The organism is Buttiauxella sp. (assembly GCF_035271705.1).
Lineage (GTDB): Bacteria > Pseudomonadota > Gammaproteobacteria > Enterobacterales > Enterobacteriaceae > Buttiauxella.
Genome location: NZ_DATERI010000094.1, coordinates 1 through 57671, shown reverse-complemented (window position 1 = coordinate 57671; position 57671 = coordinate 1). Strand labels below are relative to the sequence as shown.

At 50.5% G+C, this 57671-nt stretch carries 48 protein-coding genes and 1 pseudogene (1 of these 49 running past the window's edge); 24 read left to right on the top strand and 25 right to left on the bottom strand.

What is annotated here, in order from left to right:
• The 3 genes from mdoG to VJY99_RS08585 form a co-directional block, all read left to right on the top strand.
• Window positions 1-1519: the 3' portion of a glucans biosynthesis protein MdoG gene (mdoG, locus tag VJY99_RS08595; RefSeq protein ID WP_324117666.1), read on the top strand. 17 nt of this gene lie to the left of the window's left edge; only the last 1519 of its 1536 coding nucleotides appear in the window; its start codon lies off the left edge, out of view; its stop codon occupies window positions 1517-1519.
• Window positions 1512-4043, top strand: coding sequence for a glucans biosynthesis glucosyltransferase MdoH (gene mdoH, locus VJY99_RS08590; RefSeq protein ID WP_324117633.1), 2532 nt, complete (start codon window positions 1512-1514; stop codon window positions 4041-4043). The genes mdoG and mdoH overlap by 8 nt, the downstream gene beginning before the upstream one ends.
• Window positions 4044-4105: 62 nt before the next feature.
• Window positions 4106-4333 (top strand): YceK/YidQ family lipoprotein, encoded by a 228-nt coding sequence (locus VJY99_RS08585; RefSeq protein WP_324117665.1) that lies wholly within the window; start codon window positions 4106-4108, stop codon window positions 4331-4333.
• A gap of 3 nt (window positions 4334-4336) precedes the next feature.
• Here VJY99_RS08585 and VJY99_RS08580 read toward each other — a convergent pair whose 3' ends face one another.
• Both VJY99_RS08580 and mdtG read right to left on the bottom strand, forming a co-directional pair.
• On the bottom strand, window positions 4337-4711 hold the full coding sequence (locus tag VJY99_RS08580) for a MysB family protein (RefSeq protein WP_324117632.1): 375 nt from the start codon (window positions 4709-4711) through the stop codon (window positions 4337-4339).
• A gap of 262 nt (window positions 4712-4973) precedes the next feature.
• Window positions 4974-6200 (bottom strand): multidrug efflux MFS transporter MdtG, encoded by a 1227-nt coding sequence (mdtG, locus tag VJY99_RS08575; RefSeq protein WP_324117631.1) that lies wholly within the window; start codon window positions 6198-6200, stop codon window positions 4974-4976.
• Between the two features lie 201 nt (window positions 6201-6401).
• Between mdtG and VJY99_RS08570 the strand changes: the two genes are divergently transcribed.
• A complete protein-coding gene (locus tag VJY99_RS08570; protein ID WP_324117630.1) occupies window positions 6402-7451 on the top strand; it encodes a rhodanese-related sulfurtransferase in 1050 nt (349 codons plus the stop codon).
• Window positions 7452-7617: 166 nt separating this feature from the next.
• On the opposite strand, the gene solA is transcribed toward VJY99_RS08570, so the two are convergent.
• The 7 genes from solA to mdtH all read right to left on the bottom strand — a co-directional run bounded on the left by solA (window position 7618) and on the right by mdtH (window position 13812).
• Window positions 7618-8736 (bottom strand): N-methyl-L-tryptophan oxidase, encoded by a 1119-nt coding sequence (gene solA / locus VJY99_RS08565; protein ID WP_324117629.1) that lies wholly within the window; start codon window positions 8734-8736, stop codon window positions 7618-7620.
• A 130-nt stretch (window positions 8737-8866) separates the two neighbouring features.
• Window positions 8867-9121 carry a biofilm formation regulator BssS gene (bssS, locus tag VJY99_RS08560; RefSeq protein ID WP_324117628.1) on the bottom strand — a complete coding sequence of 85 codons (255 nt, stop codon included), beginning with the start codon at window positions 9119-9121 and terminating at the stop codon, window positions 8867-8869.
• Between the two features lie 344 nt (window positions 9122-9465).
• On the bottom strand, window positions 9466-9711 hold the full coding sequence (gene dinI / locus VJY99_RS08555; protein ID WP_324117627.1) for a DNA damage-inducible protein I: 246 nt from the start codon (window positions 9709-9711) through the stop codon (window positions 9466-9468).
• Window positions 9712-9979: 268 nt separating this feature from the next.
• The gene (gene pyrC / locus VJY99_RS08550; RefSeq protein ID WP_324117626.1) at window positions 9980-11026 is read right to left on the bottom strand and encodes a dihydroorotase; all 1047 of its coding nucleotides are present in this window, start codon (window positions 11024-11026) and stop codon (window positions 9980-9982) included.
• Window positions 11027-11147: 121 nt separating this feature from the next.
• Complete coding sequence (locus VJY99_RS08545; protein WP_324117625.1) at window positions 11148-11708, bottom strand: lipoprotein; 561 nt, start codon at window positions 11706-11708, stop codon at window positions 11148-11150.
• A gap of 172 nt (window positions 11709-11880) precedes the next feature.
• The gene (gene grxB / locus VJY99_RS08540) at window positions 11881-12528 is read right to left on the bottom strand and encodes a glutaredoxin 2 (RefSeq protein ID WP_324117624.1); all 648 of its coding nucleotides are present in this window, start codon (window positions 12526-12528) and stop codon (window positions 11881-11883) included.
• Between the two features lie 75 nt (window positions 12529-12603).
• Entirely contained in the window at window positions 12604-13812 is a 1209-nt protein-coding gene (mdtH, locus tag VJY99_RS08535; RefSeq protein WP_324117623.1) for a multidrug efflux MFS transporter MdtH, read from the bottom strand.
• Window positions 13813-14052: 240 nt separating this feature from the next.
• Here mdtH and rimJ point away from each other — a divergent pair, with 240 nt between their 5' ends.
• The 7 genes from rimJ (at window position 14053) to VJY99_RS08500 (ending at window position 21235) form a co-directional block, all read left to right on the top strand.
• Window positions 14053-14637 (top strand): ribosomal protein S5-alanine N-acetyltransferase, encoded by a 585-nt coding sequence (rimJ, locus tag VJY99_RS08530; RefSeq protein ID WP_324117622.1) that lies wholly within the window; start codon window positions 14053-14055, stop codon window positions 14635-14637.
• Between the two features lie 9 nt (window positions 14638-14646).
• Window positions 14647-15297, top strand: coding sequence for a YceH family protein (locus VJY99_RS08525; protein WP_324117621.1), 651 nt, complete (start codon window positions 14647-14649; stop codon window positions 15295-15297).
• 3 nt (window positions 15298-15300) lie between these two features.
• Window positions 15301-16224: a Gfo/Idh/MocA family oxidoreductase gene (locus VJY99_RS08520; RefSeq protein WP_324117620.1), complete on the top strand. Its 924-nt coding sequence runs from the start codon at window positions 15301-15303 to the stop codon at window positions 16222-16224.
• Between the two features lie 105 nt (window positions 16225-16329).
• On the top strand, window positions 16330-17865 hold the full coding sequence (gene murJ / locus VJY99_RS08515; protein ID WP_324117619.1) for a murein biosynthesis integral membrane protein MurJ: 1536 nt from the start codon (window positions 16330-16332) through the stop codon (window positions 17863-17865).
• A gap of 116 nt (window positions 17866-17981) precedes the next feature.
• A complete protein-coding gene (locus tag VJY99_RS08510; protein ID WP_324117664.1) occupies window positions 17982-18470 on the top strand; it encodes a cold shock domain-containing protein in 489 nt (162 codons plus the stop codon).
• Between the two features lie 306 nt (window positions 18471-18776).
• Window positions 18777-20738 carry an FAD-dependent oxidoreductase gene (locus tag VJY99_RS08505; RefSeq protein WP_324117618.1) on the top strand — a complete coding sequence of 654 codons (1962 nt, stop codon included), beginning with the start codon at window positions 18777-18779 and terminating at the stop codon, window positions 20736-20738.
• Window positions 20735-21235, top strand: coding sequence for a 4Fe-4S dicluster domain-containing protein (locus VJY99_RS08500; RefSeq protein WP_324117617.1), 501 nt, complete (start codon window positions 20735-20737; stop codon window positions 21233-21235). Before VJY99_RS08505 ends, VJY99_RS08500 begins: the two co-directional genes overlap by 4 nt.
• A gap of 58 nt (window positions 21236-21293) precedes the next feature.
• Here the strand turns inward: VJY99_RS08500 and VJY99_RS08495 are convergent, their stop codons facing one another.
• From VJY99_RS08495 to ygfK, 6 genes are all read right to left on the bottom strand, one after another.
• A complete protein-coding gene (locus VJY99_RS08495) occupies window positions 21294-22661 on the bottom strand; it encodes an NCS2 family permease (protein WP_324117616.1) in 1368 nt (455 codons plus the stop codon).
• A 65-nt stretch (window positions 22662-22726) separates the two neighbouring features.
• The gene (guaD, locus tag VJY99_RS08490) at window positions 22727-24043 is read right to left on the bottom strand and encodes a guanine deaminase (RefSeq protein ID WP_324117615.1); all 1317 of its coding nucleotides are present in this window, start codon (window positions 24041-24043) and stop codon (window positions 22727-22729) included.
• Between the two features lie 92 nt (window positions 24044-24135).
• Window positions 24136-27006, bottom strand: coding sequence for a molybdopterin-dependent oxidoreductase Mo/Fe-S-binding subunit (locus VJY99_RS08485; RefSeq protein WP_324117614.1), 2871 nt, complete (start codon window positions 27004-27006; stop codon window positions 24136-24138).
• Window positions 27003-27782: a molybdopterin-dependent oxidoreductase FAD-binding subunit gene (gene ygfM / locus VJY99_RS08480; protein WP_324117613.1), complete on the bottom strand. Its 780-nt coding sequence runs from the start codon at window positions 27780-27782 to the stop codon at window positions 27003-27005. The genes VJY99_RS08485 and ygfM overlap by 4 nt, the downstream gene beginning before the upstream one ends.
• Before the next feature lie 72 nt (window positions 27783-27854).
• Window positions 27855-29183 (bottom strand): putative aminohydrolase SsnA, encoded by a 1329-nt coding sequence (ssnA, locus tag VJY99_RS08475; protein ID WP_324117612.1) that lies wholly within the window; start codon window positions 29181-29183, stop codon window positions 27855-27857.
• 2 nt (window positions 29184-29185) lie between these two features.
• Entirely contained in the window at window positions 29186-32296 is a 3111-nt protein-coding gene (ygfK, locus tag VJY99_RS08470; protein WP_324117611.1) for a putative selenate reductase subunit YgfK, read from the bottom strand.
• Window positions 32297-32811: 515 nt separating this feature from the next.
• On the opposite strand from ygfK, the gene yqeC reads away from it, so the two are divergent.
• Both yqeC and yqeB read left to right on the top strand, forming a co-directional pair.
• Complete coding sequence (gene yqeC / locus VJY99_RS08465) at window positions 32812-33600, top strand: selenium cofactor biosynthesis protein YqeC (RefSeq protein ID WP_324117610.1); 789 nt, start codon at window positions 32812-32814, stop codon at window positions 33598-33600.
• A gap of 21 nt (window positions 33601-33621) precedes the next feature.
• Window positions 33622-35253 (top strand): selenium-dependent molybdenum cofactor biosynthesis protein YqeB, encoded by a 1632-nt coding sequence (gene yqeB, locus VJY99_RS08460; protein WP_324117609.1) that lies wholly within the window; start codon window positions 33622-33624, stop codon window positions 35251-35253.
• A gap of 235 nt (window positions 35254-35488) precedes the next feature.
• On the opposite strand, the pseudogene hydA reads toward yqeB, so the two are convergent.
• The 4 genes and pseudogenes from hydA to ygeW form a co-directional block, all read right to left on the bottom strand.
• Window positions 35489-36897 (bottom strand): annotated as a pseudogene (hydA, locus tag VJY99_RS08455) (dihydropyrimidinase).
• 120 nt (window positions 36898-37017) lie between these two features.
• Window positions 37018-38235 (bottom strand): YgeY family selenium metabolism-linked hydrolase, encoded by a 1218-nt coding sequence (locus tag VJY99_RS08450; protein WP_324117608.1) that lies wholly within the window; start codon window positions 38233-38235, stop codon window positions 37018-37020.
• Between the two features lie 44 nt (window positions 38236-38279).
• Window positions 38280-39479, bottom strand: a complete 1200-nt coding sequence (gene dpaL, locus VJY99_RS08445; RefSeq protein ID WP_324117607.1) for a diaminopropionate ammonia-lyase — start codon at window positions 39477-39479, stop codon at window positions 38280-38282.
• A gap of 80 nt (window positions 39480-39559) precedes the next feature.
• Entirely contained in the window at window positions 39560-40747 is a 1188-nt protein-coding gene (gene ygeW / locus VJY99_RS08440) for a knotted carbamoyltransferase YgeW (protein WP_324117606.1), read from the bottom strand.
• Between the two features lie 490 nt (window positions 40748-41237).
• On the opposite strand from ygeW, the gene VJY99_RS08435 reads away from it, so the two are divergent.
• Complete coding sequence (locus VJY99_RS08435) at window positions 41238-43025, top strand: sigma 54-interacting transcriptional regulator (protein WP_324117605.1); 1788 nt, start codon at window positions 41238-41240, stop codon at window positions 43023-43025.
• Window positions 43026-43082: 57 nt separating this feature from the next.
• Here the strand turns inward: VJY99_RS08435 and xdhC are convergent, their stop codons facing one another.
• The 6 genes from xdhC to flgA all read right to left on the bottom strand — a co-directional run bounded on the left by xdhC (window position 43083) and on the right by flgA (window position 48503).
• Window positions 43083-43571 carry a xanthine dehydrogenase iron sulfur-binding subunit XdhC gene (gene xdhC, locus VJY99_RS08430; RefSeq protein WP_414641579.1) on the bottom strand — a complete coding sequence of 163 codons (489 nt, stop codon included), beginning with the start codon at window positions 43569-43571 and terminating at the stop codon, window positions 43083-43085.
• Window positions 43564-44445: a xanthine dehydrogenase FAD-binding subunit XdhB gene (xdhB, locus tag VJY99_RS08425; protein ID WP_324117604.1), complete on the bottom strand. Its 882-nt coding sequence runs from the start codon at window positions 44443-44445 to the stop codon at window positions 43564-43566. Before xdhB ends, xdhC begins: the two co-directional genes overlap by 8 nt.
• Window positions 44446-44449: 4 nt before the next feature.
• Window positions 44450-46756: a xanthine dehydrogenase molybdenum-binding subunit XdhA gene (gene xdhA / locus VJY99_RS08420; protein ID WP_414641578.1), complete on the bottom strand. Its 2307-nt coding sequence runs from the start codon at window positions 46754-46756 to the stop codon at window positions 44450-44452.
• A 268-nt stretch (window positions 46757-47024) separates the two neighbouring features.
• Window positions 47025-47447 carry a flagella biosynthesis chaperone FlgN gene (flgN, locus tag VJY99_RS08415; RefSeq protein ID WP_324117603.1) on the bottom strand — a complete coding sequence of 141 codons (423 nt, stop codon included), beginning with the start codon at window positions 47445-47447 and terminating at the stop codon, window positions 47025-47027.
• Window positions 47448-47451: 4 nt separating this feature from the next.
• Complete coding sequence (gene flgM / locus VJY99_RS08410) at window positions 47452-47745, bottom strand: flagellar biosynthesis anti-sigma factor FlgM (protein ID WP_324117602.1); 294 nt, start codon at window positions 47743-47745, stop codon at window positions 47452-47454.
• Between the two features lie 98 nt (window positions 47746-47843).
• Window positions 47844-48503, bottom strand: a complete 660-nt coding sequence (flgA, locus tag VJY99_RS08405; protein WP_324117601.1) for a flagellar basal body P-ring formation chaperone FlgA — start codon at window positions 48501-48503, stop codon at window positions 47844-47846.
• 152 nt (window positions 48504-48655) lie between these two features.
• Here flgA and flgB point away from each other — a divergent pair, with 152 nt between their 5' ends.
• The 10 genes from flgB to flgK all read left to right on the top strand — a co-directional run bounded on the left by flgB (window position 48656) and on the right by flgK (window position 57664).
• Window positions 48656-49066 (top strand): flagellar basal body rod protein FlgB, encoded by a 411-nt coding sequence (gene flgB / locus VJY99_RS08400; RefSeq protein ID WP_324117600.1) that lies wholly within the window; start codon window positions 48656-48658, stop codon window positions 49064-49066.
• A gap of 12 nt (window positions 49067-49078) precedes the next feature.
• Window positions 49079-49483, top strand: coding sequence for a flagellar basal body rod protein FlgC (flgC, locus tag VJY99_RS08395; protein ID WP_121813866.1), 405 nt, complete (start codon window positions 49079-49081; stop codon window positions 49481-49483).
• 11 nt (window positions 49484-49494) lie between these two features.
• Window positions 49495-50172 (top strand): flagellar hook assembly protein FlgD, encoded by a 678-nt coding sequence (flgD, locus tag VJY99_RS08390; RefSeq protein ID WP_324117599.1) that lies wholly within the window; start codon window positions 49495-49497, stop codon window positions 50170-50172.
• A gap of 27 nt (window positions 50173-50199) precedes the next feature.
• Window positions 50200-51408, top strand: coding sequence for a flagellar hook protein FlgE (gene flgE / locus VJY99_RS08385; RefSeq protein WP_324117598.1), 1209 nt, complete (start codon window positions 50200-50202; stop codon window positions 51406-51408).
• A gap of 19 nt (window positions 51409-51427) precedes the next feature.
• Window positions 51428-52183, top strand: coding sequence for a flagellar basal body rod protein FlgF (locus tag VJY99_RS08380; protein ID WP_324117597.1), 756 nt, complete (start codon window positions 51428-51430; stop codon window positions 52181-52183).
• A gap of 31 nt (window positions 52184-52214) precedes the next feature.
• On the top strand, window positions 52215-52997 hold the full coding sequence (gene flgG / locus VJY99_RS08375; protein WP_324117596.1) for a flagellar basal-body rod protein FlgG: 783 nt from the start codon (window positions 52215-52217) through the stop codon (window positions 52995-52997).
• A 65-nt stretch (window positions 52998-53062) separates the two neighbouring features.
• Window positions 53063-53758 (top strand): flagellar basal body L-ring protein FlgH, encoded by a 696-nt coding sequence (gene flgH, locus VJY99_RS08370; protein WP_324117661.1) that lies wholly within the window; start codon window positions 53063-53065, stop codon window positions 53756-53758.
• An 11-nt stretch (window positions 53759-53769) separates the two neighbouring features.
• A complete protein-coding gene (locus tag VJY99_RS08365; RefSeq protein ID WP_324117595.1) occupies window positions 53770-54864 on the top strand; it encodes a flagellar basal body P-ring protein FlgI in 1095 nt (364 codons plus the stop codon).
• Entirely contained in the window at window positions 54864-55805 is a 942-nt protein-coding gene (flgJ, locus tag VJY99_RS08360) for a flagellar assembly peptidoglycan hydrolase FlgJ (protein WP_324117594.1), read from the top strand. Before VJY99_RS08365 ends, flgJ begins: the two co-directional genes overlap by 1 nt.
• 197 nt (window positions 55806-56002) lie before the next feature.
• Window positions 56003-57664, top strand: coding sequence for a flagellar hook-associated protein FlgK (gene flgK, locus VJY99_RS08355; RefSeq protein ID WP_324117593.1), 1662 nt, complete (start codon window positions 56003-56005; stop codon window positions 57662-57664).
• Window positions 57665-57671 lie beyond the last annotated feature (7 nt).

Here is a 57671-nt window from a genome sequence, read left to right as displayed (position 1 = left end):
GCTTGGTGCTGCTGTAACGCTGTCACTTTATACCACCTCGGTTTGGGCCTTCACCATCGATGATGTCGCAAAACAAGCGAAAACATTAGCGGGCAAAAGCTACGAAGCACCGAAAAGCAATCTGCCTTCGCTATTCCGCGACATGAAATATGCGGACTATCAGCAGATCCAGTTCAATCATGATAAAGCCTACTGGAGCAAGTTAAAGACCCCATTTAAGCTTGAATTTTATCATCAGGGTATGTACTTCGACACCCCGGTTGCTATCAATGAAGTGACAGCGACAGCGGTTCATAAAATTAAGTACGACCCGGATTACTTTAATTTTGGTGATGTAAAACACGATAAAGACACCGTCAAAGATCTTGGCTTCGCCGGGTTCAAAGTGCTCTATCCGATCAACAGCAAAGATAAAAACGACGAAATTGTCAGCATGCTCGGGGCGAGTTATTTCCGTGTGATTGGCTCAGGTCAGGTTTATGGTCTGTCTGCTCGTGGTTTGGCCATCGATACTGCTTTGCCATCTGGCGAAGAGTTCCCACGTTTCCGTGAGTATTGGATTGAGCGCCCGAAAACGGGTGAGAAAACGCTGACCCTCTATGCGTTGCTTGATTCCCCACGTGCAACAGGTGCGTATCGCTTTGTTATCACCCCAGGGCGCGACACTGTGGTCAACGTGCAGTCGAAAGTTTATCTGCGCGATAAAGTGGGCAAGCTGGGTGTTGCACCGCTGACCAGTATGTTCCTCTTTGGGCCGAATCAGCCTTCACCAAGCACCAACTTCCGTCCTGAATTACATGACTCCAACGGTCTGTCTATTCATGCGGGTAACGGTGAGTGGATATGGCGTCCACTGAACAACCCGAAACATCTGGCTGTGAGTTCCTTCGCAACAGAAAATCCGGTTGGCTTTGGCTTGCTGCAACGTGGCCGTCAGTTCTCTCGCTTTGAGGACCTTGACGATCGTTACGATCAGCGTCCAAGCGCCTGGATTGCTCCGCAAGGTGATTGGGGTAAAGGTCACGTCGAGCTGGTGGAAATTCCAACCAACGACGAAACCAATGACAACATTGTTGCTTACTGGACACCGGATCAACTCCCGGAACCAGGCAAAGAGATGAACTTCAAGTACACCATTACCTTTGGCCGTGACGAAGACAAAATGCATGCGCCAGATAACGCATATGTTGCCCAGACTCGCCGCTCAACCGGTGATGTAAAACAGTCAAATCAGACTCGCCAACCTGACGGCACTATTGCGTTTGTAGTGGATTTCGTCGGTGCGGACATGAAAAAACTGCCGCTAGATACGCCGGTTACTGCTCAAACCAGCATTGGTGACAATGGTGAAATCGTTGATACCCAGGTACATTACAACCCAGTTGCTAAAGGCTGGCGTTTGACGGTCCGTGTGAAGGTCAAAGATGAGAAGAAACCGACTGAAATGCGTGCAGCGCTGGTTAATGGCTCGCAAACGTTGAGTGAAACCTGGAGCTACCAGCTACCTGCCAATGAATAAGATGACTGATACTGCGTCTGAATATATTGATGCTCTCCCGCTTTCTGCACAGCAGAAGGCGGCTCTTCCAGCATCGGATCTGCAAGCGATGCATGAGGCGCTAGATGCGCAAGAGCACCATTATGACCGCGCCGATGATTCGCCTTTAGCCTCAGTAAAGGCCCGGCTCGAAGCGAGCTGGCCTGGGTCGTTGGGTGGTGAACAGCTGATAGAGGATGAAGAAGGGCGCACCCAGTTGCAGGCAATGCCAAAAGCAACGCGTTCTTCTATGTTCCCCGATCCGTGGCGTACCAACCCGATCGGTCGTTTCTGGGATCGTTTACGCGGGCGAGAAGTTAATCCTCGCTATATGTCAAAAGAAGAGGCTGACGCTGAGCAGAAATGGCGTACCGTCGGGACCATTCGACGTTACATTCTGCTGCTGCTGACCATTTCTCAGACCGTAGTTGCGACCTGGTATATGAAGACCATTCTGCCTTACCAGGGCTGGGCACTGATTAATCCATCCGACATGCTCGGCCAGGATTTGTGGGTTTCCTTCATGCAACTGCTGCCGTATGTGCTGCAGACTGGCATTTTGATCCTGTTCGCGATTCTGTTCTGTTGGGTTTCAGCCGGTTTCTGGACCGCGTTGATGGGCTTCCTTCAGCTACTGATGGGCAAAGATAAATACAGTATCTCTGCTTCAACAGTCGGTGATGAGCCCATCGATCCGGCGCATCGCACCGCGTTGATTATGCCTATTTGTAACGAAGACGTTGACCGCGTATTTGCGGGTCTGCGTGCGACGTGGGAATCAGTAAAAGCAACGGGTCAACAGCAACACTTCGACGTTTACATCCTGAGCGACAGCTACAACCCAGATATCTGTGTTGCGGAGCAGAAAGCGTGGATGGAGCTGATTAACGAAGTGCAGGGCGAAGGGCAGATTTTCTACCGTCGCCGTCGTCGCCGTGTAAAGCGTAAAAGTGGCAACATCGATGACTTCTGTCGTCGCTGGGGCAATCAATACAGCTACATGGTGGTGTTGGATGCTGACTCCGTAATGAGCGGTGACTGCCTGACCAACCTGGTGCGTTTGATGAATGCTAACCCGAATGCGGGCATCATTCAGTCTTCACCAAAAGCCTCCGGCATGGATACGCTGTATGCGCGTTGTCAACAATTTGCCACCCGAGTCTATGGGCCATTGTTTACCGCGGGTCTGCACTTCTGGCAGTTGGGTGAATCCCACTACTGGGGGCATAACGCCATTATCCGCGTTAAGCCGTTCATCGAGCATTGTGCGTTAGCGCCGTTGCCAGGTGAAGGTTCATTCGCCGGTTCTATCCTTTCTCACGACTTCGTGGAAGCGGCTCTGATGCGCCGTGCGGGTTGGGGCGTTTGGATTGCTTACGACTTGCCGGGTTCTTATGAAGAACTGCCGCCGAACTTACTGGATGAACTCAAGCGTGACCGCCGTTGGTGCCACGGTAACTTGATGAACTTCCGTCTGTTCCTGGTAAAAGGCATGCATCCTGTTCACCGTGCGGTGTTCTTGACGGGTGTCATGTCCTACTTGTCCGCGCCGTTGTGGTTTATGTTCCTCGCGTTATCCACAGCATTGCAGGTGGTACATGCGCTGACAGAACCACAATACTTCCTGCAACCGCGCCAGTTGTTCCCGGTGTGGCCGCAGTGGCGTCCGGAACTGGCGATAGCCTTGTTTGCCTCCACCATGGTGTTACTGTTCCTGCCGAAGCTTCTGAGCATCATCCTGGTTTGGTGCAAAGGCTCGAAAGAGTTCGGTGGTTTCTTCCGCGTGACAGCTTCTTTGTTGCTGGAGGTACTGTTCTCTGTGCTGTTGGCACCGGTGCGTATGCTGTTCCACACCGTATTTGTGGTCAGCGCATTCCTCGGTTGGGAAGTGGTATGGAACTCGCCGCAGCGTGATGACGACTCCACTCCATGGGGTGAAGCATTCATGCGCCACGGTTCTCAGCTGTTGCTGGGGCTGGTGTGGGCAGTCGGTATGGCGTGGTTAGATTTGCGTTTCCTGTTCTGGTTGGCGCCAATCGTCTTCTCGCTGATCCTTTCTCCGTTCGTGTCGGTGATTTCAAGCCGCGCAACTATTGGATTACGCACTAAGCGCTGGAAGCTGTTCCTGATCCCGGAAGAGTATTGTCCTCCGAAGGTTCTGGTCGATACAGACAACTACCTGAAGCTTAACCGTAGCCGTACGCTCGATGATGGCTTTATGCACGCGGTGTTTAACCCGTCGTTTAATGCCCTGGCAACCGCGATGGCAACGGCGCGTCACCGTGCAAGTAATGTGCTGGAGATTGCCCGTGACCGCCACGTTGAGCAGGCGCTTAATGAAACGCCTGAGAAACTCAACCGCGACCGTCGTTTGGTGTTGTTAAGTGATCCGGTAACAATGTCTCGTCTGCATTATCGTGTGTGGTCGAACCCTGAGCGTTACTCCTCGTGGGTCGATAACTACAAAACGGTTAGCCTGAACCCTGAGGCGCTACCGACGAAGTAACACGGCAGACACAATCACAATGCCGACCTTCGGGTCGGTATTTTTTTGGGAGTAACAGAGTGATAAGAATCTTTGTGGTCGCGTTATTGGCCTGCTTGCTGAGTGGCTGCGGCAGTATTATTAGTCGTGCTTTACCGGGGCAGGGACATGGTAACCAGTATTACCCCGGTGTGCAGTGGGATGTGCGTAACAGTGCCTGGCGCTATATCACAGTGCTCGATTTACCTTTTTCACTGGTCTTCGATACACTGTTACTGCCGATTGACGCCAGTCATGGACCTTACGAATAAATTCTATCGTTCATCCCATTCATCAGCCGCAGCCTGCCCTTCCTCGGTATCCAGAGGCGGCTCAAGTTGAAATTCACCTTCGTCCCATTCATGCAGCGTATTCTCTTCAATCCATTCCTGGCGTAACTCAATTTCGTCGAAATCGCCATCAAAGACGCTTTGTGCTGCTTCACCACTGACCATCGGCAAACATTCCCCATCCTCGCTGTCATCAGCAAAGAACTCGGCCTGCCACATAATATCGCCGTCCTGAAGAATGTACTTCTGAATGTTCAGTTGCTGAACACTGGCACTCTCTTCATCAAGTTCAGGGTGCTCTACAAGGAAAAGTTCGCGTGCGGCATCAATGGCCTCTTCCAGTGTCGCGTATAGGCTCATCGTAATCTCCTTTTGTTACAGGTCAGGGAGCGCGGCTCCGGTGCAATTTCAAGTTAATTGTTGACGCTGTTTGCAAAGTTGCAAGTATGAGATTTATCCTCGTCATACTTCGAGCTGCCTCTTTGTTGGCGGCGTTCGACTCACCCGAATCACATAGTTATCTATGCTCCTGGGGACTTACGGCCTGGCCGCCTACCTGTAACTCGAATTATTGAGAGGATATTCCCGTCAGATTTCACACAGCGGCTTGGGGATTGCGGAGTTAGTCACCCGAAATACTCACGCGTTCGGTCGGGCGTCTGAGGCTAATCCAGGAGTAAAGCGCGTTGAAAAGAACTATGCAGCCGGTGACTAAAAATACCGTGCGAAAGCCGAAGTTTGCTGAAACGGCGGCACCCATCAACGGGCCGGTAACATTTCCAATATCGCGGAATGACTGGTTGTAACTAAAGATACGCCCGGCAATTTGATTGCTCGAGTTGTAGATAAGCAGAGTTTGTACTGCAGGCAACAGTGCGCCATCGGCGGCACCGAGCAGGAAACGTAACACGCCCAACTGCCACGGGTTTTGTACCATCGACATCGGGATCAGCAGCAACACGGAGATAACCAGCGCGCAGATTAAAATCCTTTCCGGCCCGATTCTATCCCCAAGTTTCCCCAGCCGTGGAGCGCTGAGCAACGCAGCAACACCCGGAACAGAGGCAATCATGCCGCTGATGAATGCAAGGTTGCTGACATTGCCCGCCAATTCACGCACATAGAGCGTCAAAATCGGTGCAATCGAACCGGTAGCGACCTGAATAATCATAGTAGTGACAAACAAACTCAGCACCAGACGCGGATTTTTGAGCGACGTTAACACCTGGCGTGCGTGTAGCATGTCTTTTTTGTTCACGGGTGTGAATTGTTCGCGAATACAGAAAAGTGTAAAGACAAAACAGGTAAACAGGACGGCTGCGGTGATGAAAAACACCGGCCGCAGGCCGTAAGTATCCGCCAGAAAACCACCGATCATCGGCCCGAGAAGCGCACCGCTCACACCGCCTGTCGATAATGTCCCCAGTGCCCAGCCACTCTTATGGCGCGGAACCTGAGTGGCAATCAGCGCATTGGCGTTGGGGACAAAACCACCCAATAGCCCGAGCAGTGCACGCAGCGCCAGAAATTGCCAGATATTGCTCGCAAAGCCCATCAACACCATCACGATGGACATCCCCAGGGCTGAACGCAGCAGCATGATTTTGCGGCCTTTGCGGTCAGCAAGCCCACCCCAGAAAGGTGATGCTATCGCTGAGAACAAAAAGGTAATGCTGAAAACGATACCGGACCACATGTTCAGCTCGCTGTGACCGGACACGCCAAGATGTTCGACATACAAGGGCAGGAAGGGCATTACCAGGCTAAATGCGACGCCAGTAAGAAAACACCCAAGCCAAGCAACGGTGAGATTTCGTTTCCAGTTAATGGTGCTCTCGGGGAGAGTCATAACGCTCCAGGTCAGTGCAAATAAGATGTGTTGGGTAATTATTACCTTGCTAATTATGCGCCCGTCGATGGTGGTGTGACAATGTTTCTGAAACACAACTTTAGAATGAGGGAAATGTTACGCAAAATGCGGGGATGTAAATTAACGTTAATTGCTATATGATGCAGCCCACTTTTTTTCAACGATTGCCGAGCGAACACCATGCCAGTGTTACACAACCGCATATCGAATGATGAATTGCGCGTGCGCATGTTGGCTGAAACTGAGTCACGCACCACAATCTCATTCTATAAGTATTTCACCATTGAAGAACCTCAAACGACACGTGATGCGCTGTATCAAGCGTTTACATCACTAAATGTATTTGGCCGTGTTTATCTCGCCCATGAAGGGATTAATGCGCAAATCAGCGTCCCACAAAGCCGTGTGGATGCATTTCGCGAAACACTTTATGGTTTCCATCCTGCACTCAATGGCGTACGACTGAATATTGCACTTGAAGACGACGGCAAATCGTTTTGGGTATTACGCATGAAAGTTCGTGACCGTATTGTCGCGGACGGGATTGATGACCCGTCTTTTGATGCCAGCAATGTTGGCGCTTATCTCAAAGCCGCAGACGTTAACGCAATGCTCGACGACCCGGAAGCGGTGTTTATCGACATGCGCAACCATTACGAATACGAAGTGGGCCATTTCCAGGATGCGGTGGAGATCCCAGCGGACACCTTCCGTGAGCAGTTGCCGAAAGCGGTCGACATGTTGCAGGAAGACAAAGACAAGAAAATTGTCATGTATTGCACCGGTGGGATCCGCTGTGAAAAAGCCAGTGCCTGGATGCTGCATAACGGCTTCAAGAATGTCTATCATATTGAAGGCGGGATTATCGAGTACGCGAGACGTGCGCGTGAACAAGGTATTCCGGTGCGTTTTGTCGGGAAGAACTTTGTTTTTGACGAGCGAATGGGCGAGCGCATTTCCGATGATGTGATTGCCCATTGCCATCAGTGCGGCACATCTTGCGACAGCCATACCAATTGCAAAAATGACGGCTGCCATCTGCTGTTTATTCAGTGCCCGAGTTGTGCTGATAAGTTTGCCGGATGCTGTAGTGAAATTTGCCGTGAAGAACTGGCACTTTCTCCAGAAGAACAGCGTCGTCGTCGTGCAGGACGAGAAAACGGAAATAAGATTTTCAACAAATCCCGCGGCGCGTTGAACACGACCTTAGGGATCCCCGACCCCGAGTAACAAAAAGGGTGGGTGTCGCTCACGGTATGACCGGTCACATAGGTTACAGATCAGACCGGCCACATAGGTAACACATTCTGCCTAATCTAACCGGATGATATGTGGCTTACGTCTGTCGTAGTAAGCAACGTCCATCCGGTTAAATATTATCGCTTCAAACCCGTCGCTATTTAAAGCGTGCCAGTGAAAATGGCGTGAGGTCGAAGCTCGACTCTTTGCCGAGTGCAAACTGACAGGCAATCTCCCCAAGCACTGAGGCGAACTTAAATCCGTGTCCGCTTAGCCCGGTAATCACCAGCGTGTTGTCATGGCCGGGAAGGGTATCAATAATAAAATCTTCATCCGGTGACATATCGTACGTACAGGCAGCCCCATGCATGCAGACGCCAACCCCGGGCATTATCTGGCGTAAGAAGTTGAACGCTTCACTTCCGTCCGTGGCGATTGCACCAAACGGTTTGCGCTGTTGTGGCTCGCTTATCTGCTGGCCCCCATCATGTTTGCCCAGCTTTAGCTCGTTATCCTCCCCCGCAGGGAAACCGTAATAATGGCTGCCATCGGGTAGTTGGGCGGTAAAAGCAGGGAAATGGTTTTTTTCACTGTAGCGCCCATCCGCTTGATGCCAACTGAAAATTTTGCGCACCGGGGTGATGGGCAGTTCAGGTAACAATTTAGTGACCCAGGTTCCGGCACTGACTAACAGTTTACTCGCCGTGAATTCACCTTCCGGTGTGTTGACGACGACACCGGAAGCGGTATGGCGAATTTCGGTCACCGGGCAATTAAACAGCTGAGCACACCCTCCCTCGTTTGCCAGGCGAATATAGGTTTCAACCGCCAGATCGCTACGCAGCACGCCAGCATTTGGCTCATACAGACCGAGATAATTTTCGGGAACGGATATTTCTGGCCAGCGGGTCATCACGTCTTCATCGCTTAATGTTTCAAGCGGTAGCGACCAATTTTGCGCGCTGCGCTGCACTGTGGAGATAAACGCTGAATCAGCCGGGCCGATATGAATCACGCCAGTGCGATGGAACACTTTCTTGCCGCTGATTTCTTGCAACGCATCCCAAAGTGCCTGTGCGCGTAACACCAGTGGGACATATTTTTCCCCTTCGCCATAGGCATGGCGCATCAGGCGTGTATCGCCGTGGTGGCTACCTTGCTGATGTGGGGGATGGTAGCTATCGATCATCAGGACGTTCAAGCCGGAATGTGTTGCATAGCACCCCGCGGCGGCACCCACAGAACCACTTCCTACAATGATAAGATCATAATGCATGGCGCTTTTCTCTCTGACAAAAATTATATAGCAGGGTAATTAATTCTCGGTTTATTGGCAATTGAGCAAAACCTGAAGAATAAAAAAGGCACCTCAACGGTGCCTTGCGTTATTTGGGTAGCATCGGCAATCAATGCTTACGATAATCGTTTACCTGGTAATCACTAGATTCAATCTTAGCAATGCCGGCTTCAAGAATTGATATAAATTGCCGGGCAACATCCGTAGTCAGCCATAAAGTTTGACCGATTTCAGTTTCTTCGTGCTTTTGCGTATTGGAGGTCAGGTAGTGCAGGCGAAGCATCAGCGCGTCATAGCTATCTACGGTGCTGATGTCCCATCCAACAAGGGGATGGGTCTGGATAACATCACTATTTTTTTCCATCAGAACCCCTTTTATACGTGTGTTAAGACAACGGTTCGCGAGGTTTAATGCTTGTTTAATGTGAAGCCAGTTAAGTATATCCATGAATAAGCTAATTCGATCGAGAAATAAATACCCTGCAACACTTTTTTTACATCAAAGGGTTCGATTGGGTGTTTTTTAGGCGTTTTATTCTTTTTTGAATCAGAGAGTTCTGAGTTTGCTTGCATGCAACTCGAATTATTTTGGCTAAAATGGACGAAAAAAACCGGATGGCGACACCCGGCATAAAAACAACGAGGGAATTTTTTACCTGAAATAAGCGGCGACTCAATATTAAGTCGACCCCCTTTCATGATGATTTTTTAATCCGCAGCAAACCAGTCGTCAGCGCTTTCCCAGGTCTCTTGCAATATTTCACTAATACGTTCGCGATCTTCTTTACTGGCGCCTAACACCGACAAATTATTGGCAGCAGCATAACGCACCTGAACGTGGTTTTCGTTTTCAGGGTAATGCTGAGTAATTCGGCGTGACAATTCGTTAGCAAGCGCATCAATAGCGCCTGATGGCAGAGATGTAGTTTTGGCAATAGTGACTTCAATACGCATAACAGCCCCCTGTAGAACCCGTCATACTTCAAGTTGCCCCTTTGTTGGCGACGTTCACTCACACGAATCACTTACCTATGTAAGCTCATCGTGATTAATGAGAGACATCCTGTCTCTCACCGGAGGCCAGCCTCTGGCTGGTCAAATTCGTTACCGACGAATTTGTCGTTCTCTTGCCGCCGCGATGCAACTCGAATTATTTAGAGTTAATAATATACTGGATATTTATACAGCTATATTGCTGGGTATGCAACAGAGGGCGTTAAATTTAAGCTTTTACTGACCAGTTGACTTGCTCACCCGCGAGGAACGGCACGATGCTGTCGTCGCTAGTGGCGATAGTTTCTGGCATTTGCACTGGAGTACGCTCCAGTTCAATGGATTCTTCGTTTACTGGCAGGCCATAGAAACGTGGGCCATTGAGCGAAGTGAAGGCTTCAAAGTGGTCAAGGGCGTTCATTTCTTCAAAGACAGTCGCGTAAGCACCCAGAGCAGACGGGGCGTTAAAGCAACCCGCACAACCACAGCTTGCTTCTTTACGATGACGCGCGTGTGGTGCGGAATCTGTGCCGAGGAATACACGGTCACATCCGCTGGCAACCAGTTCGCGTAACGCTTCCTGATGGATACTGCGTTTTAAAATCGGCAAGCAATACAGGTGAGGGCGCACACCGCCAACCAGCATGTGGTTGCGGTTAAACATCAGGTGCTGTGGCGTAATAGTCGCGCCCAACAGGGAATTTCCTTCCTTCACATACTGCGCAGCATCTTTGGTCGTGATGTGTTCGAACACCACTTTCAGTTCCGGCAATTGTTGGCGAAGCGGTTCCATGACGGTTTCAATGAAACGCGCCTCACGGTCAAAAATATCAATATCAGCATGAGTCACTTCGCCGTGGATAAGCAGCGGCATGCCGATTTTTTGCATACGCTCAAGTACCGGTAAAATCGCGGCAGTGCTGGTAACACCATGGCTTGAGTTAGTGGTCGCATTGGCAGGATAGAGTTTTGCTGCGGTAAACACGCCTTCATTAAACCCACGCTCAACTTCATTCGGGTCTAAAGAGTCGGTGAGATAGCAGGTCATCAAAGGCTCGAAATTATGCCCTTGCGGTACGGCATCCAGAATACGCTGGCGATAGGCAATTGCGGCTTCGACCGTTATTACTGGTGGCACAAGGTTTGGCATGACGATTGCGCGACCATAAATTTCGCTGGTATAAGGCACCACCGTTTTTAACATCTCACCATCACGCAGGTGAACATGCCAGTCGTCTGGGCGGCGAATTTTTAATACCTGAGGTAATACGGTCATGAAAGTGCTCCGGCTAGGAAGGGTTTAACGATGATTTGTGCCGGACACAAAGGATAAGCGCAAACGTTTTGCTTTGCACCATTTTATTGGGGAGGAGGAGTCCTCCCCCGTATAGAAAGCGTTACTCAGTGTAAGGGATAACAATTTGTCCGGGTTTAACTTCAATACCTTTGGCGTATTTTTTAGCCAGGTTTTCACCGGTACTACGATCTTCACCCAAAACGTAAGCCGGTTGCTGGTTGAAGTAATTGCGTAACGACTGATTCAGATAAGGAATGATAGTCTGGACGATGGTCTGCATTTTCTCAGGCTCAACGGTCGCGTCTACGACTTCCATTTCTTGCAAATAGATAGCACCTTGCTCTTTATTGAAGGTTGGCAACGCTTTGAGTTTCAGTTTGATGTTGGCTTTTTGATTACCAAACAGCGAAGTCATCTCAAGGTTAGCATCCCCGGTTAACGTGACTTTATTCGCTTCTTCACGGCCAATCGCACTGGATAAATTAGTTAAAACAATATGGGCATCGGCAACACCGGGTAGGCCAATGTCTTTAGAGAAATTATTACGTTTTTGCAGCGCTTGGTTGATTTCTTGTTCACTGACAGTGTATTGCGTTAGCTGGTTACACCCCACCACTAAACCACTGAGCATCAAGGCTACAGCTAAAACTATCTTTTTCATTGAGTACCTTAACATGCTGCTTTGGAAACAGATCCTGACATAAAACATCATGATCGAATAGTGCAGCCAGTGCTACCGGAAAAAGCTGAATAACTGATTTAAAGTCTTATCGAGGGATTGCAGCGGGTGAGCTTTCTGCTTACCCGCCCGCTGGGAAAAGTCTCAACAAGGGTTAAATTGCATGGGACGAAAGCAGATTAATTTGCGTCTGTTTGGCCATATTATCGCGGTATGCAGCCACACGGCTTGGCCAGTCAATTCCAGCAACCAGCGTCAGGTTACGCAGTAGTGGGAACAGATGAATATCATCATCGGAGAGCTCACCATTGACGGCATTAGGTTGCACAATGAGCTTATCGAGCTTGCGGAGATCATCAGAGATTTTTTTGATTAGGCCCGGTGAATGCGAGAGGTGATCGGCAAAAGAACCGATCATTGCCTCTTTCTTATTCGCGAAATAAGCGCGCGCTTGTGGCGTGGCGAATTCATCAAAAGGTGCCTTAGCGATACGTGGAGTGATCAGCTGTTGGACATAGCTATTGACGTGGCGTAACCAGTCACTAATGGCTGCGTTGGTACTCCCCGTCAGCAGGGGTTCATGGTCGAGTGAATCGACGTAGTGCACAATATCCATGCTTTCTGGCATATAGCGGCTGTCATCTTTTTGCAAGATGGGCACCACTTTCTTGCCAACCATTTTTGTCGGGGTGGCTTCATCGTCATTTAGCAGAACATTCAGCTCAATGGGGATATTCTTTAAGCCAAAAATCATGCGCGCTTTGAGGCAGAAAGGGCAGTGATCGTAGATATAAAGCTTCACGTTATTCCTCCATTTCGATTTGCGGACTAAATTCATCAGCTTTTCAGTATGGTAGAGAAAAATCAGAGCCGCAAACTAGTTACCGGGTTCGAGCATAGAAGGCTCGACCGGTTTAGCGCTAAATTGCCACCACAGTGCAATCATCGTTATCACTCCAATAATCCCGAGCATCACCCACGGGAGTTCCGGTTGATTGATACTTTTGCCCGCGTCATATAACCAACCGCCACCGGCATACCCTAAAGCGCCCCCAATGGCTAAACCTAACCGGCTGAATCCCATATAACTTCCGCGAGCGCGGGAGTCGGCGAGGGATGCGCCAAGCGTTTCGCGTGCAGGTTCAGCAATGATTGAGCCAATGTAGAACACGCAAATCAGCGTCAACAGTTGCTGGAGGTTTTGAGTTAAGCCCATCGGCAGCATCGCTAATGTCATCAGGAACAAACCTGCCATCAAGCGCTGCTCAAGGCGAAAACGTTTTTCACTCCAACGCGCAATGGGGTAGAGCAGAGTTAACGACAGTGCAGCTTCAATGGCATACATCCACTTCACGGCAGCAGGCGTTCCTGCAATTTCGTTGACCATAATCGGTAGCATTAACATCACCTGCACTGCCAACATGTAATAACCGGCAAGTGTCAGCACATAGGTGACAAACCTCTTGTCACGCAGCACTCGCCCCATCCCTTCAAGCATAGGCGTGCGGATAGTGGAAAGTTTATATGCAGGCAGTAACCATGCGTTGACGATAGCGCAAATGACAAACATCACCGCCCCGACACCACATACCAGGCTGAAATCATATTGCAGCAACCAACTGCCGAGCAGCGCACCAATTACTGCGCCCGCGCTGTCTTGCATCAATAGAATCGAGAAGAAGCGCCCTCGTTGATGTGGGCGTACCAGCTTAACCACCAGGGCTGCGCGCGGCGGGTCGAATAACGTGCCGCCGATACCGGAGATAAAACAAGATAACCACAGGAGCCAGGGTTCGTGGGCGATGGCCATCGTGGCAAACCCAACCGCGCGTAACAGCATACCGGTGACAATCATGGGTTTTGCGCCGAAGCGGTCAGCAATGGCACCGCCAAAAATCCCCAGCCCCTGCTGTGTGAGTTGTCGCAGGCCGAGCGCAATACCGACCATGAGTGCAGCCCAGCCCATTTGGTCCACAAAGCGAATGGAAATAAGAGGGAAAACCACGAAGAAGCCTAATACTACTAACATGTTATCGAGCAATAAGAAGTATTTACCCAGGCTCCTTGCCTGCGCTACCCGTGACATCTCCCCTCCTGGGAACTTAAAAATGTGATGAACCTCTATTCTCCACTGCTCGTAGAGTTTTTGACAGTCACTAAAGTGACAATATTTTTTAATCAATCTAGGTCTTCGATTGAACTCTTTAATCGAAAAAGGGTGAGCAGATGAAAAATCTACATGTTGTTGTTTTCCTTCCGCCGCCAGCCACAGGTATAGTAATTACGTTGCCTAAGAAAAATATGAGATGTGAGGGTAGGGGTGAACATGTTTGGCTACCGCAGTAACGTGCCGAAAGTACGCTTAATAACCGACCGCCTGGTGGTGCGTCTGGTGTATGAGCGAGATGCCTGGCGTCTGGCAGATTATTACGCCGAGAACCGTCAGTTCCTGAAACCCTGGGAGCCGATTCGTGATGACAGTCATTGCTATCCGTCTGGTTGGCAAGCGCGGCTGGGCATGATCAGCGAAATGCACAAACAAGGTAGTGCCTATTACTTTGCGCTGCTTGATCCGGAAGAAAAAGAGATCCGTGGCGTCGCCAATTTCTCAAACGTGGTGCGCGGCTCATTTCATGCCTGTTATCTGGGGTACTCGCTGGGTGAAAAATGGCAGGGCCAGGGCTTAATGTTTGAAGCGCTGACCACCGCGATTCGTTACATGCAGCGCAGCCAGCATATTCATCGCATCATGGCGAACTATATGCCGCATAACCCGCGCAGCGGCGATCTACTCGCTCGCCTCGGTTTTGAAAAAGAAGGCTATGCCAAAGAATATTTACTGATTGATGGTGTGTGGCGGGATCATGTTCTGACAGCTCTCACCACCAAAGAATGGACCCCTGGCCGTTAAGGACGTGAAATGAAATATCAGTTAACTGCGGTTGAAGCGCGAGTGGTGGGTAGTCTGCTGGAAAAACAGGTGACCACGCCTGAACAATATCCGATGTCGGTCAACGGTGTCGTGACGGCGTGTAATCAGAAAACCAACCGCGAACCGGTCATGGAGCTGAAAGAGCATGATGTGCAAGACACGCTGGATATGCTGGTCAAACGCCACTTTTTGCGCACTGTCAGCGGGTTTGGCAATCGCGTGACAAAGTATGAACAACGATTCTGCAATTCTGAATTTGGTGACCTGAAGCTTACGGCGGCTGAAGTGGCGGTAGTGACGATTCTGTTATTACGTGGCGCGCAAACGCCGGGTGAGTTACGTTCCCGCGCCGGGAGAATGTTCGAATTCAGCGATATGGCGCAAGTCGAAACGACGCTCGAACATCTCGCCAACCGTGAAGATGGGCCCTTCGTTGTGCGTTTGCCGCGTGAGCCTGGCAAACGTGAAAGCCGCTATATGCACCTGTTCAGCGGTGAAGTTGATCTGTCACAAGTTGTCGCATCCGAAAGTGTTGCGGCGCCGGCAGATGATTTAACCGCCCGTGTTGAACTGCTTGAAAATGAAGTTGCCGAGCTTAAGCAACGTCTGGACTCACTGCTCGCCCATCTTGGGGATTAATGAATGACTAAACTTCGCGTCGGCGTTGTTGGGTTGGGTGGCATTGCCCAAAAAGCGTGGCTGCCGGTGTTAGCGGCCTCCAATGACTGGGTACTTCAGGGCGCGTTCTCCCCAACTCGCGCCAAAGCACAAACCGTTTGTGATGCTTATCGAATCCCTTACGTTTCGTCTATTGCGGAACTGGCCGCGCAGTGTGATGCGGTATTTGTCCACAGCGCCACCAGCAGCCATTACGCGGTAGTCAGTGAACTGTTGCAGGCGGGCGTTAATGTTTGTGTGGATAAGCCGCTGGCAGAAAATCTTGAAGATGCCGAGCGTTTAGTGGAGATGGCACAGCAGCAAAAGCGCACGCTAATGGTGGGCTTTAACCGCCGTTTCTCACCGTTGTATCGTGATTTAAAAGCGAAACTGGTTGATGGCGCCTCGCTGCGCATGGACAAACACCGCGCTGACAGCGTCGGGCCAAACGATTTGCACTTCACTTTGCTTGACGATTATCTGCATGTTGTCGATACCGCACTGTGGTTGGGTGGCACTGAAGCGCAATTACAAAGCGGGACGTTACAGACCAATGAACAAGGGCAGATGCTGTTTGCTGAACATCATTTTGCCAGGGGTAATCTGCAAATCACGACCAGCATGCATCGCCGTGCAGGCAGCCAGCGTGAATGGGTGCAAGCAGTCACAAACGGTGGGTTATTTGAAGTGACGGATATGCGTGAATGGCGCGAAGAGTGCGCAAATGGGGTCGTCCATCGCCCCATTCCTGGCTGGCAAACCACGCTTGAACAGCGTGGTTTTACGGGTTGTGCGCGTCATTTCCTTGAAAGTGTGGCAAATCAGACCGTTCCTGAAACCTCGGGCGAACAAGCGCTCATGGCGCAGCGCATAGTTGAAAAGCTCTGGCGCGAAGCCATGACTGAATAATGCGATAGTATTTCAGCGGTGTATCGGTAGACTAAGCGCCTGAACGTAATGCCCCTTAACAACGCCTGCCTTGCAGGCGTTGATGTTTGTGGAACCACATAATCAATGAATCTATTAAAATCGCTGGCAGCAGTCAGCTCGATGACGATGTTTTCTCGCGTGTTGGGATTTGCACGTGACGCCATTGTGGCAAGGGTTTTTGGGGCTGGAATGGCGACGGATGCCTTTTTTGTGGCATTCAAACTACCTAACCTATTGCGTCGTATTTTTGCCGAAGGAGCCTTCTCGCAAGCATTTGTGCCAATCCTTGCTGAGTACAAAAGTAAGCAGGGCGAAGATGCCACACGCGTATTTGTCTCTTATGTCGCCGGGTTACTGACACTCGCACTGGCGGTGGTGACTGTCATCGGGATGATTGCGGCTCCGTGGGTGATTTTGGTCACAGCCCCTGGTTTTGCTGATACCGTAGACAAATTCAACCTGACGTCCAGCTTGCTGAGGATAACCTTCCCGTATATTTTCCTGATCTCACTGGCTTCGTTATGCGGTGCCATTCTTAACACCTGGAATCGTTTCTCGGTTCCGGCTTTTGCACCGACCTTCCTGAACCTCAGCATGATCGGTTTCGCACTGTTTGCCGCACCGTACTTTAACCCACCGATCCTGGCGCTGGCCTGGGCAGTTACGGTAGGTGGCGTACTGCAATTGGCGTATCAGTTACCGCATCTTAAAAAGATTGGCATGCTGGTTCTGCCGCGTGTAAACCTGAAAGACGCAGGCGCGATGCGAGTTATCAAGCAGATGGGGCCTGCCATTCTTGGCGTATCTGTCAGCCAGATTTCATTAATCATCAACACCATTTTTGCCTCATTCCTCGCCTCCGGTTCGGTTTCCTGGATGTATTACGCTGACCGTTTGATGGAGTTCCCATCCGGTGTGTTGGGCGTGGCATTGGGTACTATTCTGTTGCCTTCATTGGCGAAAAGCTTTGCCAGTGGTAACCATGATGAATATTCACGCCTGATGGATTGGGGGCTGCGTTTATGTTTCCTGTTGGCATTACCCAGTGCAGTGGCGTTGGGGATTCTTGCCAAACCGCTGACGGTTTCACTGTTCCAGTACGGTAAATTCACCGCCTTTGATGCATTGATGACACAACGTGCGCTGGTGGCTTACTCCGTCGGTTTGATGGGGTTGATTGTGGTGAAGGTGCTGGCTCCGGGTTTTTATTCGCGTCAGGACATCAAAACGCCGGTCAAAATTGCCATCGTGACGCTGATTATGACTCAGGTGATGAACCTTGCGTTTATCGGCCCGCTCAAGCATGCAGGACTGTCGTTGTCGATTGGTCTGGGGGCTTGTCTGAATGCCAGCCTGCTATACTGGCAACTACGTAAACGCAAAATTTTCCAGCCACAGCCGGGCTGGGGTGCGTTCCTGTGGCGTCTGTTAGCCGGGGTGATTGTGATGGCCGTCGTGCTGCTCGGCATGATGCACGTGATGCCCGCCTGGGATTTGGGCTCCATGGCTTATCGCTTACTGCGCCTGATGGCCGTGGTGGTTGCCGGGATTGTGGCTTATTTCGCAACACTGATGCTGCTCGGATTCAGAGTAAAGGATTTTGCCCGACGCACAATCTAGTGTGATGGCAAATTATCGTGCCAACTTTGGCCAAAGACATGGTCGGCACGGGTATTCTGCATTAAACTGCGCGCTGCAAAATTTGACATACATATTGAACGATTAATTAGGCGGTAATAGCGATGCACGGAGTAATCACAACCTGGTTTGAAGATAAAGGTTTCGGTTTTATCAAAGATGAAAACGGTGACAATCGTTATTTTCATGTGATTAAGGTCGCCAACCCTGAGCTGATTAAGAAAGATGCCTCAGTGACTTTCGAACCCACCACCAACAATAAAGGCTTGTCTGCCTTCTCGGTAAAAGTCGAGCCAGACAGCAAGTACATCTATATTGCAGGCGAGCGCATCAAAATCACGGCGATTAAATCCTTCCTGGTTTACAGCGAAGAAGTGCCAGCTGAAACCAAGATTGATAAAGAGAATGCGGTGTTGTCTGTCGGCGCACTCATGAACAGCATTCGCCCTAAAGCAGAGCCAAAAGCGGGTGAAATGCGTACGCTGAAGAAACTGGCAGTGACCACTTTCCAGGGCACAACATTAATCTTCTCCGAAGATGAAATTGATGTTGAAGCGACGATGAAGATCCTCAAAGGTCTGAAATAAGCTGTTTTGTAGAGCTCAGCCAAACCTTGAGCTCTACAACCCTTCCTAAACTGGCGCATTCTCCGCCGGGTGATAACCGTTAACTTCTTGTGAGTGTTATCAGTTTGATCTTCATCTTCTCAGTTTGATATTCCCGGTTTCACTTTTGAGTGCGGGTAAACGTGTGGAAACATTACGCAATCTTAACTGTGCGCGATATTCTTTGCACTCGCTCACGAAATTGGATTAAGTCCTGTCCCAGTCAACAAATTGTCCCTTTTTTTGCATTGCTATATGTCAGTTCTGGCTTTCAAAAAAGGGATATGAATGAATAAATTTATCGCTGTTGATGCGCACGAATGCATTGGTTGTCATGCCTGTGAAATTGCTTGCGCAGTCGCGCACAACCAACAGAATTGGCCGGAGTCTATTGCTGCTTTCCATCCGCGTATTGAAGTTATCTCCCGCCAGCAAAACCATGTCGCTGTCACCTGCCATCATTGCAACAATGCCCCTTGCGTAACCAGTTGCCCGGTCGGTGCATTAACGTATCGCAACGATCAAGTGCATCTGAACGAAGCGCTTTGCATTGGCTGTAAAAACTGCGTACTGGCCTGCCCGTTTGGGGTCATAGAAATGGTGAGTGCGGGGAATGATGCCCGCTATCTGGCGCAAAAATGCGACCTGTGTGAACAGAGTGAAACCGGACAGCCCGCCTGCGTGGCAAGTTGTCCAGCAGACGCCCTGAAACTGATGGATGACCGCGAGCTAAGCGACCTACGTCAGCGGCGACAACGCATGACGGCCAGCGGTGAATCTGTCTCCATTAAACGCAAGAATTTGTTAGACAAACCCACCCGTAAAGGGGCAGAAAAGCTCCCGGCAGTTCAACGCAAAATGCACTTCAAAGAAATTTATCAGGCGTTATCCACGCACCAGGCAATCAGCGAAAGCAACCGCTGTATTCATTGCGCGCAAAAAGCACAGTGCAATTGGACTTGCCCGCTGCATAACGCCATCCCTGAACTGGTGCGTTTGGTTGCGGAGGGCAAAATTATCGAGGCGGCAGAATTGAGCCACCAGACCAGCTCACTGCCAGAAATATGTGGGCGTGTATGCCCGCAAGAGCGGTTGTGTGAAGGGGCTTGTACTTTAAAGCCGCACAGTGGCGCAGTCACTATCGGTAATATCGAACGCTATATCACGGATACCGCTCTGGCCCAGGGTTGGAGGCCTAAGGTGTCGTCAGATATCAAAACCCGCAAAGAGCGGGTGGCGATCATTGGGGCAGGTCCTGCAGGATTAGGCTGTGCGGATATTCTGGCGCGCAGTGGCGTTCAGGTTGATGTCTTCGACCGCCATCCTGAAATCGGCGGCTTGCTGACCTTCGGTATTCCTCCTTTCAAGCTCGACAAACAACTCCTCACCATTCGGCGCGAAATATTCAATTCGATGGGAATTGAGTTTCATCTCAACTGCGAAATAGGGCGTGACATCGAATTTAGTGAACTGATGTCTCGTTACCAGGCTGTATTTTTAGGCGTTGGCACCTACGAAGTCATGCGTGCTGGGCTTGAACACGAAGATTCGCCAGGTGTTGTCCAGGCGCTGCCATTACTTACCGCCAGTGCGCGAAGAGTGATGGGGCTGGCTGACGATGCGGCCACGCCATGGATTGAGCTGGAAGGAAAACAGGTCGTTGTACTCGGAGGCGGTGATACGGCGATGGACTGTCTGCGTACCTCGGTGCGACTGGGGGCGACAAGCGTGACTTGTGCTTATCGCCGCGACGAAGCCAGCATGCCAGGTTCGAAGAAAGAAGTGGTCAATGCCAGGGAAGAGGGCGTGGAGTTCTTGTTCAATGTACAGCCGCAGTTCATTGAGCGTAACGATGACGGAGAAGTGACAGGAATAGGCCTGATTCGCACGCAAATGGGCGAACCCGGTAGCGATGGCAGACGTCGTCCACAGCCGATCGTCGGTTCAGAGTTTGTATTGCCCGCCGATGTGCTGGTCATGGCGTTTGGTTTCCAGCCACATGCGATGCCGTGGCTCGATACTTATCAGGTGACTTTCGACAAATGGGGCCTGATTGAAACCGGGAAAGAAGGGCGGTTATCCACTCAAACTGGGCACCCGAAAATCTTTGCGGGTGGTGATGCGGTACATGGTGCTGATTTGGTGGTCACGGCAATGGCAGCCGGGCGGCAAGCCGCGCAGGATATTCTGATTTTGTTGGGTGATTCCTCCCCCATTCAGTGCACACCCATCACGGAGCTGATGCGATGACACAGTTTATTCATGTTTATCCCGAGCGTTGCATCGGTTGTCGCACATGTGAAATCGCTTGTGGACTGGCGCACAGTGAGAGCGATTCATCGAATGACAGCCATTTTCTGCCAAGATTGCAGGTGGTTAAATTGGGTTCATCCACCCAACCGGTGATGTGCCATCAGTGTGAAAACGCACCCTGCGTGGCAGTTTGCCCAGTGCACGCACTCGTCCAGGAAGCGCGATGTGTAGAGCTTTACGAGTCGTTATGTATCGGCTGTAAAAACTGTGTGATGGCCTGTCCCTTTGGCGCAATCGATATTGCTCTGCTGCCGCAAGCGAAGATAGAAATAGTGAAATGCGATCTTTGTCAGCAGCATGAAAACGGGCCTGAATGCGTGAGGGTTTGCCCGACAGCGGCGCTGGAGAAGAAAGATAGTCAAGGGGTGAAGCAGCAAGCCAGTTTACGACGCCATGCGGCAGCTTTGCAGAGTGTTTATTCGTCATTGAAGTAGTTAAAACAGATTGACCTGGTCAAAACAGCGGCCCAATTTCTGGGCCGCTTTTCTTATATCAAATCGCCCATCCACCCGCGTAGAAAATAACCAGTACCAGCGCTATCGCAATGGTGCCGATATTTAGCCGACGCCAGTCATTAGAGAAAATACGCCCAACCACCAGTGTGACAAAACCCAGCATAATACCGGTGACAATGTTACAGGTGAGCACGATAAATACGGCACATACCAGCCCGGCCATCGCATCAACAAAGTCCTCGAAATCAAGTTTCGCCACATTGCTGAGCATCAGTAACCCGACATACATCAGTGCGGGGGCGGTGGCATAACCGGGGATCAGGAAAGCCAGCGGTGAAAGGAACAGAACGACTAAAAATAGTGCACCGACCACCACGGCAGTTAAACCGGTTTTCCCACCGGCCGCCGTTCCCGCTGCGGACTCGATATAAACCGCCGCAGGGGCTGCACCGACCAACCCAGACATGATTGAACTGACCGAGTCAGCAGTTAACGCTTTGCCGCCATTGATAATTTGATTATTTTCATCCAGCAGGTTCGCCTGACCCGCAACGGCGCGGATAGTCCCTGTGGCATCAAAAACGGCGGTCATCACTAACGCCAGAACGCTGGGTAACACCATCGGCTGCAATGCGCCCATAATATCGAGGCTGAAAATGAGTGATTTACCGTCTTCTCCGCTCAGGCTCGGTAATGCCACTAGCCCGTGGTACTGCACGTTGGGGTCAAAAATCAGGCCGATAATCGAAATGCCGATAATGACCAGCAAAATGCCACCGGGAACACGCAGCTTTTCCAGACCCAAAATGACGGCTAAACCCAGTAACGTCATGATGACCGGGAAGGTGGTGAACCCACCCAGTGCGACGGGCAAACCTTCTATCGGGTTCTTAATGACGAGCCCAACGCCACTTGCCGCAATTAATAATAAAAACAGGCCAATCCCGATGCCGGTACCGTGGGCAATCCCCATCGGCAGATTTCGCAACAGCCAGGTTCGCACCCCAGTCACAGAAATGGCGGTGAACAGCACCCCCATCAGGAACACCGCACCTAAAGCAACGGGAATGCTGATGTGTTGCCCTAATACCAGGCTGAATGCGGTAAAGGCAGTCAGTGAAATGGCACAGCCAATCGCCATTGGCAAATTGGCCCAAAGCCCCATGAGTAATGAACCGAACCCGGCGATAAGGCAGGTTGCGACAAATACGGCACCGGGGGGGAATCCTGCTTTTCCCAACATGCCAGGGACAACTATCACTGAATAAACCATGGCCAAAAATGTCGTAATACCTGCCAGCACTTCCTGGCGAACACTGCTGCCACGTTTCGAAATATCAAAATAGCTGTCGAGTGCCCCTTTTGCCTGCACTGTCGCAGGCACATCTGATGAGTCGGTAGACATATTTCTATCCTTATCAACGGTGAAGCGATGGTGGTTATCGTTTTATCGATGGCTTGTCTCGCATGTTATGTTCGTTCGTACACCAGTTGTCCATCAACGTAGGTGCGATAAATCGAGCGGTCATCACCTAGCGTTATCAACACGAACAACTTGTCCATCAATGAAACGGAATTGTCATAGCGCAGTTGCTGCAACGGCGTGGCGGTTGGCTCAAGGACCACAAAGTCAGCCTCTTTGCCGATGTCGAAATTACCGATAAAACTATCAAGTCCTAATGAGTGTGCCCCGCCAAGGGTGGCAAGGTAGAAGGCCTCATAAGCCGAGAGTCGGTAGCCCTGAAGCTGCATCACTTTGTAGGCCTCATTGAGGGTTTGCAGCATATTGAACGTGGTGCCTGCGCCGATGTCAGTGCCAATACCGACTTTGATTTTCTTACGCCAGGCTTTTTGCAAATTGAATAAGCCGCTGCCCAGATAAAGGTTGGACGTTGGGCAAAAGGCGATGGTGGAATCGGTTTTATGCAGGCAATCCCACTCTTCTTCCTCAAGATGAATACAGTGGGCAAAGACGCTGTTTTTACCGGTCAAACCGTAGTGATGGTAAACATCAAGATAGTTTTTTCGCTCCGGGAACAGCTCTTTTACCCAGGCAATTTCGTCTTTGTTTTCGCACAAATGTGTGTGAACCCAGGTGTCGGGATATTCCTCGCGCAGACGCTGCGCCATCGCCAGTTGTTCAGGGGTTGAGGTCGGTGCGAAACGCGGTGTGATGGCGTACAACAAGCGGCGATTTTTATGCCAACGCTCGATCAATTCCTTACTTTCCTGGTAGCTACTTTCTGCATCATCCAGCAACCACTCTGGCGCGTTCCTGTCCATCATCACCTTACCGGCAATCATGCGCATGTTGATACCGCTCGCCGCTTCAAACAACGCGTTGGCGGACTCTGGATGAACAGTGCCAAATACCAGCGCGGTTGTGGTGCCGTTGCGCAGTAACTGTTTCAGGAAAAATGAGGCCATTTCGCGCGCATATTCCAGGTCTTTATAGCGCCGCTCGGTGGGGAAGGTATGCTTATTTAGCCACTCGAGGAGCTGTTCACCGTACGCGCCAACCATTTCACTTTGCGGATAGTGAATATGGGTGTCGACAAAGCCCGGTACGATGAGCTTCCCACGATAATCACGCACGCGGATAGAATCCGGTACTCGTGATTTCCCTTCCTCCCATGGACCAAACCACACCACTTTGCCTTCGCTTATGAGCAACAGACCATCTTCAACAAATCGCAACGCTGACTCGATTTCTTCAGGGTGTGAAATGGTGCGTGTGACATCAAGGAAGTTCCCGCGTATGGCCTTCAAGTTTTGTACACCAGTCATTTTTTATCCCTCAGTGACTCACAGCAATTGTTCCTGTTCTGCGCTGGAGCAGGCTGTGAGTAGAGTGAGGCCGCTTACACGGCCTCCTCCATTCAGATTTTCCCTAATGCATGCAAGATTTTCTCAGGGGTGAAATTCCATTCTCGGATCCACACGTTACAAGCATCATGAATCGCTATCGCAATTGCCGGAGCTGCACCGTTGACGCCAATTTCCGAAATGGACTTGGCACCGTACGGCCCAACATGGTCCTCACTGGGAACGAGAAACGCGCGGAAATCACGAGGGATATCGCCAATCATCGGTGCGCCATAGGTGCGCAGATCACGCGTCAATGGAATGCCGCTTGCGTCATACTGAATTTCTTCCGTCAGGCTATGTCCGATAGCACGCATGGAGGCGCCATAGATTTGCCCAAGGGCCAGGTCCGGGTTGATAGGCGTTCCACAATCCAATAAGGCATGGAACTTGTTGAGCTTGATTTCGCCGGTACGTATATTCACGGCCACTTCGGCAAAGTTCGCCCCAAACGGGAAGGCAAAGTTAGGAGTGATGTAAGTGGCTGTGGCAACCAAAGTACCAAAACCCGTGCCGGTTTCGGCCTTGTGGGCGATTTGTGCAAAGGTCACTTCACCCAGCTTGCCGCGCACCATTCCCGGTGCCACCACCTGCACATCTTCCAATGGTTCACCCAGCATTTGCGCACCGTGGAAGAGAATTTTTTCGCGTAAATTCTCGGCTGCATTTTTTGCCGCATTACCGGAGAAACAGGTGCCAGAAGAAGCGTAAGCGCCTTTGTCGAACAGCGCATGGTCGGTGTCGCCAGAAATAACGTGTATCTCAGACAGTGGGCAACACAGCACCTCAGCCGATAGTTTACCGACCACAGTATCCAGGCCAGTACCGATATCAGCGCCCCCTGAGTGAACGATAAATGTACCGTCCGACTCCAGTTTGATCATGCAGTTGGCCTGGTCGATATCAGGGATACCGGATTTCTGCATAATGATGGCTACGCCGCGCCCGGTGTGCCAATCGCCATCCACCGGTTTCGGTGAATCCCATTCGATAAGCTGACGACCTTTGCGCAAGATGGGTTCCAGCGCGCAACTGGCAGCGGTTGGAATTGACGTTGGCATCTTCCCTTCGCCAATCGCGCCAAGGATTTTCAGATCCTGGCCTTCGCGTACCCGGTTAATTTCAACCATATCTAACTGGTCGATACCCAGTTTTTCCGCCAGTTCTGCCATGGCCATTGTTAATGCAAAATTGCCTTTCGGGGCGCCATAACCTTGATATGCGCCAGTTGGGCAGATGTTGCTGTAGTAAGTGGTGACCAGGAAATCGACGTTATCGCAAGGGTAAAGCGGCAGCGACAATGCTGGGCCATTACACGGCACAGTGAGGGCGTGGTTGCCATACGGCCCCGTATTGGCACGGAAGTCCATTTTGATGGCAGTCAGTCGGCCATCTTTAGTGGCACCCATTTTCACTGTCACTTTGGCGACGTGGCGCGAGGTATTAGCGATGAACTCTTCTTCGCGAGTGTAATGGAAATAGACCGGACGCCCGGTTACGCAAGTTGCCCAGGCACAAACCTCCTCAAGCAAAATATCCTGTTTGGAGCCAAAGCCACCGCCCACGCGCTCTTTGATGACATGGACTTTATGCTGCTTTAAGCCAACTAAACGCGCGACCTGGCGGCGTAAGTGCCAGGGAACCTGGGTTGATGCATGGATAACCAAACGGTCGCCATCCATGTAGCTGAAGCAAACGTGGGTTTCTGTCGGACACTGCTGTACCTGTTTTGACTCGTAAGTACGTTCGATAACCACATCGGCGTCGGCAAAGCCTTTGTCTACATCACCAATGCGCCCATGAATGCTGGCGGCGATATTTTTTTCCGGACGTGCACCAATCGGGAAGTTGATGATCATATGTTCGTCACGTTCGGCAGCGTGGCGGTTTTGCACTTCCAGGTCAGCAGGCGCACCGTTCACATAAACCACTTTTTCGTCATGAACGCGTGGGGCATCGTCTGCCATTGCTTCATCAATCGACATCACAGGTTTTAAAACCTGATATTCAACGTCGATGAGTTTGAGTGCAGCCAGGGCTATCTCTTCGCTTTCTGCCACCACCGCCGCAACGCGGTCACCGACGTGGCGCATTTTTTTACCAAACATTCTGCGGTCAAGCGGGGAGGGTTCCGGCGCACTTTGTCCACCCGGGGTGTAGTAAATATCCGGGCAGTTGTACTGGGTAATCACATGAACCACACCCGGCAACGCTTCTGCTTTGCTGACATCAAGGTGGGTAATCAGCGCGTGAGGATGCGGACTGCGTAGCATTTTCACCACGCAGGCATCTTTAGGAACACGGTCTTCGACATAACAAGGTTTCGCCTGCACCATGTTTGCCGCATCTGTCTTAGGATGCCGTTTGCCGATAACGGCGAGATCATGGCGGAAGGTAGGGGCGACTGTTGGCTGGTAAGTGGGATCGGTTAAGCGTGTTTTTGCCAGGTCCACAACTTGATAAAATTGTTGGTAACCGGCATCACGACTGAACAGTCCTGAGAGCGCATCGTCAATATCCTCGCGGGTGGGTGACGCAATACGGTCCAGTAAATCAGTCAAAATTAGCGCCGCGGCAGGGTCGTTGTAGCCTGATTGCACAATGCCCGTATCCACCATCGCCTGTTGCACCAGGCTTAGCTGGTTCCAGCGACCCAGTGATTCGGCTGTTTTTATTTCACCACCTTCAATTTGGGCCGCAATCAATAGCGAGGCATTAACGATGACACCGTTGTACAAAATGGCATCTGAACCGGCAAAGCCAAAGCCATCATCACTATTGCGTACCGAATGCAGGCCAAGCCCGAACAGCAGTTTCTGTACATTTTCCCCGGCAATACACTCGATTTCGCGTGGTGTTCCGTTCAGCGTAAAGTGAATCATCATTTCGTTACCTCATCTTGCTGCAGGCAATCTGTAAGCAGGTCAGCGACCAGGACTCCGGCAATATGTCGTTTAAATGCTTTGCTACCCGATAAGTCTGCGTGTGGATGAATCGCCGCACTAATCGCCTTTTCGAGAGCTTCCCCCTGTAAAGACAGAGATTCTACGTCGCGCACTCGAATGGGTTTTTCAGCCACACCATCCAGCGCGATACGGACTTCTTCGTTTTCGGTGATCGCAACGGCCGCGGTGACGACTGACCAACCGCCGGCAGAACGGCTGAATTTACGCGTAGCACAACGACGGAAAAGATCGTGAATGATGACTTCGACCAGTAAGCGATCGCCTGGTGACTGCAAATATTCTTCTAGCGTTAAGATTTCGCCATCGGCAAATAAAAGCTCTGTCTCCAGCACCAGCAACAAGGGGATAAGCACTGATTCGGGTTGGTGCGCTGCAATTTCACCGCCCAACGTGGCCTGGTTACGCACATGGCGTGAATAGACAAAACCCAGCGCGTCGTACAGCGCTTGCGGGATATAAACGGTGTCGCGCAGTTTTTGCAGTGTGACCAGCGAACCGACGCGCAGGGTACCGTTGTCCCATTCCACTTTGTCGATAGGCAAACCCTGCAAGGAGATAGCAACACTGCATTCTGTACGTGTAGGCGTTGCATTGAGTTTGCTGCCGCCTGCCATCCACACTGCGTCATCTTGAAAGTGCTGCTTCAGTTCCATCGCTTGTTCAATGGTCGTGACGCGGAAAAATTGCTTAATCATGTTTTCCTCTCTTTTTTCGGGCGCCTATACCCGTCGCCAATGGGCTATGACGGGGATAAGCGCCACGAGTGATTATTTTTTAGCATCCATACGTCGCCACATTTTTGCCGCTACCTTTCTGGCTTCGGCATAAATCGGTTCACAATCGAAGGCAAATTCACGGTCTTCATAAACCATCACGCCATCAATCATCACGCTATGAACGCTGGATGAGCCCATACCGAACGCCAGATGACCGCCGATATTTTCGGCCTGCAGTGGTGTTGGCGATAAGTAATCACAAATGGTGAGGTCGGCTTTATAGCCCGCGGCCAGGCAGCCAAATTTCGCATTAAAGTTGCGGGACAGCAGGGTATTACCGTTCCACAAATAGCGTGCGAAGCTGTCTGGCCACAGTGGGCCGCCTGCGTCACGGTGTTTGAAGAAGGCAAATTTCATCTCTTCAAACATATCTGAACCGATACCGTCCGTACCCAGAGCCAGGTTGTGGTATTCGGCAAGCTGGTGGTTGTAGCCAACATGGTTATTCATGTTGGATCGTGCGTTGTGGACGAGGAATCCGTCTTTCTCATTGAGCAGACGAATATCTTCTTTTGAAAGATACAGACCGTGGGCAATCAACGTTTTACTGTTGAGCAAGTCATACTCAGCGAGGCGTACCAGCAGATCTTTGCCGTATTTATCATGGCTATGAGAAACATCATATTGATCTTCGGCGGCATGAATATGCAGGCCACGACCCGTTAACTTAACCGCGTCAGAAAGCATCGCCAGCCCAGCATCAGGCACGGTAAATGGGGCATGAGCCCCGATATGGGCTTCAACCAGATACCGTTCTTTTCCAGCAGTACGGGCGTTATCAATGAGTCGTGCGAAATTAACGTTTTCTTCCACGCCGGCTTCAAGTTCCTCAAGCCCGCCATTGCGATCGGTCGTTTCAAAACAGGTCATGCCGCGCAGGCCAGCTTTCAGGAAAGCTTGACGTAACGTGCTGAGCGAACCGGCGATGTAATGAGGTGACGCGTGGTGGTCAATGACTGACGTACAGCCGCTTTTAATCGCTTCAAGCGAACAAATCAGCCCACTGTAGTAAAGCGATTCTTCGTCGAGTGTGCGGTCAAGTCGCCACCAGAGGTTTTTTAGTGTCGAGATAAAATCTGGGCAAGGAGGGATTTGCGCCATAATGCCGCGCGATAACCCAGAGTAGAAATGGTTATGCGCACAGACAATGCCTGGCATAACAATACGCCCGTGCATCTCTTTTACGGTTGCCGATGGGTAATCCCCAGCCAGCCCTGGGCCGACGTTGACTATTTCGCTCCCTTTAATCGCAATATCAACGTTTTGTTGTACTTGCGGCGGAGAAAATTGTACGGCAGTGACATTTTTCAGAATCAACATAATCAGGCCTCCACTTTTCCTAACAGATAGCGATGATGTGTATGCACATGGCTGATAATCCTGCAGATGTCCCCCAGTTCGTGCGGGGTGTCATGGAACTGGCCGTCATCGTTGATAGATAACTTCCATTCCTGTTGGTGCAGGCGGATGCTGATGTCGTTGCCGTCAGCGTAAAAGCCTGGGTTGCTGCTATTGGTGAAGTCTTCAGGCAAGCTGAAAATGGTTAATTTGTCTTTGTACGGTTTGCCTTGCCACGGGCAGAATTGGGCGCAGTTGCCGCATTCATTGCAGAACGCGTCAAGGTGCAGCGTCTGGAAGCGGTTCTGGAAGCCGGGAACGGCAATAGAAACATTGGCGCGGTTCGGGCAAACATCGACGCATTTGCTGCAGATGTAATTACATTCCAGGCAGCGTTCGGCCTCTTGTTTCACGAAGTTGTCACGGTCGTTTTTATGCACGAGTTGGACGGCGATGTTGCCTTTGCGTTGATAAACATGCTGCGGATCCACGTTGTTCCAGTATTTGTCACCGTGGCGAGAGTGAATGTTTTCACGCTCTAAAATGGTATCCGTCGCTCGCCGTGCGGTGCCGATGGCCGCCACAATCGAAGAAGGACCGCTTTGCACATCACCAATCAAGAACAGGCCCGGTTTGGTGGTTTCACCACTGTCAGATGCCACCGCTGGCCAACCTTGTTCATCAAGCGGCACGCCCATTGCAGCCAGCGCTTCACAATCTTGCTGTTCGCCAATGGCAGTAATTAAGGCAGTGAAATGCAGGGTTTCGGTTTTGTCAGATGCCACAGGGCGGCGACGGCCTGAACTATCCGCTTCACCTAATTCCATCTTCCGTACCGTTAACGAGCCATCTTCGGCAAAGTGTTCTGGGTTGGTCAGGAACATAAACTGCACGCCATCTTGCAGCGCTTCTTCATACTCTTCTCGCCATGCCGGCATTTCACTGGCAGTGCGGCGGTAAAGGACAGTGACCTCTGTTACACCCGGCACGCGAAGTGCGGCACGAGCACAATCCATTGCCGTGTTGCCTGCGCCCACGACCGCAACATGTTTACCGAGATTCAGTTTCACGCCGCGATTGTAGTCACGCAGGAAGGGCAGAGATTTGTAAACATTGCGGTTGTCACCCGCCAGTTTCACACCGCTGTTTTTATCGGTCCCGGTGCCGACCAATACATAGTGGAAACCGTCATTTTGTAGTTGTTCAAAGGTCAAATCTGGCGGGCAGCTATATTCAAATTTCACGCCATGGGCGGCGACAAAATCAATATCATGCCGGATAAGCTCAGCCGGAATACGGAACTGTGGGATCACGTTTTTCACCACGCCGCCCGCATTGGCTTCGCGTTCAAACACCGTAACTGGGTGCCCGGCACGTGCGAGGAAGTAACCAGCCGAAAGCCCAGCAGGGCCTGCACCGATTACCGCAACAGGGTGGCGGGAGCCTGAACCCGCAGGTTTATGCCAGCGCTGTTTGTAGCCTTCCCAGCCTTTTTCCAGCGCCACTTTTTTGAGTTCGCGGATATTCAGTGCGCTGTCGTAGTCCAGACGCGTACAGTTGCTTTGGCATTGGTGATCACAGATATGGCCGGTGATGGCAGGGAGTGCGTTGCGTTGGTAAATCACTTCCAGCGCATCGGTATAACGCTCTTCGCCCATCAGGCGGATGTATTCAGGAATATCTTGTTTAATGGCGCAGGCGCTGACGCAAGGTGCGACGTAGCAATCGATGAGCGGCAACGGGCCACCCGCATCAATCTTGTCTTCTGACTTCCAGTGTTTTTGTGTGTATTCCATGCTGATGGCACGTCTTGCCAGGGCTTCAAGGCGTTCAACGTCAACATGCATCAGTGAAGAGGCGTTTGATTTTTCTAGCTCACGCATGCAATCGAGCATACGCAAGTAACCGCCAGGTTTGAGCAAATCCGTCGCCATAGTGATAGGGCGAATACCGGTTTCAAAAATATCCCGAATGGTGAATTTGCTGGCACCGCCAGAATAGGAGATAGGCAGCAGGCCATCAAAGGCGCGGGAAAGCACTGCCGCTACGTTTATCGACAGCGGGAACAGTGCACGGCCTGACATATACATTTCTTCGCCAGGTAATGCGCCTTTGTTATTGATGGTGCCCAGGGTGTTGGTTAACTTAACGCCAAAACCGAGCTGTTTTTCTTTCGCCAGAGCCATTAACCGTTGCAGCATTTCCAGTGCCTGCTGGAGCTTCAGGTCATGGCCGAATGACTCTTCTTTCAGGCCGATATAGTCGAAACCACAAGTATCCAGAATCTCTCTGACGCGCTTATAACCGAGCAACGTCGGGTTGAGTTTCACGAAAGTATTCAGGTTTTTTTCTTCAAGCATGTAACGGCAAATGGCTTCGATTTCATCTGGCGGGCAACCATGCATGGTCGAAAGCGTCACACCTTTTACCAGTGTGGCAGGGATGGATTCAGACAGTACCGCCAGCTCTGGTTTATGTTCTATCAGCACAGCAAAGCGATTAATGAAGGCATCGTTTTGCAGCCACTGTTGCAAGGTTTTGCGATAACGCACGAAATCTGGATGTGCTGAGGCATCCATCATTGAATGGATAAACTGCTGCATCGGCGGCTGGCGAATGCCTTCGAGGTTGTATCCGACACTCATATTAAAGATAAATGATTTCTGCGAGTGTCCAGGTTTGGGTGAAAACACCTTTTCTAGCAAATGGAGAATGAACCAGGCTTTGAGATATTCGTCGTAAGCTTTGGGAAGGGTAAATTCGGTGGACCATTCGGTATTAAATGCTTCGTCTTCGGCATCAATACACGGTTTTTCCAGTTCGAGCCGATCAAGAATTTGTACGGTTTTCAGTTCGATAAAACGACCGCCAGTTAACCAGGACACGATAATGTTCTGTGCTAATTGAGTATGAGGGCCAGCCGCTGGGCCAATGGGAGTTTCACACGTTTCACCAAATACATTAAATGCGGATGTTGGACTCGCACGGTAAAACTGTTGAGCCGGAATCCCAAAGATAGAATTGCTCTGCTGATACTCATCGAAAATTCGCGTCAATAGCTCTTCGAACGGAACCGGACGCATAATATCTCCCATGACACTCTCCTTGCGACAAATTATAGGGCAATAGGGCTTGTGGCTTACCCACGGAAATAGTTGTCTTTGAATGTGCAAATATCGAGCCAGAGGAGTTAACTGAACTTATTGATAATAATAAATGCGAGCTGCTTCTAATATTGGTGTCGTTTTGTGAAATGCTTCACACTCGTCTTTTTGAGAATGAAAATCAATAATAGGCATCACTATCAAGTATTGTTTCTCACGCTGTTGTTAATTCTCATAAATGAAATCTAACTATCATTTTGATAAAAATGAGTCAGCAATAAGACATCCAATTTGAACGCAATCGATAAACTAAAAGAAGTCGCAAAAATAATGCCATTTGGTATTTCATGTCATAGAAATCACCCAGTGTGGTCGGTATTCTTTTGGAAGGATGGCTGTGGCTGAAATATACAATTAATTACAATATTAACTTCTGTAAATATAAATATCCAGTTCGTTACGATTGAAGAACATTATATTTACATTGTGTGGTGAGAATAATACTGATGGTGAATGTTCCTGAACCCTTGAATTCTATTTGCGATGAGAAGACATCATTAAGCCAGAAAACGGCAGTGATTAGTCTTGTGGGCGCAGGCGGGAAAACCAGTACCTTATTCTGGCTGGCCCGTGAGTTCACAGGTATGGGTAAACGCGTGATGGTCACCACCACGACGCAGATGTACTTGCCCGAAGAAAACATGCCCGTTCTGTTTTGCCGTTCACCCAATATGCTCCCGGGTGCCGCTTTTCCTACACCCGCTGTTGCCTGTTTTGCCGGCTGGAATCAAGAAAATGGCAAAGTGCTGGGGTTCTCTTCGCAGCAAATTGATGTGCTGGCAAAACGAAATATTGCCGATGTGCTGCTGGTTGAATCTGACGGATCTCGCGGTTTCCCGCTTAAAGCCCCAGCTTTGCACGAACCTTGCATACCAGAAAGTAGTCATTTCGTTATTGCCCTCACGGGTGGGCAAACAATCGGCCAACCAATAGGGCCGCAGAATGTACATCGCTGGCCATTGTTTAGCGCAATCACAGGCCTGCAGCAGGGGGAGCGGTTTGGTACTGATGCCCTGAAGCACTTTATTAACCACCCGCAGGGCATGTTTAAACAGGCTCCGTCACAGGCCAAACGCATCTGGCTAATTAACCAATGTTCTCAAAATGAGAATATTAACGGCATTCTGCCAGGCATTCTCGCCAGCACGGATATTGATGCTATTTGGCTGGGGGCGGTCCGGGAGTCTCCACCTATTACCCAGGTCTTACAGCGCAGTGAAAGCGCTGTTAGTTGATAAAAATTTGTCGAGGCAATCATGAAGATTTTCGCAGAAGCAGCAAAACTGGAGCAACAAAACAGCCCCTTTGCGCTGGCTCAGATTGTGGATAGCCGGGGTTCAACACCGCGTCATTGCGCACAAATGTTGGTGCGAAACGATGGCAGCGTGATGGGCACGATTGGCGGTGGAATGATGGAGCGCAGGGTGATTGAAGAGTCGTTGCTGGCCATTACCGAGCGTAAGCCTCGTTTATTTCATGGCCGTATGGCGCGTAAAGGTGAAGATGCTGTCGGCTCCGATTGTGGCGGGGCGATGACAGTTTATATCGATGTTCATGGTCATAACCCGCGGCTGGTTCTGATTGGTGCAGGGCATGTTAACCAGGCGATTGCGAAAGCTGCGGCTACGCTGGATTTTAATATTCACGTCGCGGATGTGTATGCCGATAGCCTAAATCCCGATTATTTCCCTCCGGCGACGCGTTTATTACAGGCGGCAAGTTTCACCGAAGCCATTGAAACGTTGCAAATTGAACCTGAGGACTATGTCGTTATTGCCACCAATAGCCAGGATAAAGAAGCGCTGGATTGTCTTATTCATCGCCCGGTGAAATATCTTGGTTTGTTGGCAAGCCGCCGCAAAGCCCAGACATTCATCCAACAATTGCGCACCAGGTGTGTCCCTGAAACTGAACTGCAGAGATTGCATGCCCCGATTGGTTTTAATATTGGAGCGGAAACACCGCAAGAAATTGCTATTAGTATTTTGGCAGAAATAGTACAGCACCGTCATCAGGCCCCCGGTGGCCCAATGAATGCGCAGGAAACAGCGGGGCAGTTGGTGGTGATTCGTGGTGCGGGTGATATTGCGACCGGCGTGGCATTGCGCCTCTATCATTCAGGTTTCCGTGTGGTGATGCTGGAAATGGCGAAGCCTACGGTGATCCGTTGTTCGGTGGCTTTTGCTCAGGCAATGTTTGACGGCGAAACGACCGTGGAAGGGGTGACAGCTCGCTTTGCTGCGGATGTTGATGAAGTCCCGGCACTACTCCGCGCGGGAATAATCCCGGTATTAGCAGATGAAAAGGCGAGTTTGCTGCCTGCACTGCGGCCCGATGGTCTGGTGGATGCCATTCTGGCAAAAACCAATAAAGGGACATACCGTGGAATGGCGCCGGTAACCATCGCATTGGGTCCTGGATTTGAAGCAGGCAAAGATTGTGACGCCGTGATTGAAACGAATCGAGGGCATTACCTGGGCCGCGTTATTTACCAGGGGAAAGCGCAGGCGAATACCGGCATACCGGGCAATATCAATGGTGAAACCACTCGTCGGGTCATGCGCGCAGAGGTGGCCGGGAAAATACGAAGTTGTGTGAAGCTGGGTGATGTGGTGAGCCAGGGTGATATTGTGGCCTACATTGACGACACGCCGGTAAGGGCCCCTTTAGATGGAATGGTGCGCGGATTGCTCAATGACGGTTTGAGCGTGACTGTCGGTTTTAAAATTGGTGATGTTGACCCACGAGGACTGGCGGCAGATTTTACCACGGTGTCGGATAAGGCCCGTGCCATTGGCGGTGCGGTGCTGGAAGCAATGATGGCATCACCAAAAAAACCAACGCAGCGAAAAGAGGTACCGATCAGGGAAGCGGCACTGGTGGATTAATCCCGCTTCAAGTTGATGAGGTTCCGTTCATCTCTTACAAGGTGAACGGAACCTTAAAAACAACATCTTTTACGGGCAAATCACTGTCCCCGTTTCCCCTCGATACCTTTTTGGCTTTCTCCAGTACCGTCATCAGCGTAGTGGCAAATTTCCGTCGCTCTTCACATTTCTACATTCTGAAGTCACGCTGGTTGAGCAATATCGCGTGTTTAAACATCGGATTTAAACATCAGATTTAAACATCGGAGTAGTTAAAAGGTTGGCGTTTGATAAAACGCCCACGCCCCGCAACACCGGTAAATTCCCCCTGGCTCCAAATTGTTTCGCCGCGTGACAAGGTGTAGCGTATTTGCCCCTGGCAAACCATGCCTTCGTATGGGCTGTAATCGGCGTTGTCATGCAGTTCGCAGTGGCGAATCGAGGTGCTGGTTCTGGGATCGATAATCACCACGTCGGCGTCGAAACCTGGGGCAATGCTGCCTTTTTGTGGCCACAATCCGAACAATTTCGCCGGCATGGCGCTGGTCAGTGAGACAAAGCGTTCTGGTGAAATACGCCCACTCATTACACCTGCGGAAAACAGCAACAGTAAGCGGTTTTCCACCCCTGGCATCCCATTTGGGCAATGGCTGAAATCGCCACCTGAGAGTGCGATTCGTTGTTGATAAGGGAATGTACAGTGGTCGGTGGCGACGACATCAATTGCGCCATCGCTGATACCGCACCATAAAGCGTCTTGTTCGCGTAGGTCACGCAATGGTGGGCTGAGAATAAATTTCAGCGCGTCTTCGCGCAGATACGCGCGTTCATCCAGCATTAAATATTGCGGGCAGGTTTCCACCCAAACTGGCTGATGGCGCACTTTTGCCAGCCGTAAGTAGTCAAGCCCGAGGCCGTTGGACAGATGGACGATATACAGCGGCGCATTGCCCGAAAGCCGTGCCAGATTAATCATCCTCGCGATGGCTTCTGCTTCACATTCCGGTGGGCGGCTGCGGGCGTGATAAATCGGGGCAGTGAGCCCTGCGGCAAGAAAATCAGTGCGTCGTTGGGCAATAACGGCATCATTCTCTGGGTGCACGGTGGTCAGCGCTCCGACTCGTTAAGCCGCTGCAACGCGCGTAAAACATCACTGTCGTTGAGTTTATAGAGATAGGTCAGATAGAGTTTAAAACTGCTGATCCCTTCATCGACCATGGAGGGGATCTCATCGATGATGGCGTCATTAATGTGCTGGATGACCCCGTGAAAGCTATAGTCAATAACGGCTTTATCACGGGCATAGCCGTGATATGCCTCTAATTGGTGGTGCAGGTTACATCCCGCTGGGCCGAATCCCATATGGTCAATAATGGTTGTTGTCCCACCACACGCAGCGGCGCGGGTACCGGTAAAAAAATCATCGCAGCTACGGGCCATTCCGACGTCAATATTAAAATGGGTGTGAACGTCGATCCCACCAGGCATGACGTAGCAGCCTGAGGCATCAATGATTTCACAATCGTCAGGTATGGGAATATCCGCAGCAACCTGTTCGAACAGACCGTTGGCGATTAACACGTCATGTTGTGCCTGGCCCGTGGCATTCACCACACAACCGTTTTTAATCAGTACTTTTTTGGCGTGTTTTGGGGCAGGGATCATGATGATAAACCTCAACGTAGGTCGGATTAGCGTAGCGACATCCGACACTTTTATTTATAAACAGGCGCAAAAGGTGGATGTCGCTAACGCTAATCCACCCTACAACTGCATCAGTCAAAATTATTTCTTCAGTTCAGACAGGTAGGCCAGCGGAATCGAGGCGTACAGCGCAGCACAAGTCACCAGGTGCTCTTTCCAGGTTTTTTCATTCGGCGCATGGGCTTCAGGTTCTTTACCTGGACCAAAACCGATGACTGGAATACCGTGACGTCCCATGATGGAAACGCCATTGGTTGAGAACGTCCATTTGTCCACTACCGGATCTTTGTGGAACAGGCCCTGGTAGGCTTTGCTGAGAGTTTTCACTGTGATGTGGTCTTCTTCCACTTTCCAGGTCGGGAAGTAACATTCTGTTGGATACACAAGGCCGGTCCACGATGGGCGGTCATATTCGTACATCGACACGGTCGCGTTGGCGGCTTTGACCGCATCGAGTGCACGGATTTCTTCCAGCGCACCTTCCCATGATTCACCCCAGGTCAAGCGACGGTCAATGGAGACGGTGCAACTGTCAGCTACAGCGCAACGGCTTGGTGAGGTAAAGAATATTTCAGAAACCGTTAAGGTCCCTTTGCCGAGGAACTCGTCATTGCCCAGGCGGGTTGCCAGTTGTTGTAATTCGTTAAGGATTGGACCCATTTTAAAGATGGCGTTATCACCGCGCTCTGGTGCGGAACCGTGGCAACTCACCCCCTGGACATCGATGCGGATTTCCATGCGCCCGCGTTGCCCACGATAAATCTGGCAGTCTGTGGGTTCGGTACTGACTACGAATTCTGGACGAATCCCTGATTGTTCAATGATGTACTGCCAGCATAGCCCGTCACAGTCTTCTTCCTGAACCGTGCCGGTCACCAGCAAGGTGTACTGATCTTCCAACCCCAAATCTTTGATAATTTTACCGGCATAAACCATTGAGGCCATGCCACCTTCCTGGTCAGATGCGCCACGTCCACCAATTAACTCTTCGGTTTCCATGCCCTCATAGGGATCGAATGACCAGTTTTTCATGTTGCCGACGCCAACGGTGTCGATATGGGCATCCATGGCAATCAGGTGCGGACCGTGGCCAATGTAACCGAGAATATTGCCCATTGGATCGATGTCGATTTTATCGAAACCGACTTTTTCCATCTCTTCTTTGATGCGATGCACGACGCGTTTTTCGTCGCAGCTTTCGCTTGGGATGGCAATCATGTCGCGAAGGAAGCGCGTCATATCAGCTTTGTAGTGTTCAGCTTTTTCTAAAACCAGTTCAAATGGAATCTGCTTAGTCATTTCTCTAACTCCCTTAATGAAACGCTTCAGTGAAACGCTTGGATTCACGCTGTTGTAGGGTAAGTACCTTCCCAGACCACTTCGCGATAATGCTTCACGTCGGTATCCCCTTCGGTATTGATGACCAATACGACGGAATCGCGGTTAAGGCCCAGTTTTGCCATCAATGTTTCGCGCAGCGGATGGTGATGAACGGCGGCGAGCACGCCGAGGCCGACGGCTCCCGATTCGCCAGAAACAATACGTGGGTCATTACCGAGTGGATTACCCAGTACGCGCATGCCAAGAGCGGCAACCGAGTCCTGGCAGGAGATAAATTGCGTGGCGCAGTCGCGAAGCACTGTCCAGCCGAGCGGATTAGGTTCACCACACGCAAGGCCTGCCATGATGGTCGGCATATCGCCGCCTACGTTGACAATCTCCCCTTTCACGCCTGAGCGGAAAATACAATCGGCCAGTTCAGGTTCAACGACCACAGAGTGGAGATGCTGCGGCCCATAAACATCGGCCAGATAACCCAGCACACCCCCCGCCATCGCCCCGACACCGGCCTGTAAAAAGACGTGGGTTGGCCGTTCGATGCCAAGCTGTTTTATCTGTTCGACAGCTTCATCGGCCAGGGTCGAATAGCCCTGCATAATCCAGGTTGGGATTTTGGTGTAGCCTTCCCAGGCGGTATCTTGTACGACTTCCCAGCCACGTTCTTTGGCGGTTTTCATGGTCATCCGAACGGTATCGTCGTAATTCATATCGGTGACGATGCATTCCGCGCCGAGGTTCAGAATGTGATCGACACGTTCTTGTGCTGAACCTTTCGGCATATAGACCACCGCATTCTGCCCCAGTTGCCGTGCAGCCCAGGCCACGCCGCGACCGTGATTACCATCGGTAGTCGTGGCGAAGGTCATTTTTTCTTTGATCGTGTTTTTGATTTTCTCAAAAGAGAAATCGTTGATATCCATCTGGTATTTTTCGCACAATAACTGCGCGATGGCGTAGGTGCCGCCCAGCATTTTGAAGGCATTCAGACCAAAACGTTGTGACTCATCTTTCACCAGGATCTTGCCCACACCGAACAGGTTTGCAAGCGCGTCGAGCTCACACAACGGGGTCGGTTGGTAACCGGCAATTTTCTGGTGAAAAGCACGGGCTTTACGGGTTTGTTCACTGGTGAACAGCGGGGATATTTCACCATTAAATAAACGGTTTTGTTCAATGGCTAACTTCAATGAGAATACAGACATAACCCAACCTCATTTAGCAAAAGGCGTTTTGCTGGAGGAGACTCTGGCCTGCAGGCCAGAGTCCATTTTATTTGACTCGTTTATTTGACTCGTTTAGTGGCATCTTTAAGCAGTTGCTCAAGCACCTGACCAGGATTTGCGTATTTGCGTGACAGGATCATCGCGGCGATGATGTAAGGCTTCCAGCTGGCTTCTTTGTAGGTTTCGATGCGGTATTTTTCGAACACGCCTTCGGTGACTTCACCTTCTTTACAAGAAACACCAGAAATATCAGCAGGCAGGCAGTGCATATAAAGCGCTTCGCCGTCGCGAGTCAGCTCCATCATCTCTTCGGTGCAATGCCAGTTTTTGTGGTTGGCATTTTGTGCCAGACACTTTTTCTCAAGCTGTTTCAGCCCGTCGTGATCATTGGCTCGCAGCAGGGTTGTGCGCTCTTCCATGACTTTGTAAGGCGCCCAGGATTTTGGATAGACGATATCAGCATCTTTAAACGCCTCTTCCATTGAGTTGACCTGACGGAAGCTACCACCAGATTCTTTGGCATTGTTTTTTGCCACTTCCACAACTTCAGGGATCAATTCATAACCGTCTGGATGAGCCAGTGTGACGTCCATACCAAAGCGGGTCATCAGGCCGATGATGCCTTGTGGAACCGACAGTGGCTTGCCGTAGCTTGGGGAGTAGGCCCAGGTCATGGCGATTTTTTTGCCTTTAAGGTTTTCCAGCGAACCAAAATGTTCACGCAGCCAGGCCAGATCCGCCATGGATTGTGTCGGGTGATCGATGTCGCACTGCAGGTTGACCAGTGCAGGACGCTGTGGCAACACACCTTGCTCGTAACCCTCATCCAGAGCCGCACCGACTTCACGCATATAAGCGTTGCCGGCACCGAGGAACATGTCATCGCGAATACCGATGGCGTCAGCACAGAAGGAGATCATGTTGGCGGTTTCACGGACTGTTTCGCCGTGGGCAATTTGTGATTTACCTTCATCAAGGTCTTGTTGCGCAAGACCCAGCATGTTCAGCGCGGAAGCGTAAGAGAAACGGGTTCGGGTCGAGTTATCACGGAAAACTGAGATGCCCAAACCATTGGTAAATACGTTAGTGGCAATGTTATCTGCGCGCATTGACTTGAGTGCTGCCGCAACGTCGAGGACTTGCTTAAGCTCGTCCGGACTCTGTTCCCAGGTTAATAGAAAATCCTTTTCATGAAGATGAGAGTTAAGTTTGCTGAGATCTTTAATTAAATCATTCATCGTTTTCATCAAAACACCCTTTGTAATGACTGGTCGCAGGACTGCTGTACTGTGCAGAATTAACCCAACAAATTTGTTTGAGCTATTTAGTCATTAACAATAAGTATGCCAGGAGAGGAAAAATGGCTGATTGACTGAGAAGGAGGAATTGAATTTGTGAACACACTCGCAAAAAGGACGCTGTCTTGACGAGTTGATTATGACTTGTTTCAATTATGTAAAAATAAAATTCAATGATAACGAGATAATCCTGGCAGTGGGTTGGGGATTTTCATCAATGGGCCCTTCAAATTGATAACCACTATGGGTGAATTATCACTTTGATAATTAAGCTGTAAATTTTTATAAGAAATTAATTGTTAGCAAATGAAATTAACCGATAACTGTCAACGTTTTCATTTTTCAGATTGATATTATAAGCCGTGTCTATGAGGTTAGTGGAAGTATCATTAGACGGTGAATGGATGTGATTCTTTAATTGTAATGGAGACTATCAAATATGATGGCTGTAAATACTCAGTCGGTGTTGATGCAGATCCAACCGACAATCATCCGGTTTGCTAAGATGCTGGCTAGCGTATTGCAACTGGAAATCGAGATAGTTGATATCAACTTGGTTCGCGTGGCAGGCACTGGGCCGTATGAAAAGTCTTTAGGGCATAAACTCAATACCAATGCGCCATTATTGAAGTATGTCATTGAGACAAAAAAAGAAAAAGTCGTTACTCAGCCGGGTTCTGACCCTCTTTGTAAAAAGTGTGTTGATAAGCATAATTGCCGTGAAAAAGCCTTCCTCGGTACACCGGTCATTTTTCAGAACACCTGCGTTGGTGTTATTAGCCTGGTGGCACTTAACTATGAGCAACAAGAACGGATAAGAGACAATTTGCGAGAGTTCTCCGATTACGTTCAACATATTTCTAGTATTTTTATAACAAAATTGCTCGAAGACCAAAATGGTGGGAGCAACTCAAGTCGGATGCTGTTAAGTCTGACCGAACATATGGATCAGGGCGTATTGATCCTTGATAAAAATAACCAGTTAAAATTTGCGAATCCTGTCGCATTAAAAAAACTAAATGCCACTCATGAGCAGGTAATGGGGAAGACGTTTGCTGTGCGTGCACTCACTTTTCAGAATTCTTTCTCAAGCGGGCATATGCAATATATTATTTCCTTCGATGACCGCAGCGAAATAATTATTGGTCAGTTACATTCTGTGCAGGACAACCAAGTTTTTTTAATGGCTTTCCATCAGTCACACACGTCTGTCAATACTGAATTAAGCAACGAAGTCCCACACATTGAACATCTCATTGGTGAGTGCCCGCCGATGCAAGTGTTAAAGCGCTTGATAAGCCGCATAGCACCTGGCCCGTCGAGTGTGATGATTTCGGGTGAAAGTGGCACCGGTAAAGAAGTGGTGGCGTGGTCGATTCATAAACTCAGTAATCGTAACGATAAACCCTTTATTGCAATTAACTGTGCCGCCATCCCTGAACAACTGCTGGAGAGCGAACTGTTTGGTTACGTCAAAGGTGCTTTTACTGGGGCGTCGACCAACGGTAAAGAAGGGCTGATTCAGGCCGCCGATCAGGGTACGCTTTTCCTCGATGAAATTGGTGATATGCCATTAATCATCCAGGCAAAATTGTTGCGTGCCATTGAAGCTCGTGAGGTTCAACCCATCGGTGCAAGCAGGCCAATCCCTGTCGATATTCGCATCATTTCCGCTACCAACCAGAATCTGGAAAAGTATGTTGCCGAGGGGAAGTTTCGCGAGGACCTCTACTACCGCCTGAATGTTATACCGGTAACACTGCCACCGCTGCGGGATCGCAAAGAAGATTTGTCATTGTTGATTCACTATTTTCTTAATTTGCACACCAAGCGCATTGGGTTGGTTTACCCTGGCATTGCACCTAATGTGATGGCATTGCTGGCGGATTATCACTGGCCAGGAAATTTGCGTGAGCTCAGTAACATGATGGAGTACCTGGTCAACGTCGTCCCACCTGGCGAAGTGATTACCACCTCGCTATTGCCACCGAGCCTCGTCAATCAACGGCATATTGTGGCTGATATCTCCATCTCCCACACGGAACGAAATAACGATTACAGTGAACTATCTGAAAATGGAACGCATGCGCTGGAGGATATGGAAAAAAATCTTATTGCCGAAGCGTTGGTGCGCCACGGTAGTAAAAAACTGGCCGCGGATGAACTGGGGATAGGGATTGCGACGCTGTATCGCAAGATTAAGAAGTATGAGCTGGTCCCCGCCTGAAACGAATTCAGGTCGAGTGGAACAGGGGAGTCGATACGTTAATCGCTCCCCATGGGTTTATGCTTCGCAATCGCATTCCTGAATCGCATCGACAATCATCTGGTACCCAGTACAACGGCATAAATTACCCGCCAGGCCCTGGCGAATTTGTAGCACCGTCATAGGCTGGCTACGCGGTTTTGCCAGTAACGCGCTGGCTGCCATGATAAACCCAGGCGTGCAAAATCCACATTGCACGGCACCGCTATTGGCAAAAACTTGCTGAAGGCGAGAGGGTTGCCCATTCACATATTCACCTTCCACGGTACGAATAGTTTTACCCTGCGCCCACACAGCCAGATAAAGGCAGCTATCAATGGCGACACCGTCCACCAGTACCGTACAGGCTCCGCATTCACCTACACAGCAACCCTGCTTAATGCTGAGGAAACCTTGTGCGCGTAGCACATCGGATAACGGCATCGCGGGGGAGACACTCAATTGATAGTTGGCGCCGTTAATCTGGCAGTTGATGGTTTTGCTATTCATTGCGATGTCGCTATTCATTAATAGTCCCTCCAGCTTGTTTCACTGCCTGCTCGATAACGCGTTTTGCTAGTGTACTAATCAGATGTAAACGGAAAGATTTTTCAGCACGCCAGGAGGTTCTCGGTGACACATCTTTGGTGACCGCTTCCGCGATAGCCGCCAGGGTTTGTTGTGTTAACGGTTGCCCAAGTGCTGCTTGTTCGGCATGAGTACAACGTACCGGAGTGGGTGCGGCTACCCCGAAGGCCAGTTTGATTTCCTTGAAGTGACCTGCGTCTAATTCACACAGCGCACTACAGCCAATCGTTGAAATGTCCATGGCGTCGCGCATCGCATATTTGAAACTCGCCGCACCTTTGTTACGGTAATTTTCTGGCTTGAAATGGAATGCTACCAGCAACTCACCTGCGGATAATGCCACTTTTCCAGGCCCGGTGTGAAAACCGTTTATCGAGGTAAAGCGGGTGCCCTGTGGTGTGGCAATTTCCAGCTCGGCATCGTAAATAAGCGACGGGCAGGCTGAGTCTGCACTGGTTGCACCATTGCAAATATTACCGCCGTAGGTGGCGACATTACGGATTTGTGGCCCTGCAATGACTGCGGCGGATGACGCTAGCGCCGGCAGATGTTGTTGTACTAGCGGGTGGTCAATGAGTTCGTTAAATGTGGTGCCTGAACCGATGCGAATATGGCCGGTGTTGTTGCAGGTCACGCCGCGCAATTCAGGGAGATCGTGAATATCCACGATACGGCGAAAACGCGGGTTAAGATGATGGAGTTGAATCAATACATCCGTTCCGCCTGCGAGCAAGCGGGCTTGGTCGTCTTCCATCAGCAGAGCTACTGCGTGTGCTACGCTATCGGCATGATGGTAACTTTCAATGTCATACATAGCATTATCCTTTTATCAGCCCGGCATCGACAAACTCCTGAAACAGACGTTTGGGCGTGAGGGGAAGCGTGTTGATGGCAACACCCGTCGCCATGCGTACGGCATTACGAATGGCCGCTGCAGGGGAGATAATCGGCGGTTCACCCAACGCTTTGTGGCCATAAGCCGACTGCGGTTCGTCAGTATCAACAAAGGCGCATTCCAGCGCTGGCAGGTCAGGCATCGTCGGCATTTTGTAATCCAGCAGGTTAGGGTTACGTACCACACCGCTTTGCTCATCGACGATGAGTTCTTCGAACAGTGCCATGCCAATAGCCATTCCCATACCGCCATGAACCTGCCCTTCAGCGAGCGTAGGGTTAAGAATTCGTCCCGAATCATGCAGATTTAAGATGCGATTGATAGTGACTTTACACAGCGGAATATCGACGGTGACATCGACAAACGTGCAGCCGTATGTTGGTGGGTTGGTCTGGGTTTTAAATGAAGACTCAGCCGAAAGTTGCCCTCCTTGTTCCGGGTGATAGAAAGCATTCATTGCCAGGTCTGCCACGCTCAGAAGCAGGTGTTCAGGTTGCGTTTCCAGCACGATATTGCCGTCAGTGATCGTCAAGTTCATTTCAGGAAGATGCAGCATCAACGAGGCGTGATGGAGGATTTTTTGCCTTAAAATTTGTGCGGCTTCTCGCAATGCAGGGGCAGTGACATAACTTTGGCGTGACGCAAATGCACCGGGGTCAAACGGTGTGATATCCGTGTCCTGGGTGGAAATGGTGTGAACCATTTCGAATGGCATACCTACTGTTTGCGCGACCATTTGCGCAAATACGGTGTCTGCACCTTGCCCGATTTCCGTGGCTCCACTTTGCAGATTGATTATTCCGTCCTGATTAAGCACTAAGCGCACGCTGGCAATTTCAACGCCCACCGGCCAGGTATTGGAGGTATAGCTAAAACAGGCAACGCCTACGCCGCGGCGAACATCTCCCTTGGTTTGCAAACAAGCCGCTTTACGCTCATCCCATCCGAAGCTTTCTCGGCCTTGTTTCAGACACTCAATTAAACCCGCGCTGTAAATTGGCCTGTTGTACAACGTGTTGATATCACCTTCACGGGCGGCATTGAGCAGACGAATATCTACCGGGTCGATGTTTAAGGTGCAAGCGGCATCGTCGAGTAATGATTCAAGCGCAAAGATGACTTGCGGTGCGCCATAGCCACGCATGGCACCTGCAGTAGGAAGGTTGGTATAGGCGGTAGTGGCATGGAAACCATAAGCGCTGCGCGGGTAGAGCCACGAGATTTTACTGCCCGCAGCGACGGCAATGGAATGCCCGTGCGAGGCATAAGCGCCCGTGTTGGACAGTATATCCAGCTGGAAACCCTTTAAGATGCCCTCAGACGAGATGCCTAATTGCGCATCAATATGGAAAGCATGACGGGTACGCGAGGAGAAGAAACATTCTTCACGGCTGATTAACACTTTGACCGGGATGCCGCCAAGTTTCAGCGTCAGAAATGCCGCCATCGGCTCTTCCAGCACATCCTGTTTATTACCAAACCCGCCGCCAATGTAGGGCTTGACCACCCGTACTTTTGACCATGACATATTGAGCGCTTGAGCGGTAATGCGGCGCACGATGTGCGGAATTTGGGTACTGGAAACAATGGTGATACGGCCGGGTTGTTCCATCCATGCAAAGCAGGTGACGCCTTCCATATGGCAGTGCTGCACGATGGGGGTGTTAAAGCTGCCGGAGCATTGGTAATCCGCGGCGTTTATAGCCGCCAACGGGTTGTTCGTTGAGGATTCGCTGCGTTTGAGCAGGTTTCCACCTTCATGAATAGCAGGGGCATCTGCTGCCAGTGCTGCTTTAGGTGAGGTGATAACGGGTAATTCTTCCCAGGTGACAACCACCGTTTCAGCCGCTTTTTCTGCCGTGAGTTCATCACGTGCAACGACGATAGCAACGGCATCGCCGAAATGCCGAACATGTTGGGTGAGTAAGAAGCGATCGGCTACGTCCTGCTTCGCAGGGTCAAGTGTCCAGGCGTGGCCTGCGGTAGCGAAGGGGATTTCAGGTACATCTTGCCAGGTAAAGACGGCGACGACGCCGGGGATTTCTAGCGTTGAGCTGTAATCAATAGCGCGGGCATAACCGTGTGCTATCGGGCTGCGAACGTATTTGGCATAACACATGCCAGCCATCGGCATATCGTCGGTATATCGGGCTTGCCCTGTGACTTTAGCCAGCGCATCAACGCGCAAACAGGGCAATCCTAATGGTGTCTTACCCATTCTTTCTGACATGGTATTGTCTCCATCCTCAGGAATAAGATCATGATTTATTTCAATCTCCTGAGTGAAGCAAGATGTGCGCCAGTCAGCGCCATATGCCATTTCATATCTTCAGAGTGTTATGTTCATCATAAAAAAGGTCTAGGCAGGAGGGGATTGCGTCAGTAAGAGGGGGGATAATTTTTCTCACAATGATATTGGGTGTTCATTATGATAATTGACAGATAAGAGCAAGTGAGGACTGACCTTGATGGCAGTCCCTCACTCAAATTTGATGGGGCTAAATGATGATTTTCTTGCCACCACGACTGACCGTCGTCGCTTGCCCATCGGCACCATAAAGATTCGGTTCCTGATGCGGCTTGAGGATTGCCAGCGCTTGTTCATTACGCGCTAACTGATCCTCTAATAACCAACCGTTGTGCTGGTTAATATCACGTAAATGTTGAGTTTTTTGCGTGATCGTCTGCCAGCGTTGGTTAATATCCGTGCTGGGTGTAGTTTCAGTTTTCTGTGCGGCACGACGCTGCTGCTCAAGATAATCAAGCGTTGCCAGTAATGAGCTTTTATCTTCAGTTACACGTTGCAATGCACTGCCATTGACATGGCCTGCGGATAATTGTTGCTGTTCGGCGTCCATCACCTCTTTAAGAGAGTTGAGAACCACAGTCATTTGATCCATCACTTCTAACAGACGACTCATGCAATTATTTACTCGATATATAGCTTTGAGCTTCCTGGATTAACGCATCGGCGATTTTGCCGGTATCCATTTTCAGTTCACCGTTACGGATAGCCGTTTTGAGTTCTTCAACGCGTTCCATATTGATATCCCCAATGCCTGGCTGAATTAACTTAGCCTGTGCGTCACTGAGTGTCACATTGGTGCTTTTTGGTGTCGTGCTTTTTCCCTGCAGGCTCTTTTGAATCGGAGCTCCAGGAGTTTCACGTGATTGTACTGTACTTACCGGTTTCAAAGGAGACGTGCGATCAATGCTCATTATTTTTTCCTCATCGAGGGGTAATATCTATCATCTGTTAATACACTATCGGCAGTCATCACAAAATCTTTAAAACCTTCTTGAACTCCATCGGAATATTATAAGTTTATCAGAATATTCCCATCAGGGTCGACGACTCCGCTCACTATCTGCCCAGAATTCATTCGTACCCGTGCAGTTTGTGCAACAGCCGCATTGTTCAGTGCCCGGCCTTCACTATTTACGCTGAATCCGTCACCTGCGGCCACGACTTGGACCTGCTGCCCCGCTTTTATTCGCCACGACTGGCGCACCATCGACAATAAAATCGGCTGATTCGGAGCGATATCACGCAGTGTCGTGGCGCTGTTTGCCTGGTTTATGTCCAATATGGTACGCGGAGGGAGTTGATCCAGTCGTCCACGTTTAAGTTGTAGCAGACTTTGGTCGATGACGCTGCCGCGGGGTAAGGCTTGGGTGGCCACCACGTAATTCCCGGTCGCCTGGACTTCTGCCTGAATGTATCGCTTATCGTTACCGCATTTCGCCATCACGCTCACGGTTCCCCACAGGCGGCTATTTCCTGGCATTGAAAAATCAGGTAGTGGGCAGGGCGGTAATTGCGCATCAGGTGTTTTCACTTTCACTGACACATCGTCACTTATCCCCACCAGACGCTGCTGAAAAAACAGGCTCAAAGGTGCATCCAGAATACTGGCCTTTGCCAACGGGCAAGCCAACAAAAGGGCGATTGTGCTCCAGGTTTTCAGACCAGTCATGAAACTTCTCCTTGTTCAGGTGGCAGTAATTTTAACTGCACACCGAAATGATCAAGGCGATAAATAGCGACGCATTTTGTGCCTATTCCAACGATAACGCACACGTAAGGAGCTTTAAGCTGTCGGACAAATCCTAATTATGCGGAGGGTACATGCTAGACAAACTGGATGCCGCGCTGCGATTTCAGCAAGAAGCGATAAATTTGCGCGCCCAGCGTCAGGAAATTCTGGCTGCAAATATCGCCAATGCGGATACCCCGGGCTACCAGGCTCGCGATATTGATTTTGCCAGTGAAATGAAAAAAGTGATGGAAAAGGGTCGTGCTGAAGGCAGCGGTGTTGCGCTTGCGCTCACGTCCGCGCGCCATATCCCTGCGGCAACACACTCAGCACCTTCGCTTGATCTTCTCTACCGCGTTCCTGACCAGCCTTCGATGGATGGTAATACCGTCGATATGGACCGTGAACGTACACAATTTGCCGATAACAGCCTGAAATACCAGTCCGACCTTACGGTTTTGGGCGGCCAAATCAAAGGCATGATGTCGGTGCTGCAGCAATAGGGTGGCTAACAAATGGCTTTACTGAATATTTTTGATATTGCCGGCTCCGCGATGACTGCGCAGTCCAAGCGTATGAACGTGGCGGCGAGTAACCTGGCTAACGCCGATAGTGCAACTGGCCCAGACGGCCAACCTTATCGCGCTAAGCAGGTTATTTTCCAGGTTGATGCAGCCCCAGGTGCTGAAACGGGTGGCGTCAAAGTGACGGGTGTCGAAGAAAGCCAGGCACCGGACAAACTGGTGTTCCAGCCCGGTAACCCGCTGGCTGACGCCAAAGGTTATGTACGGATGCCGAATGTCGATGTGGTGGGTGAGATGGTCAACAGCATGTCGGCATCACGTAGCTATCAGGCCAACGTCGAAGTACTCAACACCGTGAAAAGCATGATGTTGAAAACCCTGACTCTGGGTCAGTAAAGGAGTGACTGATGGGAATCGCCGTTAATATGAATGACACCACGACCAGTGGTGTTAATGCATTATCGGGTAGCAGTAATGTAACAGGTAACAACTCGGCTGACCTGCAAAGTAGTTTTTTGACGCTGCTTGTCGCGCAGCTTAAAAATCAGGATCCCACTAACCCTCTGCAAAACAATGAACTGACCACTCAGCTGGCGCAAATCAGCACCGTCAGTGGCATTGAGAAGCTCAATACTACGCTCGGTTCAGTGTCAGGCCAGTTGACCAACAACCAGTCTGTACAGGCCAGCGCCTTGATTGGTCACGGTGTCATGATCCCTGGTTCGAAAATTTTGGCAGGGAGTGAAGCGACTACACCTTTTGGTGTTGAGTTGCAGCAAGCGGCCGATAAAGTCACTGCGACCGTTACCGACAGTAGCGGCAAAGTGGTACGCACACTCGATATTGGTGCACTCAGCGCAGGCGTCCATACCTTCAACTGGGATGGCAGCATGACGGATGGCACAACCGCACCGGATGGGGCTTACAACGTCGCCATCAATGCCAGTAGCGGCGGTACACAACTGGTTGCTCAGCCGCTGAATTTTGCGTTGGTGAGCGGTGTGACGCTCAGTAACGGTAGTACCTTGCTCGACCTCGGTACTTACGGCACCTCCACACTTGACGATATCAGGCAGATTATTTAAGCCTTCAACCCTTTGCAGGAGTAAGAAATGGCGTTTTCTCAAGCGGTCAGCGGCCTGAATGCTGCGGCCACCAACCTCGACGTAATTGGTAACAACATTGCCAACTCCGCCACCTACGGTTTTAAATCTGGCAGTGTTTCTTTCGCTGATATGTTCGCGGGCTCTAAAGTGGGTCTGGGCGTAAAAGTTGCGGGTATCACTCAGGACTTTAACGACGGTACAACCACCAACACCGGGCGCGGTCTGGATGTGGCGATTAGCCAGAACGGTTTCTTCCGTATGGTTGATACCAACGGTTCTGTTTATTACAGCCGTAATGGTCAGTTTAAATTAGATGAAAACCGCAACCTGGTGAATATGCAGGGTATGCAGTTAACGGGCTACCCGGCAACCGGCACGCCGCCAACGATTCAGGAAGGGGCAAACCCGGTTGGGCTTTCTGTTCCAAATACCCTGATGGCCGCGAAAACCACCACTACCGCATCAATGCAGATCAACCTGAACTCCACTGATGCTACACCGGCAAAAACACCATTTAACGCCGCTGATTCAGATACCTATAACAAAAAAGGTTCTATCACTGTCTTTGACAGCCAGGGTAACGCCCATGATATGAACGTCTTCTTTGTTAAAACCACGACTAACAATACCTGGGATGTTTACACCCAGGACAGCAGCGTGGTGGGTAGTACCGCGCTGAAAGGCAATCCCATGGTGTTCAACAGCAGCGGTATCTTGACCGGTGGCACTACCAACAAATTGATTACCGGGGCGATTAATGGTGCAACGCCAGCAACATTTGACCTCAGCTTCTTGAACTCGATGCAGCAGAACACCGGCTCAAACAACATCGTTGCGGCTAATCAGAATGGCTATAAGCCAGGTGATCTGGTGAGCTACCAGATCAACGATGACGGCACGCTTGTGGGTAACTACTCCAACGAGCAAACCCAGCAGTTAGGCCAGATTGTTCTGTCTAACTTTGCCAACCCGGAAGGTTTAGCTTCTGAGGGTAATAACGTGTGGTCTGCTTCAAGTGCCTCCGGCGTTGCGCTGTTGGGTACTGCAGGGACAGGTAATTTCGGTAGCCTGACCAACGGTGCGCTGGAGTCTTCGAACGTCGATTTGAGTAAAGAACTGGTCAACATGATTGTTGCGCAGCGTAACTACCAGTCGAATGCGCAAACCATCAAAACCCAGGACCAGATCCTCAACACCCTGGTTAACCTGCGCTAAGCACTGACGGAATAGCTTAATGGATCACGCAATTTATACCGCCATGGGTGCGGCCAGTCAGACGCTGAATCAACAAGCGGTGACGGCCAGCAACCTGGCAAATGCTTCAACACCGGGTTTCCGTGCGCAGCTTACGGCATTGCGATCGGTGCCGATCGAGGGGCTTTCTCTGCCGACTCGTACCCTGGTAACGGCTTCAACGCCAGGCGTGGATATGTCGCAAGGGCAGCTTGATTACACCCAACGTCCGCTGGATGTTGCACTGCAACAGGATGGCTGGCTGGCGGTACAAAGTGCTGATGGTACTGAAGCTTATACCCGCAACGGCAATATGCAGGTGAGTCCTGCCGGGCAGTTGACCATCGGCGGGCAACCGGTGATGGGTGATGGTGGCCCGATTGCTGTACCTCAGGGTGCGCAGCTGACTATCGCGGCAGACGGCACCATTTCTGCACTTAACGCGGGTGACCAGCCTAATACCGTGGCACCGATTGGCCGTTTGAAACTGGTGAAAGCCACCGGTCAGGAAGTGGTGCGCGGCGATGATGGCTTTTTCCGTCCGAGTGAAAGTGCTCAGGCGATGCGTGGAGCAACGTTGCAGGCTGATGACAACATCTCATTGATGTCTGGCGTCCTGGAAGGCAGCAACGTTAAACCCGTGGAAGCTATGGCCGACATGATCGCGAACGCCCGTCGTTTTGAAATGCAGATGAAAATTATTTCAAGCGTTGATGAAAACGAACAGCGTGCCAATCAATTGCTGTCGATGACTTGATAATCAGCCGCGACACTAACAGGAATTCAACATGATCAGTTCTTTATGGATCGCTAAAACCGGTCTTGATGCCCAACAAACCAACATGGATGTGATTGCCAACAACCTGGCAAACGTCTCCACCAATGGTTTTAAGCGTCAACGCGCGGTGTTTGAAGACTTGCTGTACCAGACAATTCGTCAGCCTGGTGCGCAATCTTCTGAACAGACCACACTGCCGTCAGGTTTGCAGATTGGTACTGGCGTGCGTCCGGTGGCAACCGAACGCCTGCACAGCCAGGGTAACTTGTCACAAACCAACAACAGCAAAGATGTGGCGATTAAAGGCCAGGGTTTCTTCCAGGTGCAACTGCCCGATGGCACCAGTGCCTATACCCGTGATGGTTCATTCCAGGTGGATCAGAATGGCCAGTTGGTTACCGCAGGCGGCTTCCAGGTGCAACCTGCGATTACCATCCCTGCCAATTCCCTGACCATTACCGTTGGACGAGATGGCATCGTGAGCGTGACTCAACAGGGGCAGGCGCAGCCAGTTCAGGTGGGTCAGCTTAATTTGACCACCTTTATGAATGACACCGGTCTGGAAAGTTTGGGTGAAAACTTGTATGCCGAAACCCAGTCTTCCGGTACGCCAAACGAAAGCACCCCAGGGCTTAACGGCGCGGGCTTGCTGTATCAGGGGTACGTTGAAACCTCTAACGTGAACGTGGCTGAAGAACTGGTGAATATGATCCAGGTTCAGCGCGCATACGAAATCAACAGTAAAGCCGTTTCTACTACTGACCAGATGCTGCAAAAGTTGACGCAGCTGTAAGGCGTTTGCCGGTGTGAGTTTTTCGCACCGGCTGTCGTTATCTGAATGACCTGAAGATGAAAGCAATGCAAAACCCAATGGTTCTTCGTTCTATCGTGATGTTTCTGGTGCTCGCTACAAGTGGCTGCGCATTGATACCAACAAAACCGCTGGTGGAAGGGGTGACAACAGCCCAGCCAGTACCTGGCCCTGCACCGATAGTTAATGGTTCTATTTTCCAGACGGCGCAACCGGTGAACTATGGGTATCAACCACTGTTCGAAGACCGTCGCCCACGGAACGTCGGTGACACCTTGACCATTGTGCTCCAGGAAAATGTCAGTGCCAGTAAGAGTTCGTCGGCTAATGCCAGCCGTGATGGCGAAACAAACTTTGGATTTAACGTAACACCGCGTTATCTCGAAGGACTGTTCGGTAATAACCGTGCGAATCTCGATGTTGAAGGCGGCAACAGTTTCAACGGTAAAGGTGGGGCGAATGCCAGTAACACCTTTAGCGGAACCTTAACCGTGACGGTCGATCAGGTGCTGGCAAACGGCAACTTGCACGTCGTGGGTGAAAAACAGATAGCCATTAATCAGGGCACCGAATTTATTCGTTTCTCCGGTGTGGTGAATCCTCGCACGATCAGTGGCTCCAACACCGTGTCGTCCACACAAGTGGCGGATGCGCGCATTGAATATGTCGGCAACGGCTATATCAACGAAGCGCAGAACATGGGCTGGATGCAACGCTTCTTCCTTAATTTATCACCGATGTAAGCGAGGATAACATGGCCAAATATTTATTCGGATTACTGATGCTGGTGGCAACACTTGCGCAAGCTGACCGCATTCGCGACCTGACAACGGTTCAGGGTGTACGTGAAAACTCCTTGATTGGATATGGCCTGGTGGTCGGTCTTGATGGTACGGGTGACCAGACTACGCAAACGCCTTTTACCACTCAAACCATGAACAACATGCTTTCGCAGTTGGGGATTACGGTTCCTGCGGGCACCAACATGCAGCTTAAAAACGTGGCTGCGGTAATGGTAACGGCGAAATACCCCGCATTTGCACGCTCAGGGCAGAATATCGATGTCGTGGTTTCGTCCATGGGTAACGCCAAAAGCTTGCGTGGTGGCACATTGCTGATGACTCCAATGAAAGGGGTCGACAACCAGGTTTACGCGCTGGCGCAAGGCAATATTCTGGTGGGTGGTGCGGGAGCCTCTTCGGGTGGGAGCAGCGTTCAGGTTAACCAACTTAATGGTGGCCGAATCTCCAATGGTGCGGTGATTGAACGTGAATTAGCGGGTACTTTTGGCTCTGGCAATATCATCGGTCTGCAACTGAACAATGATGATTTCACGCTGGCTCAGCAAATTACTGACACCATTAACCGCTCGCGTGGTTATGGCAGCGCGTCGGCTATTGATGCCCGAACCATCCAAATTCGGGTCCCGACTGGAAACAGCTCGCAAGTCCGTTTACTGGCTGATATTCAGAACCTCGAAGTGAATATGCCAGCGCAGGATGCCAAGGTGATAATCAACTCACGTACCGGTTCGGTGGTGATGAACCAGGAAGTGACGCTGAATACTTGTGCTGTAGCGCAGGGTAACTTGTCAGTCACGGTAAATCGTCAGGCGCAGGTGAGCCAGCCGGATACGCCATTTGGCGGCGGTCAGACCGTGGTGACACCGCAAACGCAAATCGATCTGCGTCAAAATGGCGGGGCGTTGCAACGTGTTAACGCCAGCGCCAATCTCAACACAGTGGTGCGAGCGCTGAATACGTTGGGTGCAACACCAATGGAATTGATGTCGATTTTGCAATCTATGCAAACGGCAGGTTGTTTGCGTGCCAAAGTGGAAATTATCTGATGCTTAACGATACCCAATCACTGGCGAATGCTGCGTGGGATGCTAATTCTCTTAACGAGCTAAAAGCGAAAACCGGGCAAGATCCTAAAGGCAACATGAAGTCGGTTGCCCGCCAGGTGGAAGGGATGTTCGTGCAAATGATGCTCAAAAGCATGCGTGAAGCGCTGCCAAAAGACGGTATGTTTAGCAGCGAACAGACCCGTATGTATACCAGCATCTATGACCAGCAAATTGCGCAACAGCTCAGTGCCAAGGGGCTTGGGCTGGCCGATATGATGGTCGAGCAAATGGGCGGCAATGCCGACCCATTGGAAGATGCGGGTAAGGTGCCGATGAAGTTTGATCTGCAAACGGTGACCAGTTTCCAGAACCAGGCGTTAACGCAAATGGTGCGCCAGGCTATCCCTAAAGCCCCTTCTAACGAAGAGCCGCTCACGGGTGATAGCAAAGACTTCCTGGCGCAGCTTTCGCTTCCGGCCAGACTCGCCAGTGAACAAAGCGGTATTCCTCATCACTTGATTCTGGCGCAAGCGGCGCTTGAATCTGGCTGGGGGCAGCGGCAGATCCTGACTGAAAAAGGTGAGCCGAGCTTTAATCTGTTTGGTGTAAAAGCCAACAGCAGTTGGAAAGGGCCGGTCACTGAAATCACCACCACTGAATATGAAAACGGTGACGCGAAAAAGGTTAAAGCGAAATTCCGCGTTTACAGCTCTTATCTTGAAGCACTTTCTGATTACGTCGCTTTGCTGACGCGAAACCCACGCTACGCCGCAGTGACCAACGCTAATACCGCAGAGCAAGGCGCACAAGCGCTACAGAATGCAGGCTATGCCACTGACCCGAACTATGCCCGCAAACTGACTGGCATGATTCAACAGATGAAAGCGATGGGTGAGAAAGTGGCAAAAGCGTATAGCAATGACTTATCAAATTTGTTCTGAAGCTCGTCATACTTCGAGTTACCGAGGTGTTGGCTACACTCACAAACCCCAGTCACTTACTTGATGTAAGCTCCTGGGGATTTGCTCCCTTACCGCCTGGCTGCAACTCGAATTATTTAGAGCTTGTCCCTCAAGTCCTGCCGGAAACTGCCGATACTTCCTGACAGGAACCGTGATTAATGCGCTAAGGAAATTTCATGTCCAGTAGCCTGATTAACAGTGCCATGAGTGGCCTGGGTGCTGCCCAGGCGGCACTGAATACCGTCAGTAACAACATTTCTAACTACAACGTCACAGGCTATACCCGCCAGACTACCGTTTTATCTCAGTCACAAAGTACGCTGGCTGCGGGGGGATGGATTGGGAACGGTGTGCAAGTCAGCGGTGTGCAACGTGAATATGATGCGTTCATCACTAACCAACTGCGCGCAGCACAAACGCAAAGCAGTGGTCTGAATACCCAGTATCAGCAAATGTCTAAGATAGACAACATGCTGTCTGGAAGCACAAATACCCTCGCCACCACGATGCAAAGCTTCTTTACCGGTCTGCAAACGCTGGTCAGTAACTCTGAAGACCCAGCGGCACGTCAGGCATTACTGGGTAATGCCAGCGGTTTGGTCAACCAGTTTAAGGTGACGGATCAGTATCTACGCGATCAGGATAAGCAGGTGAATACCGCTATCCAGAGCAATGTGGAACAAATCAATAACTACACAAGCCAGATTGCGAATCTGAATAACCAGATTTCACGTCTGACCGGCGTAGGTGCGGGTGCTGCACCTAACGATCTGCTTGATCAGCGTGATCAGTTGGTGAGCGAGCTCAATCAGATTGTCGGTGTTGAAGTTAGCATTCAGGACAGTGGCACTTATAACGTGTCTATCGCCAATGGTTTAACTCTGGTGCAAGGCGACAGAGCCAATAAACTGGCGGCTGTCTCATCCAGCGCTGACCCATCACGTATCACTGTTGCGTATGTCGATCCCGCTTCAGGCACCATAGAAATCCCTGAAAGCCAACTGAACAACGGCACGCTGGGCGGTGTGTTGAATTTCCGTTCTGAGGATTTGGACAGCGCGCGTAATCGCCTGGGGCAATTGGCTCTGGCGTTTGGCGATGCGATGAATCAGCAACATGGTAAAGGTATTGATGCCAATGGTGATGTGGGCGAAGATTTCTTTGCGTACGGTGAGCCGTCGGTATTAAGCAATACTAAAAATGCTTCAGATTCGACAATGCTGAGTGCAAAAGTCACTGACAGCAAAGCGGTACAGTCCAGCGACTACAAAGTGGTATTTAATGATCCTAACTGGCAAATCACGCGACTGTCAGACAATAAGGCATTCTCCCCAACAGTAGACGTCGATGTAAATGGTAACAAAAGCCTGAGTTTCGACGGCTTAAAAATCGACATTAGCGGTACGCCTGCGACGAAGAATGACAGTTTCATCATTAAGCCGGTTTCAGACGTTGTCGTTAATATGAAAGTCCTCATTGCCGATGAAAGTCAACTGGCATTAGCGGGCAATCCCTCCGGTGGCGCTAGCGATAACCGTAATGCTCAGGCACTGTTGGATTTGCAAAGCAGTAACGTTGTCAACGGCAATAAATCGTTTAACGACGCGTATGCAACCCTGGTCAGTGACGTGGGGAATAAAACCAGCACCCTGAAAGTCACCACGACGACGCAAAATAATGTGGTCACACAGCTGAGTAACCAACAGCAGTCAATCTCTGGCGTCAACCTTGACGAAGAGTACGGTAATTTACAGCGTTTCCAACAGTATTACCTGGCGAATGCCCAGGTTCTTCAGACAGCATCAGCTCTGTTTGATGCGTTACTGTCCATCCGTTAATTAAGGA

Excerpts from the sequence above, each read along its gene's own strand:
- mdoH (WP_324117633.1), top strand. The coding sequence starts at position 1,512 with ATGAATAAGATGACTGATACTGCGTCTGAATATATTGATGCTCTCCCG.
- VJY99_RS08580 (WP_324117632.1), bottom strand. The coding sequence starts at position 4,711 with ATGAGCCTATACGCGACACTGGAAGAGGCCATTGATGCCGCACGCGAA.
- mdtG (WP_324117631.1), bottom strand. The coding sequence starts at position 6,200 with ATGACTCTCCCCGAGAGCACCATTAACTGGAAACGAAATCTCACCGTT.
- VJY99_RS08570 (WP_324117630.1), top strand. The coding sequence starts at position 6,402 with ATGCCAGTGTTACACAACCGCATATCGAATGATGAATTGCGCGTGCGC.
- solA (WP_324117629.1), bottom strand. The coding sequence starts at position 8,736 with ATGCATTATGATCTTATCATTGTAGGAAGTGGTTCTGTGGGTGCCGCC.
- bssS (WP_324117628.1), bottom strand. The coding sequence starts at position 9,121 with ATGGAAAAAAATAGTGATGTTATCCAGACCCATCCCCTTGTTGGATGG.
- dinI (WP_324117627.1), bottom strand. The coding sequence starts at position 9,711 with ATGCGTATTGAAGTCACTATTGCCAAAACTACATCTCTGCCATCAGGC.
- pyrC (WP_324117626.1), bottom strand. The coding sequence starts at position 11,026 with ATGACCGTATTACCTCAGGTATTAAAAATTCGCCGCCCAGACGACTGG.
- VJY99_RS08545 (WP_324117625.1), bottom strand. The coding sequence starts at position 11,708 with ATGAAAAAGATAGTTTTAGCTGTAGCCTTGATGCTCAGTGGTTTAGTG.
- mdtH (WP_324117623.1), bottom strand. The coding sequence starts at position 13,812 with ATGTCACGGGTAGCGCAGGCAAGGAGCCTGGGTAAATACTTCTTATTG.
- rimJ (WP_324117622.1), top strand. The coding sequence starts at position 14,053 with ATGTTTGGCTACCGCAGTAACGTGCCGAAAGTACGCTTAATAACCGAC.
- VJY99_RS08525 (WP_324117621.1), top strand. The coding sequence starts at position 14,647 with ATGAAATATCAGTTAACTGCGGTTGAAGCGCGAGTGGTGGGTAGTCTG.
- VJY99_RS08520 (WP_324117620.1), top strand. The coding sequence starts at position 15,301 with ATGACTAAACTTCGCGTCGGCGTTGTTGGGTTGGGTGGCATTGCCCAA.
- murJ (WP_324117619.1), top strand. The coding sequence starts at position 16,330 with ATGAATCTATTAAAATCGCTGGCAGCAGTCAGCTCGATGACGATGTTT.
- VJY99_RS08505 (WP_324117618.1), top strand. The coding sequence starts at position 18,777 with ATGAATAAATTTATCGCTGTTGATGCGCACGAATGCATTGGTTGTCAT.
- VJY99_RS08500 (WP_324117617.1), top strand. The coding sequence starts at position 20,735 with ATGACACAGTTTATTCATGTTTATCCCGAGCGTTGCATCGGTTGTCGC.
- VJY99_RS08495 (WP_324117616.1), bottom strand. The coding sequence starts at position 22,661 with ATGTCTACCGACTCATCAGATGTGCCTGCGACAGTGCAGGCAAAAGGG.
- guaD (WP_324117615.1), bottom strand. The coding sequence starts at position 24,043 with ATGACTGGTGTACAAAACTTGAAGGCCATACGCGGGAACTTCCTTGAT.
- VJY99_RS08485 (WP_324117614.1), bottom strand. The coding sequence starts at position 27,006 with ATGATGATTCACTTTACGCTGAACGGAACACCACGCGAAATCGAGTGT.
- ygfM (WP_324117613.1), bottom strand. The coding sequence starts at position 27,782 with ATGATTAAGCAATTTTTCCGCGTCACGACCATTGAACAAGCGATGGAA.
- ssnA (WP_324117612.1), bottom strand. The coding sequence starts at position 29,183 with ATGTTGATTCTGAAAAATGTCACTGCCGTACAATTTTCTCCGCCGCAA.
- ygfK (WP_324117611.1), bottom strand. The coding sequence starts at position 32,296 with ATGGGAGATATTATGCGTCCGGTTCCGTTCGAAGAGCTATTGACGCGA.
- yqeC (WP_324117610.1), top strand. The coding sequence starts at position 32,812 with ATGGTGAATGTTCCTGAACCCTTGAATTCTATTTGCGATGAGAAGACA.
- yqeB (WP_324117609.1), top strand. The coding sequence starts at position 33,622 with ATGAAGATTTTCGCAGAAGCAGCAAAACTGGAGCAACAAAACAGCCCC.
- VJY99_RS08450 (WP_324117608.1), bottom strand. The coding sequence starts at position 38,235 with ATGACTAAGCAGATTCCATTTGAACTGGTTTTAGAAAAAGCTGAACAC.
- dpaL (WP_324117607.1), bottom strand. The coding sequence starts at position 39,479 with ATGTCTGTATTCTCATTGAAGTTAGCCATTGAACAAAACCGTTTATTT.
- ygeW (WP_324117606.1), bottom strand. The coding sequence starts at position 40,747 with ATGAAAACGATGAATGATTTAATTAAAGATCTCAGCAAACTTAACTCT.
- VJY99_RS08435 (WP_324117605.1), top strand. The coding sequence starts at position 41,238 with ATGATGGCTGTAAATACTCAGTCGGTGTTGATGCAGATCCAACCGACA.
- xdhC (WP_414641579.1), bottom strand. The coding sequence starts at position 43,571 with ATGAATAGCGACATCGCAATGAATAGCAAAACCATCAACTGCCAGATT.
- xdhB (WP_324117604.1), bottom strand. The coding sequence starts at position 44,445 with ATGTATGACATTGAAAGTTACCATCATGCCGATAGCGTAGCACACGCA.
- xdhA (WP_414641578.1), bottom strand. The coding sequence starts at position 46,756 with ATGTCAGAAAGAATGGGTAAGACACCATTAGGATTGCCCTGTTTGCGC.
- flgN (WP_324117603.1), bottom strand. The coding sequence starts at position 47,447 with ATGAGTCGTCTGTTAGAAGTGATGGATCAAATGACTGTGGTTCTCAAC.
- flgM (WP_324117602.1), bottom strand. The coding sequence starts at position 47,745 with ATGAGCATTGATCGCACGTCTCCTTTGAAACCGGTAAGTACAGTACAA.
- flgA (WP_324117601.1), bottom strand. The coding sequence starts at position 48,503 with ATGACTGGTCTGAAAACCTGGAGCACAATCGCCCTTTTGTTGGCTTGC.
- flgB (WP_324117600.1), top strand. The coding sequence starts at position 48,656 with ATGCTAGACAAACTGGATGCCGCGCTGCGATTTCAGCAAGAAGCGATA.
- flgC (WP_121813866.1), top strand. The coding sequence starts at position 49,079 with ATGGCTTTACTGAATATTTTTGATATTGCCGGCTCCGCGATGACTGCG.
- flgD (WP_324117599.1), top strand. The coding sequence starts at position 49,495 with ATGGGAATCGCCGTTAATATGAATGACACCACGACCAGTGGTGTTAAT.
- flgE (WP_324117598.1), top strand. The coding sequence starts at position 50,200 with ATGGCGTTTTCTCAAGCGGTCAGCGGCCTGAATGCTGCGGCCACCAAC.
- VJY99_RS08380 (WP_324117597.1), top strand. The coding sequence starts at position 51,428 with ATGGATCACGCAATTTATACCGCCATGGGTGCGGCCAGTCAGACGCTG.
- flgG (WP_324117596.1), top strand. The coding sequence starts at position 52,215 with ATGATCAGTTCTTTATGGATCGCTAAAACCGGTCTTGATGCCCAACAA.
- flgH (WP_324117661.1), top strand. The coding sequence starts at position 53,063 with ATGCAAAACCCAATGGTTCTTCGTTCTATCGTGATGTTTCTGGTGCTC.
- VJY99_RS08365 (WP_324117595.1), top strand. The coding sequence starts at position 53,770 with ATGGCCAAATATTTATTCGGATTACTGATGCTGGTGGCAACACTTGCG.
- flgJ (WP_324117594.1), top strand. The coding sequence starts at position 54,864 with ATGCTTAACGATACCCAATCACTGGCGAATGCTGCGTGGGATGCTAAT.
- flgK (WP_324117593.1), top strand. The coding sequence starts at position 56,003 with ATGTCCAGTAGCCTGATTAACAGTGCCATGAGTGGCCTGGGTGCTGCC.